Annotated in this window: 46 protein-coding genes, 2 rRNA genes, 1 pseudogene and 1 riboswitch; of the genes and pseudogenes, 28 read left to right on the plus strand and 21 right to left on the minus strand. The window is 51.9% G+C overall.

The annotated features are described in order from the left end of the window. From F4Y64_03110 to F4Y64_03120, 3 genes are all read left to right on the plus strand, one after another. A 23S ribosomal RNA gene (locus tag F4Y64_03110) occupies positions 1 to 969 on the plus strand; the annotation flags it as partial. A 102-nt stretch (positions 970 to 1,071) separates the two neighbouring features. Continuing rightward, a 5S ribosomal RNA gene (rrf, locus tag F4Y64_03115) occupies positions 1,072 to 1,183 on the plus strand. Between the two features lie 66 nt (positions 1,184 to 1,249). Beyond that, positions 1,250 to 1,345: riboswitch (TPP riboswitch) on the plus strand. 37 nt (positions 1,346 to 1,382) lie between these two features. Beyond that, a complete protein-coding gene (locus F4Y64_03120; protein MXX96588.1) occupies positions 1,383 to 3,869 on the plus strand; it encodes a TonB-dependent receptor in 2,487 nt (828 codons plus the stop codon). Positions 3,870 to 4,049: 180 nt separating this feature from the next. Here F4Y64_03120 and F4Y64_03125 read toward each other — a convergent pair whose 3' ends face one another. Beyond that, positions 4,050 to 4,613 (minus strand): VanZ family protein, encoded by a 564-nt coding sequence (locus F4Y64_03125; GenBank protein ID MXX96589.1) that lies wholly within the window; start codon positions 4,611 to 4,613, stop codon positions 4,050 to 4,052. 283 nt (positions 4,614 to 4,896) lie between these two features. Here F4Y64_03125 and purL point away from each other — a divergent pair, with 283 nt between their 5' ends. The 3 genes from purL to trxB all read left to right on the plus strand — a co-directional run bounded on the left by purL (position 4,897) and on the right by trxB (position 8,678). Further along, entirely contained in the window at positions 4,897 to 7,176 is a 2,280-nt protein-coding gene (purL, locus tag F4Y64_03130; GenBank protein ID MXX96590.1) for a phosphoribosylformylglycinamidine synthase subunit PurL, read from the plus strand. Between the two features lie 66 nt (positions 7,177 to 7,242). After that, complete coding sequence (gene trxA / locus F4Y64_03135) at positions 7,243 to 7,575, plus strand: thioredoxin (protein ID MXX96591.1); 333 nt, start codon at positions 7,243 to 7,245, stop codon at positions 7,573 to 7,575. 122 nt (positions 7,576 to 7,697) lie between these two features. Next, positions 7,698 to 8,678 (plus strand): thioredoxin-disulfide reductase, encoded by a 981-nt coding sequence (trxB, locus tag F4Y64_03140; GenBank protein ID MXX96592.1) that lies wholly within the window; start codon positions 7,698 to 7,700, stop codon positions 8,676 to 8,678. Between the two features lie 282 nt (positions 8,679 to 8,960). On the opposite strand, the gene F4Y64_03145 is transcribed toward trxB, so the two are convergent. The 7 genes from F4Y64_03145 to F4Y64_03175 all read right to left on the minus strand — a co-directional run bounded on the left by F4Y64_03145 (position 8,961) and on the right by F4Y64_03175 (position 20,369). Further along, positions 8,961 to 10,394, minus strand: coding sequence for a DUF1501 domain-containing protein (locus F4Y64_03145; GenBank protein ID MXX96593.1), 1,434 nt, complete (start codon positions 10,392 to 10,394; stop codon positions 8,961 to 8,963). Next, positions 10,394 to 13,480 carry a DUF1553 domain-containing protein gene (locus F4Y64_03150; GenBank protein MXX96594.1) on the minus strand — a complete coding sequence of 1,029 codons (3,087 nt, stop codon included), beginning with the start codon at positions 13,478 to 13,480 and terminating at the stop codon, positions 10,394 to 10,396. Before F4Y64_03150 ends, F4Y64_03145 begins: the two co-directional genes overlap by 1 nt. Positions 13,481 to 13,729: 249 nt before the next feature. Further along, entirely contained in the window at positions 13,730 to 14,587 is an 858-nt protein-coding gene (locus F4Y64_03155) for a proline dehydrogenase (protein ID MXX96595.1), read from the minus strand. Positions 14,588 to 14,745: 158 nt separating this feature from the next. Continuing rightward, the gene (locus tag F4Y64_03160; GenBank protein MXX96596.1) at positions 14,746 to 15,489 is read right to left on the minus strand and encodes an HAD hydrolase-like protein; all 744 of its coding nucleotides are present in this window, start codon (positions 15,487 to 15,489) and stop codon (positions 14,746 to 14,748) included. Between the two features lie 39 nt (positions 15,490 to 15,528). Then, positions 15,529 to 17,298 (minus strand): transcription termination factor Rho, encoded by a 1,770-nt coding sequence (locus F4Y64_03165; protein ID MXX96597.1) that lies wholly within the window; start codon positions 17,296 to 17,298, stop codon positions 15,529 to 15,531. A 240-nt stretch (positions 17,299 to 17,538) separates the two neighbouring features. Continuing rightward, positions 17,539 to 18,798, minus strand: a complete 1,260-nt coding sequence (locus F4Y64_03170; protein ID MXX96598.1) for a bifunctional folylpolyglutamate synthase/dihydrofolate synthase — start codon at positions 18,796 to 18,798, stop codon at positions 17,539 to 17,541. Continuing rightward, positions 18,795 to 20,369, minus strand: a complete 1,575-nt coding sequence (locus tag F4Y64_03175; protein ID MXX96599.1) for a response regulator — start codon at positions 20,367 to 20,369, stop codon at positions 18,795 to 18,797. The genes F4Y64_03170 and F4Y64_03175 overlap by 4 nt, the downstream gene beginning before the upstream one ends. A gap of 164 nt (positions 20,370 to 20,533) precedes the next feature. On the opposite strand from F4Y64_03175, the gene F4Y64_03180 reads away from it, so the two are divergent. Further along, positions 20,534 to 21,055, plus strand: a complete 522-nt coding sequence (locus F4Y64_03180) for a ferritin (protein MXX96600.1) — start codon at positions 20,534 to 20,536, stop codon at positions 21,053 to 21,055. Positions 21,056 to 21,101: 46 nt separating this feature from the next. After that, positions 21,102 to 21,986 (plus strand): MBL fold metallo-hydrolase, encoded by an 885-nt coding sequence (locus F4Y64_03185; GenBank protein ID MXX96601.1) that lies wholly within the window; start codon positions 21,102 to 21,104, stop codon positions 21,984 to 21,986. Here F4Y64_03185 and F4Y64_03190 read toward each other — a convergent pair. Beyond that, positions 21,973 to 22,755 carry a J domain-containing protein gene (locus tag F4Y64_03190; protein MXX96602.1) on the minus strand — a complete coding sequence of 261 codons (783 nt, stop codon included), beginning with the start codon at positions 22,753 to 22,755 and terminating at the stop codon, positions 21,973 to 21,975. The genes F4Y64_03185 and F4Y64_03190 overlap by 14 nt on opposite strands. A 62-nt stretch (positions 22,756 to 22,817) precedes the next feature. Here F4Y64_03190 and accC point away from each other — a divergent pair, with 62 nt between their 5' ends. After that, a complete protein-coding gene (accC, locus tag F4Y64_03195; GenBank protein ID MXX96603.1) occupies positions 22,818 to 24,281 on the plus strand; it encodes an acetyl-CoA carboxylase biotin carboxylase subunit in 1,464 nt (487 codons plus the stop codon). 363 nt (positions 24,282 to 24,644) lie between these two features. On the opposite strand, the gene F4Y64_03200 is transcribed toward accC, so the two are convergent. Together F4Y64_03200 and F4Y64_03205 are read right to left on the minus strand one after the other, a co-directional pair. Further along, the gene (locus tag F4Y64_03200) at positions 24,645 to 25,484 is read right to left on the minus strand and encodes a methylated-DNA--[protein]-cysteine S-methyltransferase (GenBank protein ID MXX96604.1); all 840 of its coding nucleotides are present in this window, start codon (positions 25,482 to 25,484) and stop codon (positions 24,645 to 24,647) included. Further along, a complete protein-coding gene (locus F4Y64_03205; protein MXX96605.1) occupies positions 25,477 to 26,895 on the minus strand; it encodes an aminotransferase class V-fold PLP-dependent enzyme in 1,419 nt (472 codons plus the stop codon). Before F4Y64_03205 ends, F4Y64_03200 begins: the two co-directional genes overlap by 8 nt. Before the next feature lie 284 nt (positions 26,896 to 27,179). Between F4Y64_03205 and F4Y64_03210 the strand changes: the two genes are divergently transcribed. The 5 genes and pseudogenes from F4Y64_03210 to F4Y64_03230 all read left to right on the plus strand — a co-directional run bounded on the left by F4Y64_03210 (position 27,180) and on the right by F4Y64_03230 (position 30,563). Further along, on the plus strand, positions 27,180 to 27,464 hold the full coding sequence (locus F4Y64_03210; GenBank protein ID MXX96606.1) for a hypothetical protein: 285 nt from the start codon (positions 27,180 to 27,182) through the stop codon (positions 27,462 to 27,464). Positions 27,465 to 27,780: 316 nt separating this feature from the next. Continuing rightward, a complete protein-coding gene (locus F4Y64_03215; protein MXX96607.1) occupies positions 27,781 to 28,275 on the plus strand; it encodes a hypothetical protein in 495 nt (164 codons plus the stop codon). A gap of 295 nt (positions 28,276 to 28,570) precedes the next feature. Then, positions 28,571 to 29,014 (plus strand): annotated as a pseudogene (locus F4Y64_03220) (hypothetical protein). A gap of 100 nt (positions 29,015 to 29,114) precedes the next feature. Then, positions 29,115 to 30,155 carry a hypothetical protein gene (locus F4Y64_03225; GenBank protein ID MXX96608.1) on the plus strand — a complete coding sequence of 347 codons (1,041 nt, stop codon included), beginning with the start codon at positions 29,115 to 29,117 and terminating at the stop codon, positions 30,153 to 30,155. Between the two features lie 156 nt (positions 30,156 to 30,311). After that, positions 30,312 to 30,563 carry a hypothetical protein gene (locus tag F4Y64_03230; GenBank protein MXX96609.1) on the plus strand — a complete coding sequence of 84 codons (252 nt, stop codon included), beginning with the start codon at positions 30,312 to 30,314 and terminating at the stop codon, positions 30,561 to 30,563. Positions 30,564 to 30,714: 151 nt separating this feature from the next. Here the strand turns inward: F4Y64_03230 and F4Y64_03235 are convergent, their stop codons facing one another. Beyond that, positions 30,715 to 33,378, minus strand: a complete 2,664-nt coding sequence (locus F4Y64_03235) for a TonB-dependent receptor (GenBank protein ID MXX96610.1) — start codon at positions 33,376 to 33,378, stop codon at positions 30,715 to 30,717. Positions 33,379 to 33,528: 150 nt separating this feature from the next. On the opposite strand from F4Y64_03235, the gene F4Y64_03240 reads away from it, so the two are divergent. From F4Y64_03240 to F4Y64_03265, 6 genes are all read left to right on the plus strand, one after another. Then, complete coding sequence (locus F4Y64_03240; GenBank protein ID MXX96611.1) at positions 33,529 to 34,173, plus strand: hypothetical protein; 645 nt, start codon at positions 33,529 to 33,531, stop codon at positions 34,171 to 34,173. A gap of 56 nt (positions 34,174 to 34,229) precedes the next feature. Further along, a complete protein-coding gene (locus F4Y64_03245) occupies positions 34,230 to 35,333 on the plus strand; it encodes a hypothetical protein (GenBank protein ID MXX96612.1) in 1,104 nt (367 codons plus the stop codon). Between the two features lie 248 nt (positions 35,334 to 35,581). Beyond that, positions 35,582 to 36,679 carry an ABC transporter ATP-binding protein gene (locus tag F4Y64_03250; protein ID MXX96613.1) on the plus strand — a complete coding sequence of 366 codons (1,098 nt, stop codon included), beginning with the start codon at positions 35,582 to 35,584 and terminating at the stop codon, positions 36,677 to 36,679. Between the two features lie 23 nt (positions 36,680 to 36,702). Then, positions 36,703 to 37,794, plus strand: a complete 1,092-nt coding sequence (locus F4Y64_03255; GenBank protein ID MXX96614.1) for an ABC transporter substrate-binding protein — start codon at positions 36,703 to 36,705, stop codon at positions 37,792 to 37,794. Then, entirely contained in the window at positions 37,779 to 38,996 is a 1,218-nt protein-coding gene (locus F4Y64_03260; GenBank protein ID MXX96615.1) for an ABC transporter permease, read from the plus strand. The genes F4Y64_03255 and F4Y64_03260 overlap by 16 nt, the downstream gene beginning before the upstream one ends. Before the next feature lie 2 nt (positions 38,997 to 38,998). Next, positions 38,999 to 39,814, plus strand: coding sequence for an ABC transporter permease (locus F4Y64_03265; GenBank protein MXX96616.1), 816 nt, complete (start codon positions 38,999 to 39,001; stop codon positions 39,812 to 39,814). Between the two features lie 79 nt (positions 39,815 to 39,893). Here F4Y64_03265 and F4Y64_03270 read toward each other — a convergent pair whose 3' ends face one another. Genes F4Y64_03270 through ruvA form a run of 4 tightly spaced genes read right to left on the minus strand, consistent with a single transcriptional unit; the run spans position 39,894 to position 43,220 of the window. Next, the gene (locus F4Y64_03270; GenBank protein ID MXX96617.1) at positions 39,894 to 40,556 is read right to left on the minus strand and encodes an SAM-dependent methyltransferase; all 663 of its coding nucleotides are present in this window, start codon (positions 40,554 to 40,556) and stop codon (positions 39,894 to 39,896) included. Between the two features lie 34 nt (positions 40,557 to 40,590). Beyond that, a complete protein-coding gene (gene trmB / locus F4Y64_03275) occupies positions 40,591 to 41,550 on the minus strand; it encodes a tRNA (guanosine(46)-N7)-methyltransferase TrmB (protein ID MXX96618.1) in 960 nt (319 codons plus the stop codon). A gap of 10 nt (positions 41,551 to 41,560) precedes the next feature. Continuing rightward, entirely contained in the window at positions 41,561 to 42,583 is a 1,023-nt protein-coding gene (locus F4Y64_03280) for a N(4)-(beta-N-acetylglucosaminyl)-L-asparaginase (protein MXX96619.1), read from the minus strand. 55 nt (positions 42,584 to 42,638) lie between these two features. Beyond that, complete coding sequence (gene ruvA / locus F4Y64_03285) at positions 42,639 to 43,220, minus strand: Holliday junction branch migration protein RuvA (GenBank protein MXX96620.1); 582 nt, start codon at positions 43,218 to 43,220, stop codon at positions 42,639 to 42,641. Positions 43,221 to 43,234: 14 nt separating this feature from the next. On the opposite strand from ruvA, the gene murJ reads away from it, so the two are divergent. The 4 genes from murJ to F4Y64_03305 all read left to right on the plus strand — a co-directional run bounded on the left by murJ (position 43,235) and on the right by F4Y64_03305 (position 47,083). Continuing rightward, on the plus strand, positions 43,235 to 44,938 hold the full coding sequence (murJ, locus tag F4Y64_03290) for a murein biosynthesis integral membrane protein MurJ (protein ID MXX96621.1): 1,704 nt from the start codon (positions 43,235 to 43,237) through the stop codon (positions 44,936 to 44,938). A gap of 299 nt (positions 44,939 to 45,237) precedes the next feature. Beyond that, positions 45,238 to 45,864, plus strand: a complete 627-nt coding sequence (locus tag F4Y64_03295) for an NYN domain-containing protein (protein ID MXX96622.1) — start codon at positions 45,238 to 45,240, stop codon at positions 45,862 to 45,864. A 236-nt stretch (positions 45,865 to 46,100) separates the two neighbouring features. After that, positions 46,101 to 46,523 carry a hypothetical protein gene (locus F4Y64_03300; GenBank protein MXX96623.1) on the plus strand — a complete coding sequence of 141 codons (423 nt, stop codon included), beginning with the start codon at positions 46,101 to 46,103 and terminating at the stop codon, positions 46,521 to 46,523. Further along, positions 46,520 to 47,083, plus strand: a complete 564-nt coding sequence (locus tag F4Y64_03305) for a YqgE/AlgH family protein (GenBank protein ID MXX96624.1) — start codon at positions 46,520 to 46,522, stop codon at positions 47,081 to 47,083. Before F4Y64_03300 ends, F4Y64_03305 begins: the two co-directional genes overlap by 4 nt. An 8-nt stretch (positions 47,084 to 47,091) precedes the next feature. Here the strand turns inward: F4Y64_03305 and folE are convergent, their stop codons facing one another. Both folE and F4Y64_03315 read right to left on the minus strand, forming a co-directional pair. Beyond that, a complete protein-coding gene (gene folE / locus F4Y64_03310; GenBank protein MXX96625.1) occupies positions 47,092 to 47,733 on the minus strand; it encodes a GTP cyclohydrolase I FolE in 642 nt (213 codons plus the stop codon). Continuing rightward, positions 47,657 to 48,106, minus strand: coding sequence for a 6-carboxytetrahydropterin synthase (locus tag F4Y64_03315; protein ID MXX96626.1), 450 nt, complete (start codon positions 48,104 to 48,106; stop codon positions 47,657 to 47,659). Before F4Y64_03315 ends, folE begins: the two co-directional genes overlap by 77 nt. A gap of 81 nt (positions 48,107 to 48,187) precedes the next feature. Between F4Y64_03315 and F4Y64_03320 the strand changes: the two genes are divergently transcribed. After that, positions 48,188 to 48,520 (plus strand): histidine triad nucleotide-binding protein, encoded by a 333-nt coding sequence (locus F4Y64_03320; GenBank protein MXX96627.1) that lies wholly within the window; start codon positions 48,188 to 48,190, stop codon positions 48,518 to 48,520. Then, the gene (locus F4Y64_03325; protein MXX96628.1) at positions 48,480 to 50,531 is read left to right on the plus strand and encodes a hypothetical protein; all 2,052 of its coding nucleotides are present in this window, start codon (positions 48,480 to 48,482) and stop codon (positions 50,529 to 50,531) included. The genes F4Y64_03320 and F4Y64_03325 overlap by 41 nt, the downstream gene beginning before the upstream one ends. Before the next feature lie 129 nt (positions 50,532 to 50,660). Here the strand turns inward: F4Y64_03325 and F4Y64_03330 are convergent, their stop codons facing one another. Next, the gene (locus F4Y64_03330; GenBank protein MXX96629.1) at positions 50,661 to 51,656 is read right to left on the minus strand and encodes a cation transporter; all 996 of its coding nucleotides are present in this window, start codon (positions 51,654 to 51,656) and stop codon (positions 50,661 to 50,663) included. 182 nt (positions 51,657 to 51,838) lie between these two features. Between F4Y64_03330 and F4Y64_03335 the strand changes: the two genes are divergently transcribed. After that, the gene (locus tag F4Y64_03335; protein MXX96630.1) at positions 51,839 to 52,477 is read left to right on the plus strand and encodes a dephospho-CoA kinase; all 639 of its coding nucleotides are present in this window, start codon (positions 51,839 to 51,841) and stop codon (positions 52,475 to 52,477) included. Here F4Y64_03335 and F4Y64_03340 read toward each other — a convergent pair. Together F4Y64_03340 and F4Y64_03345 are read right to left on the minus strand one after the other, a co-directional pair. Further along, on the minus strand, positions 52,455 to 53,510 hold the full coding sequence (locus F4Y64_03340; GenBank protein ID MXX96631.1) for a histidine kinase: 1,056 nt from the start codon (positions 53,508 to 53,510) through the stop codon (positions 52,455 to 52,457). The two genes, F4Y64_03335 and F4Y64_03340, sit on opposite strands and share 23 nt — an antisense overlap. A gap of 16 nt (positions 53,511 to 53,526) precedes the next feature. Beyond that, on the minus strand, positions 53,527 to 54,264 hold the full coding sequence (locus F4Y64_03345) for a response regulator (protein MXX96632.1): 738 nt from the start codon (positions 54,262 to 54,264) through the stop codon (positions 53,527 to 53,529). Between the two features lie 308 nt (positions 54,265 to 54,572). Here F4Y64_03345 and F4Y64_03350 point away from each other — a divergent pair, with 308 nt between their 5' ends. After that, positions 54,573 to 56,798 carry an amino acid permease gene (locus F4Y64_03350; protein ID MXX96633.1) on the plus strand — a complete coding sequence of 742 codons (2,226 nt, stop codon included), beginning with the start codon at positions 54,573 to 54,575 and terminating at the stop codon, positions 56,796 to 56,798. The last annotated feature ends 873 nt before the right edge of the window (positions 56,799 to 57,671 follow it).

The following is a 57,671-nucleotide window of genomic DNA, read 5'->3' on the forward strand; positions in this document are numbered from 1 at the left end:
ACGGTCCTAAGGTAGCGAAATTCCTTGTCGGGTAAGTTCCGACCTGCACGAATGGTGCAACGACTTGGGTACTGTCTCGGCCACGGGCTCGGTGAAATTGTGGTGCCGGTGAAGACGCCGGCTACCCGCGGTGGGACGGAAAGACCCCGTGCACCTTTACTGCAGCTTGACATTGACATTGATTAAGGTATGTGTAGGATAGGCGGGAGGCTTTGAAGCTAGGGCGCCAGCCTTGGTGGAGCCACCCTTGAAATACCGCCCTTGCTTTAATTGGTGCCTAACCCGCGACCGTGAATCCGGTCGGGGAACAGTGTCAGGTGGGTAGTTTGACTGGGGCGGTCGCCTCCTAAAATGTAACGGAGGCTCTCAAAGGTACCTTCAGCATGGTCGGCAATCATGCGTAGAGTGCAAAGGCACAAGGGTGCTTAACTGCGAGACATACAGGTCGAGCAGGTGCGAAAGCAGGACTTAGTGATCCGGCGGTTCCTTATGGATGGGCCGTCGCTCAAAGGATAAAAGGTACGCCGGGGATAACAGGCTAATCTCCCCCAAGAGTTCACATCGACGGGGAGGTTTGGCACCTCGATGTCGGCTCGTCGCATCCTGGGGCTGAAGAAGGTCCCAAGGGTTGGGCTGTTCGCCCATTAAAGCGGCACGCGAGCTGGGTTCAGAACGTCGTGAGACAGTTCGGTCCCTATCTACCGTGGGCGTTGGAGACTTGAGCGGATCTGCTCCTAGTACGAGAGGACCGGAGTGGACGAACCTCTAGTGTACCTGTTGTGGCGCCAGCTGCATCGCAGGGTAGCTATGTTCGGCAGGGATAAGCGCTGAAAGCATCTAAGCACGAAGCCCCCCGCAAGACTAGGTCTCCCCTATGGGTCGTTCAAGACGAGGACGTTGATAGGCGGCAGGTGTAAGCATGGTAACATGTTCAGCCGAGCCGTACTAATTACCCATTCGGCTTATTCCTTTGAAATTTTACAGAAGTCAGAGCTCGTTTACATACTGTGCGCTGGTCATATGGCGAAATCGTCCTGTCAAATTATTGCTGCTTCGTGCAGCGACAGGCTTCCTGGTGCTTATAGCGCGGGGGATACACCTCTTCCATTCCGAACAGAGTCGTTAAGTCCCGCAGCGCCGATGGTACTGCCCTTCGTGGTGGGAGAGTAGGTCGGTGCCAGGAACCCCATTTGCAACAGGGCCATTTCCGACTGGATCTGGCTCCTGTTGCGTTCTCTTTCAGTATTGCCAGATTGCTTGGGGGTGCCTCCTGCAGAGGCTGAGATTACACCCTTTGTACCTGATCCGGGTAATGCCGGCGTAGGAAAACGCATGGGAAGTACAGTGGCTACCGCCAAGCAGGGTGAAAAACACACTGTAGTATGCTACTTTCCGCACTGGTTTATTCTGCGTTTCTTTTGAGCCCTCCACTGTCGGGGGTAGTCCAATCCTCAACAGGTGAGCCACTTGAGGGCGCAACCGTTCAAATCTTTGTTGACGATTCCGCGATCCCCCGATATTCCAGAATAACCGATCAGAGTGGGAGCTTTGAATTGGAGGTTGCCGCGGGAGAGTATACCGTAGAGATTCGCTTTCTGGGTTATACAACGCTGCGTCAACCCCTTGAGGTGAATGCAGCCGTACAGAGGACGTTTGTTCTAGAGGAGGGACTCCTTTATGGAGGAGAAGTCGTCACGGAGGCTCGACGTGCCCGGGAGCAACTGACCCCGCTCACCCACAGCAACATTACTGCACGGGAGCTTGCTATGTTACCTTCCATGCAGGATCTGCCCGCTGCACTGGCCCGCTCAGTTTCCATGACGCACTACAGCGAGAACGGAAATGATCTGGGCTATACCTACCTGAGACTGCGAGGATTCGGGCAGCGGCGTGTAGCGGTTTCAATCAATGGGATTCCCCAGAATGATCCGGAAGAGCATAACGTGTTCTGGATCAACTTTTTCGATTTGCAGGGTTCGATACAGGACATTCAGGTGCAGCGCGGAGCTGGAGCTGCCGCCTATGGCTCCACCGGAATCGGTGGCGCAATCAACATTGTCACGGATCCGTATCGCCCTGTTACGGATGTCAGACTGGAAACAGGATATGGCACTTATGACACGCAGCGCTATACATTTCAGGCGAATACCGGTCTCTTGGGTGGGCGCTATGCGGCATATGCACGAGTCAGTCGACTGACATCGGACGGGTACCGGGATTGGTCCTGGTCCGAATTTTGGCGATACTTCGTCGGAATCCGCCGCTATGGGCAGCGGCATACATTCACCTTGCAATCCTACGGCGGCCCCCAGAAAGATGGCTTGGCCTATGTGGGAATCCCCAAAGAGGCGAATACCCAGACGGTGGATGATGGGTTTGGCGGAACTGTCAATCGCCGCTATAACTTCAGCGAGGCGACCCGAGACGTTGAGCGGTTCCATCAACCGCATGTCGAGCTTCTTCACACCTTTTCTCCAAGCCCGAACCGAACCTTCGAGCAGGCGATCTTCTGGATCAAGGGGATTGGTGAGTTTGATTTTGGGGGGACGTTTCGGAGTGCAGATTATTTGCGCCTTCCCGCAGAATGGAGGGGATTGGACCAGGCGCAGCGACAGGATCCCCTATTCATCAGTGCGCCGGATGCTACGGTGCTGTTTCGTGCGGCTCTGGATCAGTGGCAAACGGGGTGGATGCCCCGCTATCAAATCGTTCGTCCCGGTTCAGAAACCACATTCGGAGGGGAATTACGCCTGCACCGGTCGTTGCGGTGGGGGCGTGTTGAAGAATCCGCGGGACTTCCTGCAGAAGTCGTTGGAGCAGAGAACGATTACCGGGTCTACAGTGTGCGAGGAGAAAAGACGGTCGGTTCACTCTACGCAAGTCATTTGATGCGACCACACAGGCGTCTGGCAATCCAGGCAGATATGCAGCTCACCTGGCGGCAGTACAGGATTGTTGAGGAGGAGCTTTTTGGAAATTCATTTCGTGTTCCCTATTTGTTCGTAAATCCGCGTGTAGGGATGACTCTGAACCCCGAGCAGCCACTCAGTGCCTATGTGAGTATTTCCTACGCTAACCGCGAGCCGCGAATGAAATCGTTGTATGATGGCGAGGAAGCTGGCGCTGGCTTCATGCCCCAGTTTGAGAGGAATTCAGATGGGAATTTCGACTACGACAGTCCGATCGTGAAGCCCGAGCGTCTGACCGACCTTGAAATCGGGGGGCAGCTCGACAGCCGATCTTTGCGACTACGTATGTCCGCTTACTGGATGGAGTTCAGAGATGAAATTGTGCCCAGTGGTGGGCTGGATCAGTTTGGAGTTCCACGTACAGGGAATGCTGATCGCACCCGGCACATTGGGATTGAATTGGAAGCGGCAGCCAGGATCCTGCCGGGGTTAAATGCATTCGCTAATGCGACCTTCAGCCGGAACCGCATCGTAAAGTTTGTTGAATACGTGACACAGCCGGATTTTTCGGTTGCACCGATTGATCGGGCGGGCAATCCGATTGCGGGCTTCCCCGCACGCAGCGGAAATCTGGGAGTGACCTACGAGTACGCAGGCCTGACGTTTCGGGCAGATGCACGTCTGGCAGGAGTGCAGTACGTGGACAATGGTGGCGGGCGCACTGCTGATGGTGTCGAGCAGGACAACCTGACGGTAGACCCCTATACCCTGGTGTCTACGACCGTGCAGTGGGAATTCAGTGACCAGTCTGTGCTCAGTGGATTGATGCTCTCCCTTGATGTGAACAATGTCCTAGATTCAAAAGTGCTTCTATATGGAAACGCAGGATTTGGAGCCCCACAGTTCTTTCCAGCGGCAACCCGCCATGTCTTTTTGAGAGCGCAGTATAGGTTGTGGTGAGAATCGTCTTGATGCCAGGAGAGAGCTTTGATAGGGAATTCTTGAGAACGATTTGTTCGAGAGGGAATCATCCGATGCTATTGCTCCAGTAGTGGTTGCGTCGTCCTTTCATAGAGAAGAAAAAGACGATCAATCCGCTCTCGGCCTAAGTCAAAGCTCGGGCTGCGGTGCGATGAACGGTTAGCGGCCCGTGAAGTGGCTAGCCTGGCGCCGGGCCCACCGGAGCGCCACGCTTGCTATGATCGCCATTGTTGCCGCCAATACGTTGAACAACATGTCCACCGGGTCCATGACGCGGCTGGGCAAAAACCATTGGATGCCCTCGTCGATGACGCCGATCACGGATGCGATTACGATTGCAAGCAGACCCGGAACGGGAACCCGCCGTCCCTGCATGGCCCGCTCCAAAAGTGCTTCGTGGACGAAGATGGCCACTACTCCGTACTCGACCAAATGAGAGCGCTCGGTTGGCACCGCCATCCGAACGATGATCAGGAGATAGGCAGCGGCGATGCCAAGAGCGACACCGATCTCCATACCTCCCGGCCGAACCTTTAGGCCCTGTGTGATCACAGTTGCAAGCACCAGAATGCAGCCGAGGAGAAAGAGCCAGACCGACAAGAAATCGCTCCCCAACTGGTCGACCAGGATTCGTGCCAGTCCCAGAGTAGAGTAGATGGCCACCACGACGGCCAGTGTATAAGCCCAGAGGCGTTTCTCTCTTTCCGATGTGAAAATGGACATGACGGGAATCTAGTTGTGTGCCACCGCAATACGACGTAGGGTCATATCGGTTGCCAACAAACGGGAGGCATCCATCGTGTTGGAACGCTGAGGCAGCGGATTCGCTGCACCAACATATCGTGATTCCCTAGTGAGCGGGGCATTGGGTAACCGATTCGTGCTCAACGGAACCCGCCGAAAAGAATCAGCACAGAAGGGCCATATTGTAGAATCATGGAAATTCCGCATATTGGACAACTTGCTACATTAAACGGTAAAAGACTCATCAGAAAGGCAAACAGTGATGGCTGACGAAATACTTGTTGATGAAAACCTAGCTGCGGAGCATGGACTCACGAAGCAGGAGTACGGATGGATTCTGGAGCGGCTGGGAAGGGTTCCGACCATCACGGAACTAGGGATCTATTCAGTCATGTGGAGTGAACATTGCTCATACAAAAACTCCATTGCTGTACTGAAGACCCTTCCGCGTGAAGGGGAAGCTCTTCTGGTGGGCGCAGGAGATGAAAATGCAGGGTTGGTAGATATTGGGGATGGGTTAGCCGTTGCGTTCAAGATTGAAAGTCACAACCACCCTTCGGCCGTCGAACCGTATCAGGGGGCTGCGACCGGTGTAGGTGGAATCCACCGGGATATCTTCACCATGGGGGCACGACCGATCTGTGCTCTGAACTCACTGCGGTTTGGTTCACTTGAGCGCAACAGAGTTCGATACCTGTTTGATGGAGTGGTGCGCGGCATTGGAGATTACGGGAATTCGTTTGGTGTCCCCACGGTGGCCGGTGAAGTGTACTTCGATCCTGCTTACGAAGGGAACCCCTTAGTTAATGCCATGAGCGTAGGAATCGTGAAGACAGACGCGACGGCATCCGCCATTGCGAAAGGGGCAGGCAACAAAGTGTTCATTGTCGGTTCGGCAACAGGTCGAGACGGAATTCACGGCGCAACCTTTGCATCGGAAGAAATCTCAGAAGAGAGTGAGAAAAAACGACCAAGTGTTCAGGTTGGAGATCCCTTCACTGAAAAACTACTCCTCGAAGCAACGCTGGAAGCACTTGACGCAGAAGTGGTGGTCGGCATTCAGGATATGGGGGCGGCCGGAATCACCTGCTCTTCCTGTGAAATGAGCGCAAAAGGTGGTGCAGGGATGCGGCTGAATCTGGATCATGTGCCGGTCAGGGAGCCAGACATGACAGCCTATGAAATTATGCTGTCAGAGAGCCAGGAGCGCATGCTGCTGGTATGTGTGCCCGGAAAAGAAGAACAACTCCAAAGCATTTTTGAGAAGTGGGATTTGCATGCGGTCTGTATCGGAGAAGTGACGGACACCGGGCGCGTGCAGGTGCATTATAAAGGGGAGCAGGTTGCCGATGTGGAGGCCGACCACCTCGTCCTGGGGGGAGGAGCCCCCATTTATCATCGTGAAAGTAGCCGCCCAAAATACCTGAATACGACATCCATTCTTCCAGATCTGGCGGATGTGCAGGCGCACGAGGTTGAATCCATATTGATACGTCTCCTCGGGGCCCCCAATATTGCATCCAAGCAGTGGGTCTTTGAACAATATGATACGATGGTGCGGACAGGGACAGTCGGTGGCCCAGGTGCCAGTGATGCAGCGGTGGTACGTATTAAAGGTTCAAAAAAAGGATTGGCGGTCAAAACCGACTGCAATGGACGGTATATCTATCTGAACCCACGAAAAGGAGGCCAGATTGCCGTCGCCGAAGCCGCACGGAATGTCGTGTGTGCAGGAGGACGACCCCTGGCAATCACAAACTGTCTCAACTTTGGCAATCCGTATAAGCCAGAGGTATACTGGACATTCAAGGAAGCCGTCGGGGGCATGAGTGATGCATGCAAAACGTTCAATACTCCGGTAACGGGAGGAAATGTTTCGTTCTACAATGAGAATCCAGAGGGCGCAGTATTTCCAACCCCGACCATCGGGATGTTAGGCTTGGTAGAGGATGTGGAAACCCACGCAACACAGTCGGGATTTCGTCACGCAGGAGATCTCATCTATCTCCTGAGTCCCAAAGCCTGGAATTTTCGAGGACAGCACCAGGAAATCGGAGGTACGGAATACTTGAGCAGTATTCATGGACAAATTTGCGGAGATGCTCCGCACATGGACCTGGCCGAGGAACATGCCGTGCAGGCAGCCACACTTGCACTGATCCAGGGAGGAGTCATTGCAAGTGCTCACGATGTTGCTGATGGGGGATTATTGGTAGCACTGGCAGAATGTATTCTATTCACAGAGGCGATGGGGGCAGACATACTCCTATCGCCACAGGGAGACTTCCGCCTGGATGCGCTGCTGTTTGGTGAAGCGCAATCCCGAATCATTCTCTCGGTAGCTGTGTCAGAGGTTGAGCGGATGCAAAAGATCCTGGGGGAGCATTCAAAGGTGCAATGGACCTGTTTGGGTACCGTACAATCAAAACCTGAGTTCTCGGTCACAGTAGGCGGTCAGCAGGTTGTCCATTGTTCATCGGATGCAATGAAATCGGTCTACCTAGGAAGCATTGCGGAGTACATGGAACGCGTGGCGGCATAGCTCAACTTACAGAGCAGTTTTGCGTACAATAGGAAGTTTCTATCAACCATCAAATAATATAGATCTATGGCTACTATCGAGCTGACTGATGCCAATTTTCAGACGGAGGTTTTGGATTCTGACGTTCCCGTCCTGGTTGACTTTTGGGCTGCATGGTGCGGACCATGTCGCGCAATTGCTCCGATCGTAGCAGAATTGGCTACAGACTATGCCGGCAAAGCGAAAGTGGGGAAAGTAGATGTGGATACAAACCCGCAGACGGCAATGAATTACAATGTACGCTCTATTCCCACGTTGCTCTTTTTTGTCGGAGGGGAAGTGCGAGATCAGATGATCGGCTCGGCGAGCAAGCGGGAGTTCCAGAAGAAGCTGGATGCACTGATTGGACAGCCTGCGTAATCGCGCTGGCTTGGCAACTACGGATCATTGAAGCAGAGCAACTTTCCGTGTTCACGGACAAACCAGGTTCATTACGTTCGTTAGCCAAAGCGATCCCTAAACCTCAGCGTTAAGCCTGGAAAATGTCGTCCACACCCATCACACCGGAGATTTCGTTTAAAAGTGCAGAGCACCAGCGGGTCGTGATTATCGGTTCCGGTCCGGCAGGTTATACGGCGGCACTCTATGCGGCCCGGGCAAACCTTGCCCCAATCGTCTATGAAGGGCTTGAACCCGGCGGACAGCTTACGACAACGACAGACGTTGAAAATTATCCTGGTTATGTGGATGGAGTTCTCGGGCCCGTCATGATGGAGGAGTTCAAGGCGCAAGCGGTGCGTTTTGGGGCGGAAGTGCGATACGGCTCCGTTACGCAGGTAGACCTGTCCGAACGCCCGTTCAAAATCGTGATTGATGATGAAACAGGCCTTTTGTCAGACACGGTAATCATTGCAACCGGCGCTTCGGCCCGCTACCTGGGACTAGACAACGAAAAACGTCTTTTGGGGCGCGGCGTATCTGCGTGTGCAACCTGTGATGGGGCGTTTTTCCGTGGTGTAGATTTGGCCATTGTGGGAGGCGGAGACACGGCGATGGAAGAAGCGCTATTCCTGACACGGTTTGCATCAAAAATTTGGTTGGTTCATCGCCGTGATCAGTTGCGCGCTTCAAAAATCATGCAGCAGCGCGTGAAGGATCATCCCAAAATTAAGATCATCTGGGACACAATCGTCACGGATGTCCTGGGCACAGATGAGGTCACAGGAGTTCGGCTCAAGAATGTGAAGGACCAAGTTGAAAGAGAATTACCGGTCAGCGGATTCTTTGTAGCGATCGGACACACACCGAACACGGCGCTCTTCACATCCTGGTTGGATATGGATGATCAGGGTTATATCAAAACACTGCCAGGATCAACCCGGACCAATATTTCGGGGGTGTTTGCGTGTGGGGACGCGCAGGATCATGTCTATCGGCAAGCGGTCACGGCAGCGGGGACCGGCTGCATGGCAGCCATAGATGCTGAGCGCTATTTGGCGTCAGGATCGGAAAAGAGTGCGTAACAGAAACGTGATGTTTTTGGGGCGCCCCCGAAGTCGATGCGTATAGTAGGGGAGCCACATACGCCCGTAAGGCACATAGATCCGCATGTTGTATCCTACACACACAATGTCCTGTGGGTCAGGCGCTTTCGTTGTTCGCGCACCCAACGTAGATTATTGCCATAGGGATCCGCGGTTTACCCTTGCAGTGAAGGCTTGCTGATTCTGGTCACGCTAACGAAATGACCAAAGTGGTGCCATGATGAAGATGGATTCTGACTCAATCAGGTGCCTCACAGTTGGTCAAAGCAATATATCACGTACCACATGTGCCTCTTCCACACCCGTGAGCTTCTGATCCAGTCCCCGAAACTTCACCGTAAGGCGGTTGTGATCAATACCCAACTGGTGTAACAGAGTAGCGTTGAGATCTCGAATGTGCACAGGATTCTCAAGTACGTTGTAAGAATAGTCGTCGGTGAGCCCGTACTCAAACCCCGGACGAATGCCGCCACCAGCCATCCACATCGAAAAGCAGCGTCCATGGTGGTCGCGCCCGCTACTGGGATGGCCGAGCTCGCCCTGACTGTAAATCGTACGCCCGAACTCTCCGCCCCAGACCACAAGGGTCTCTTCCAGCAGTCCGCGCCGCTTCAAATCCTTGACCAGTGCAGCAGAGGCCTGATCCACATCAAGACACTGCGCCGGCAACTGCTTCTGTAGCGCAATGTGCTGGTCCCACCCACGATGAAACAGTTGTACAAATCGCACCCCACGTTCTATCATCCGCCGTGCCAATAGACAATTGGCTGCATAACTGCCTGCACGCCTCGCTTGCGCCCCGTAGAGATCAAACACCTCTTCAGTCTCGTCCGAAAAATCCGTTAGGTCGGGGACAGCCGTTTGCATGCGGTAGGCCATCTCGTAGGCCGAAATCCGTGCCAATGTTTCCGGATTCCCGACATCTTCAGCTTTCTTTCGGTTCATGGCCGCCAAGTCGTCCAACATTCTTCGGCGTTGCCCTCGTGTAATGCCGGGCGGATCCTTCAGATACAGCACCGGATTAATTCCCGGCCTAAGCATTACACCCTGATGCTCGCTGGGTAAGTATCCACTACCCCAAAGTCGCGCAAAAATCGGCTGCCCTGGATTTTTTCCTGAGCCCTGTGAAAGAAGCACGACGTACGAAGGCAGATTCTCGTTTTCGCTGCCAAGTCCGTAACTGAGCCAAGCTCCGAGACTGGCATGGCCGATTTGCTGGGACCCGGTGTTGATGAAGGTGATTGCCGGATCATGATTTATGGCCTCAGTGACCATCGACTTAACGATGCAAATGTCATCAGCAATCGTTTGCGTATGCGGCAAGAGGTCACTGATCCATGTTCCGTGTTTGCCGCATCGCCGCATGGGCCAGTTCGGCGCAACAACCGGAAAGGAAGCCTGATTGACGGTCATACCGGTGACCCGCTGGTTCCCACGGACGGAGTTAGGTAGCTCCGTAGCATGCAGATCGCGTTGCAGCGGCTTGTAATCAAATAGGTCCACATGAGACGGTCCACCAGACTGGAACAGATAAATAATGCGGCGCGCCTTTGGGGCAAAATGCGGTCCTGGTGGACGCTTGATCAGATCTGGAAAAAGAAGTGCGGCAAGGCCCATACGACCAATACCGCGGGCAGACTGCCCAAGAAACGTGCGACGCGTAATGGTGCGCTCATAGGCGAGTAACGGATTCATCAGTTGCGGGTGATGGTTTCGCTGAGATTTAAAAGCACACTCGCCACTACTGTCCAAGCCGCATGAGTGGCCAAATCCGTCGATAATGCTGTCGGCGACGCGCCAACGCTCAAGATAGCACGAGCGCGGACAGAATCAGCCTCAAATACTCGCATCTCTTCCGCCAGACGAGTTTCCAAGCGATGCCGGTCTTCCCTATCAGGCTCGTGGCTCGTCACCGCCTCGAAGGCATACACAATTCGCTCCGCTTCCGGTACAGTGCTGAGGATTCGAGTTGCAAAAGCTCGACTGGCCTCTACAAATTGCGGATCATTCAGCAATACGAGCGCCTGCAGAGGTGTGTTCGTATTTTCGCGCTGCACCGTACATACCTCTCGCGTTGGCGCATCAAATGCCATCATGCTGGGCGGGGGCGCCGTCCGTTTCCAGTAGGTGTACAGGCTGCGGCGGTAGAGTTTTTCACCATGATTCTGGATAAACGTCTGGGCCGTAGCGGGCGTGCTCCCATAGTGGCTGACTTCCTTCCAAAGTCCGGTGGGCTGGTAGGGATGAACACTGGGGCCACCCAGTCGGTGTACCAGCAACCCGCTTACGGCCAGTGCTTGATCACGAATAAACTCGGCTTGCAGCCGGAAACGCGGGCCTCGGGCCAAAAGGGCGTTCTGTGGGTCTCGCGTCAACAGATCCGGCGTGGCACGGCTCGATTGCCGGTACGTAGCGCTCATGACCATGGTCTTGAGGAGCGCCTTTGTATCGAATCCGGATTCCACAAACGTGATGGCCAACCAATCCAGCAGCGAGGGGTGCGTCGGCAAGGAGCCACGCGCACCAAAGTCTGCTGCTGTAGGTACGAGGCCACGTCCAAATACCATTTGCCAGAATCTATTGACAGTAACACGGGCCGTTAGCGGGTGAGATGGATGCATCAGCCACTCAGCCAAATCCAACCGAGTAGCATCTTCCTGCAGAGGCGGCAGCCAAGATGGCACACCCGGCGAAACAGAATCGGTAGGCTGGTCATATTGGCCACGGTACAGGATACGCGTCGGCCGCGGGACATCAGTCACCGCCATGACCATCGTGGGATGTGGCTCCGTGAGCACGCGCAACCGCTCTTCGAGATTGGCAATGGCGTGGCGTAGTGGCGCAGCCTCTTCTGCTCGCTCGTAGAATGCCTGACGCAATAACCCCGAATTCCCGTCGCCATTTACTAGCGCATGCTGCACTTGTGCAGGCAATGTCGTGCCGTCATCGATACCTTCCATTGCCAGCACACGAAAATGCCTCGCTACCTGCCAATTTCCGGAGCCAAAGTTCAGCATCACCGTAAAGTGCGGCACTTCCTTCGAATCAAGCGGCACATCAAAGGTGAGCGTTAGATGAACTGGTGACCTTCGCACCGGATGGGGTGACCAGCCATTGTGTCTCCGGTCGTCGAGCACGTTTTCGGGGGCATAATCTGGATGGATATGTGATGCTGACACACGAGCCAATCCATGTGTACTGTGAAAATCCACTTGGTCAGTCGGTAGTGCACCAGCACGCACATGAACGCTCGTTACTACGAAGGACTCGGGCAGGTCGCCATTGCCGTGTCCCAGTGTGCCAGAAACATTATCCGGGTAAAACACCACACGCAACCCGGTGATTTCGGCATCCAGGTCTTCGGGTACGGTAAGCGATACATTGTAGGCGGCAAAGTATGCGGGCTCGTCAATACGCACCGAGCCGTCGGGCTGCACTTCACCCGTATACCCCGAGTTGGGCGTCGTGACTTTAGTGGCTTGGAGCGGATGCACCTTCAGGTTCTGGCCACGCATACTAAGCAAGGATCGCTCGCGATCTTCCCAAACGCCCTGGACTGGATCGACACGGTCGGTTTCGGCACGCAGCATTGCCAGGTCGGCCTTTACTTCTTCGATTTCAACTTCTGTAGCGAGAGGACTCAAGGTTTCCAGTTGTGGTACAGCGTTTATGCCGCCGTCTCCGTCTAGTCCACGTTCGGGAACACTGTTGAAGAAGGCAAAAAGGCGATAGTAATCACGTTGGGTGATTGGATCATATTTGTGATCGTGACACTGTGCGCACGCAAACGTGAGCCCGAGAAATACCTCGCCCGTTGTCTTGACGCGATCAGCCACATAGTTGACCAGGTTTTCTTCCGGGATCGTTCCGCCCTCGTGCGTGATCATGTGATTCCGATGAAACCCCGTGGCCATGTGTTGCACATCGGTAGCTTCCGGCAACAAGTCGCCGGCAAGTTGTTCGATCACGAATTCGTCAAACGGCTTATTGGTATTGAAGGCATGAATGACCCAGTCTCGCCAGAGCCACATATGTCGGCCACCGTCGATCGAATAGCCGTTCGTATCTGCGTAACGTGCCAAATCCAACCAGTGCACAGCCATACGTTCGCCAAAGTGTGGTGACGCCAGGATTCGATCTACCAAGTACTCATATGCATCTGGCCGGTTATCCGCCACAAACGCGCGCACATCCTCTACCGACGGCGGCAATCCAGTGAGATCCAGATACAGCCGACGTATCAAAGTGCGTCGATCCGCTTCTTCAGTAGGTTCAAGTCTATCTCGTTCCAACCGCGCCAAGATAAAGTGGTCAATTTCATTTCGCGTCCACTTTCTCTGGCGTACTCTGGGCAAATCCGGCAGCGATTGGGGGATGAGTGACCAGTGGGGCTTCCACTGCGCACCTTGGGCGATCCAACGGGTAAGTGTTTGAATTTCAGAATCAGTGAGAGCGTGCTGGGTCTCGGGCGGCGGCATGCGTTCCTGGGGGCGCTTTTCGGTAATGCGGCGCACGAACTCGCTGGCGTCCGGGTTGCCCGGCACGATGACATTCCGTGTTGTATCGTCACGCAACGATGCATACAATCCGGCCTCCGTGTGGAGACTCAATTCGGCTTCACGGCTTTCTGGATCTGGACCGTGACAGGCATAGCAATTGTCCGCGAGAATGGGCTGAACATCATAATTATAGTCCACCACCGGACTTGTATCCGGCAAACAGCCCGCGGTGACAAGTGTCATAAGCAGCGGGCCCAACGTCCTATGGCTCCAAAGCGCCATTACCAAGCTATGCAGTAACCCTCTCCGTTGCTACTGGTGCCATCCTTCATGGTTTCGTGTTCACGGTCAAAGTGGATTGCGGTAGTCAGGCTGGACATTCGTGTTGACTTCGGCGGTCACCTCTGTCCCAGAGGCACTGGGGTAGGATTATTGGAAAAAGTGAACACCACAAACGAGAAAATAAAAGATTCCTCCTGGAAGCCCTGAAATAACGATTATTAAATTCCAAATGGTGCCAGACCGCCGAAGTCAAGACCGGAAAATAGTGCGTAATAGAAACGTGATGTTTTCGGGGCGCTCCCGGAGTCGGCGCGTATAGTAGGGGAGCCACATACGCCCGTAAGGCACATAGATCCGCATGTTGTATCCTTTACGCACTGTGTCCTCCTGCGTCTTCTGGCGCAGGCCATACAACATTTGAAATTCAAACCGGGACGGATCAATATCTTTCGCCCGCGCATAGGACTTGGTCGCTTCAATCAACACATCATCGTGGGTGGCAATTGCGGGATAATGTCCGTGCTGAAGCAGTTTATGCATGCAAGTGATGTATTGAGTACGGATTTGCGACATGCGCTGGTACGCAATCGTCGCCGGCTCCCGGTAGGCACCCTTACAGAGGCGGACGCGTGCCCCCAAGTCGCACATATGGTCCACATCCTTTACGGTACGCTTCAGATATGCCTGCAGCACAATCCCTACATGCGCGCGATAGTCAGGAAAGACGGATTCAAAAATGCGGAGTGTTGAGTTAAGGACGGAGCTACCTTCCATATCTAACCGAACAAACCCATTCATAAGCTTTGCCTCCTCCAGGAGTGTACGAAGGTTTTCAAGGCAGAAGTCTTCGTCAATGACCTGTCCGATCATAGAGAGTTTGATGGAGATATTGCGATCCAGACTAGGCTCAGAAGCAAGTGCCCGTAGCAGCCGTATGTAGGCATCCCGGCTTTTCAAAGCGAGATCTCTACGGACTATATGCTCTCCAAGTAGATCCACCGTCGTAAACAGCCCTTTATTGCGCAGCTGCCTCACCACAGGAATCGTGTCAACAAGGGTTTCGGCTGCTACAAACCCGCGGGCAAGAGCAAAAGGTAGTCGAATCATGGAAGATCTACCTGACGGAGCATGAAATCTTGTTTAAAGCGAAACCTTTCAGAAAAACTTTCCGTAATGAAGGAAGTGTTTTCCGGTGAGTGGAAGCATAGGCATCGTATCACAATCCCAGGTGTTTTCGATGCCGTTTTTTTATGCATCCACTGCGGTCATGATTCTACAGATGTCCAGTCATTGGGGGAATTTATTTTTCCCGGGAGGCTCTCCAAGTCCGTCGTGACCAGATCTGCTCCATGTTCATGCAACAGGAGCGTATGCGCATCCGAATCCAGGTAAGGGGGGACGAAACCAATCGCCAACATACCCGCTGCACCTGCCGCAGCCATATCATCAACCGAATCCCCGATATAAACGGTCAGGTCGGCCTGGATCGGTAAGCCAGCTCCCTGAAGAATTGCCATTGCATACAGGAGCGGATAGGGATCGGGTTTTCCGCGATTATCCTGATTTTCGCGGGGAACCAAAAGAGAAAAATATTCCTGCCATCCGAACCGGTCCAAGGCCCAGCGCGCCTCATCCCGGGGTCGGCCCGTTACAATTCCGAGCACGTGACCGCCTTGTTTTAACTGTTGCAGTGTGCGGGTTTGGATCAGGGGTCGTTCTTCGGTAATAAATCCATCCCAGTCCTCCCCTCGGTAGCGGCGCTGAAATTCGTCCACGACACGCACATACGGCACTTCCATCCCGTAGTCCCCAATAATCGTGTGCGTGAGCGTCCAGTCGTCATTGAAGCCTCCACGGTCTTTATAGCGCTGGATTGTTTTTGGCCTTATCTCACGCCCCGTGAAATGGTAGACGGTTTCTTCAATGACACGTAGATAGGAGCCAGACACATCGACTAGCACACCATCCATATCAAACAGGACGACAGGAATTAGTGGAGAAGCCGGCATCTAGCGGAGATGCTCCGAGAAACAATAAAAGGATGCATCTTAGGAGTTCATGGTCACCAAAAACTCGTCATTGCTTTTGGTAGACCGCATCCGGTCAAGCAGAAAGTTCATCGCCTGGATTGGATCCATGTCTGCCAGAAGCTTTCGCAGAATCCATATACGGGCTAAGCGTGCTTCCTGAATCAGCAGTTCTTCCCGTCGGGTTCCACTCATGACTACGTTAATTGCAGGGAAGATACGACGATCTGCCATTTCTCGGTTCAGGACCAATTCCATATTCCCCGTTCCTTTGAACTCTTCAAAGATCACTTCATCCATGCGGCTTCCTGTATCGATCAATGCAGTTCCGATAATGGTCAGGGATCCGCCCTCTTCAACATTGCGAGCAGCACCGAAGAAACGCTTTGGCCCTCTCAATGCCGTGGCATCCAGCCCCCCGGAAATTGTCCGTCCCGAATCCGGGCACACGGCGTTGTGAGCACGGGCTAAGCGGGTAATCGAATCAAGAAGAATCACCACATCCTGCTTCGCTTCAACGAGGCGTTTTGCCTTTTCCAACACAATATTTGCCACCTCCACATGTCGTGAGGGTTCCTGATCAAAGGTGGATGCCACCACTTCCCCCTTTACATGACGCTCCATGTCCGTTACTTCCTCCGGTCGTTCGTCCACCAACAGGATGATCAGGTGTGCTTCTGGGTGATTCGCACTGATAGCGTTCGCAATCTTCTGTAGGAGAATGGTTTTGCCCGTTTTCGGCTGGGCAACAATAAGTCCCCGCTGCCCTTTCCCAATTGGGGCAAAAAGATCAAGGACGCGCATGGACATGTCATGTTTACGCGTTTCCAGGCGAAGGACCTCATCGGGATAGAGGGGGGTCAGATAGTCAAAATTCTGCCGTTCATCCAGAGAGCCTGGGTCCTGCCCGTTGATTTTCTTAACGTGGATGAGTGCGAAGTACCGCTCCCCTTCTTTCGGGGGACGGATTTCGCCATCCACCGAATCTCCAAGCCGGAGACTGAATCGCTTGATTTGGCTGGGAGACACATAAATATCCTCCGGGCTGGGTAGATAATTATAATCCGGCGATCGCAGAAATCCATACCCATCGGGTAGAATTTCTAGGACCCCGGTCTTTTCAATCATCGTGTCCGGGTCAAGTTTGCGGGGATCAAACTGTCCCATGAATGGTGGTTTCGGCTCGTGAACGCGACGGCGCCGATCATCTTTTGAAGACATTCGGGGATCTTTTCGCCCGCGCCGTGCGGGGCCATGTCTTTTGGAACGCCCTCCCGGTCGTCCTCCTCTTGGGGGTCTTCCATCAGGGTCGTGGCGTGGAGGTGACGACATTGGATCAGAGTAGGAGTTGTTTGGTGATTTGGTTTTTTTACGTGGCCCGACAGATTTGCCAGGCTTTTTTCTGCCTGTTCTAGGCTTTTCTTCACGAAGAAAATGAGTTCGTTTGGGAGGCAAGGTCCCAGCCGAACTAGGTGAATCAGAAGATGCGTTCGAAGCAACTACCGTTTGATTTTGTCGAGCAAGTTCGGTAGAAGATTCACGATCAGAGGTCGTTTCGGAGTTTTGCTGGGGAGGAGAAGAAAACTTTCCGTCTTCGGTTGCGGGGTTCCCATTTTGCCGAGGATCACGAGGAAGGTCTCCGTTGCTGGAAACGGCTTTGGAATTCTGATGGTCAAGAATGAAGTGAATCAACTCCTGCTTACGCAGAGCATGCCATCCCCCAACGCCCGTCTGTCGGGCAATTTCCTTCAGTTCGGGAAGTCTCTTGGTTTTTAGTTCAACTTGGTTCATTGAAATTGTGGATAAGAATAAGCCAGCAGAGAAGCCGTGTTCTGCGTGGCAGGCTAAGAATGATCTCCGCAGGGAGCGGAAACCTCATTGAAATAGGTGAGCGTGGATAGGCTGAGAGTAAGGGCAGCAACGAAATGCTGCTACGATAATGCTAGAGTCGTGCAAGTAGGATTGGGTGCCTGATACGTAAAACAGACGCAATTGGTTACCAAACCTGCGGAAAGTTAATAAAAATCCGAATTATTCACAAATTAACCGTAGGAACGCCTCCGCGAGCATGTGTGAACCGCAAACGAGAATGGAGTCTTGATTGGAAGCCTGTTCCTGTGCAAGATGCCACATCGCAGAAATGGACCCCGTGCCGGCGAGGGAAATTGCATGTGCACGAAGTGTTGTGGCTAGGCGTGCAGCAGGGAGGGCACGCCGAAGCGCAAGGTCACACGCATATACTTTGAGCGATAGATGCGCATTCAGCACCTGCATGATACCGGAAAGGTCTTTGTCCTTCATCAGCGCAAGCAAAAGATGCACGGTTCCAGTAGAGGGCATATAGTTGAGGGCTGCCGCAATTGCTGCAGGATTGTGAGCTACGTCCAAAACTGTCAATGGGGCTTGCCGGAGGACTTCAAGGCGTGCCCGCAGCCCGGTCAATTCACGGACCCGGGAGAGCCCTTCCTGAATCAAATCCGGTTCCTGTCTCGTTTCCGGGAAAAGCTGTTCGGCACTTCGCGCGGCCAAAAGAGCGTTTTGAGCGTGGTGTGGTCTGGTTCGAAGGTCCTGTGAGGACAGCTCATATACACCTGCGGGCGTCTGAAGGCAATTGCCAACCACCTGTCCTGCTTCAATCCAGGGTGCGTGTTGACTGCGGGCAACGTCCTGTATGATTTTCTGGGTCGCATCGCGCCCCGTTGCTGCGATGACAGGAGTTTTTTTCTTAATGATTCCCGCTTTTTCGCGTGTGATGGATGCAAGTGTGCTTCCCAGTGTTTGGGTGTGATCTAGGTCAATTTGGGTGATCACCGAGAGTTTTGGACACAGGATGTTGGTTGCGTCAAGTCGGCCTCCGAGCCCGGTTTCAACGATGGCAAAATCCACCGAGGATTTTGCGAAGAAAAGAAAACCAAGGGCAGTCATTGCCTCAAAAAAGCTTGGTTGCAGGCGGTCAAACAGAGAGCCGTAACGATCCAGCGCATCCTGCATCCAGTCCGCAGGTACAGGGGATCCATTGAGTCGGATCCGCTCAGACAGGTGCAGCAAGTGAGGGGACGTATAGAGTCCAATGCGGTATCCAGCAACTTGCCCGATCGCTGTAATCATGCTCGCCACGGAGCCCTTTCCGTTTGTGCCGGCAACATGCACACTGGCAAAGTCGCGCTCCGGATTTCCCATCGCATCCAGGAGAATGGAAACTCCCCGCAAGCCGGGTTTCATCGCTGCATTGCCTAGCTCGGAGTAGCGCGGAAGATTCAGCAGCCGCACTGCATAATCCGCCGATATCATGACTTCCTGGGACGCAGCGTAACCACCGGAAGAATCATCTCCTCCATGGAGGCACCCCCGTGCTGCATGGAATCATTGTAGAGATTTCGGTAGTGATGGTAGTTGGTGGGATAGACGAAGTAATAGTCTTCCTTCGCAATGATATAGCAGTCCCCCGCGCTGCCAGAGGGTAAGCCAAAGGCTTTTGGATCCTTAACAATCATTGCATGACGAGGGTCTGCCCAAAGGTTGCGCCCGAATTTGTAACGCAAAGCCGTGGATGTATTGCGGTCTCCACGAACTTTAGCTCCATGCAGGCTCCGGACCGCTCCATGGTCGGTGGTGATAATAATCGTACAGTCCTTTCTAGACAGTGTTTGAAAGGATTGATACAGCCAGGAGTGTTTGAACCAAGTTCGCGTCAGAGCCCGGTAGGCTTGTTCGTCGGGGGCTAATTCCCGGATCACATCTGAGTCGGCTCTGCTGTGAGCCAGAATATCCACGAAGTTGACGACGATGGCATTCAGATCTGCCTGCAGATAATGGTTCACATCCTGCGCGAAGGCACGACCATCTTCCTTGCCAATTAGTTTTCGGTATCGCATGGAAACGTCACGCTGGTTGAATCGCTCAAGGCAGGAGGCGAGTAAGGTTTCCTCATGACGATTTCGGCTGTGCTCATCCCCGTTTTCGCCCTGCCAAAGGGTTGGATGCCGACGGTGGATTTCGTAGGGTAGAAGACCACTGAAAATCGCATTCCGTGCGTAGGGGGTCGCGGTTGGCAGAATCCCCATTGAGAAATCGGTCTGGATAGAGAAGAGGGGTAAAAGCAGGGATTCAAACTCCAGCCACTGATCATACCGCATGCAGTCAATCACGAAGAAGATCACGGGATGGTCTGCATTGAGTTGCGGGATGACCCAGTGCGGGATCACTTCATGCGAGAGCCGTGGGCGCTCATCCAATGAGCGGGAATTATATGCCGCAACCCAATCAGGGTAGACATCTTCGATGTATCGACCGAATACCCGGTTTGCTTCTCGGTACTGATCAGACAGAACTTGACGGGCACCTTCGTCACTCTCCAGTTGGCGATCATAGTGGACCAGTTCTTGGTACAGGCTGATCCATTCCTGAAAGCTCGTGTAGCTGTTGAGGGTTGCAGAAATTGCATTGAAGCGGTGCATGTAGTCTTGAGATACACGCGCATTCCGCAACTGAATCCGCTCAAGGAGCCGCTTGCAGGTAAGCAGGATTTGGCTGGGGTTTACCGGCTTGGTCAGGTAGTCACTGATCTGTCCACCCAAGGCCTCATCCATGAGATGCTCTTCCTCGCTCTTGGTTACCATGATCACCGGGAGGTCCGGACGTTTTTGTTTGATGGCCGCCAGCGTCTCCAGCCCGTCCATACCGGGCATCTGCTCATCCAGAAGGACTACGTCAACTAAATCATCCTGAGCGACCGCCTCAACTGCGTCCGCCCCATTAGTTACACACGTAACCTGGTAGCCACGATTTTCAAGAAAAAGTACGTGGGATCGGAGCAGATCAATTTCATCGTCTGCCCAAAGGATATGCCCGGCTGTTGACATCGACTGATGAGGGTTGAGTGAGTCGTAGCCGTAAATTCAGATGCAGAGAATTGAGATGGGCCGTAGGAGTTGCAGTATACCACAAATGCATCATCATGTTCGATACAGCGCGCAACAGGGTCGGATCTAAGTGGTATACGCGAAGGAATCATCCGAACAGAATCATGGCAAGAAAAGGATTATCCAAACGAATGCAGATTGCGCTGAATGAGCAAATTAAAGCGGAGTTGGACTCGGCTTATCTGTACTTGGCGCTTGCTGCCGAAATGGAATCTCGGAATCTGAAAGGCTTTGCTCATTGGCTGCGAATCCAGTGGGAAGAAGAGCTCGTGCATGGGTTAAAACTGTACGATTTTCTACTTCAGCGTGATGCAAGAGTTGAACTTCACGCTCTGGATAAGCCGAGCATCGACTCAGAGCAGACAACACTGGAAATTTTTTCACAAGTGCTGGAGCATGAACAGTACATCACTGCTCGAATCAATCAGCTGTATGCATTAGCTCAGGAGGACCTGGATTATGGCTCCCAGACGCTACTGCACTGGTTCATAGAGGAGCAGCTGGAAGAAGAGGAGTCTGCCCGTGAGATCGTGGACAATTTACGTTTGGTTGGTGAATCAGGGGCTGCGCTCTTTCTTCTGGATCGTGAACTGGGACAGCGCTCTGATGACCATGAAGAGGAATAATCAAGGAGTACATCTCATATATGATCCGGTCTACATTTTGTAATTCATGTCGGCATTGAAATTTCTGGTCCCTGGAGTAATTTCCCAGGAGGAATTTGACGCGGTTAACATTGAGATTTATGATGTAGCTCCCGGAGTCTTGATGCTCGTTGGTCTTGGAGGCAATATTGGAGTTTCCTTCGGAGAGGACGCGACGTTTATGATTGATGGTCAATTTGGACCTCTCACTGAAAAAATCTTTGCAGCAGTCGCGACGCGTACAGATAAACCGGTCCTAGTAGTTCTCAATACGCACTGGCACTTAGATCATGTGGCAGCAAATGAAAGTTTAGTCGACCGTGGAGTTACGATTCTGGCACACGAGAACGTTCGAAAACGCCTGAGTGCGGACCAGGTACTGCCTGCGTTCGGGCAAACTGTCCCAGCTAGGCCCCAAAAGGCACTTCCCTCCGTTACGTTTACGGAGGATATGTCCCTGCATTGGAATGGGGATACGATAGAGATCTTCCACGCACCGGGTGCCCATACGGATGGGGACACAATTGTGCATTTCAGAAAAGGCAACGTGATCCATATGTCGGATACGTACTTCAACGGAATGTATCCGCTCATCGACATAGACTGTGGAGGTTCAATTGATGGAATGATTGCTGTTGCGGAAGCGGTGCTTGTACGCTCCAATGAGAGTACGAAGATCATTCCAGGGCATGGGCCACTGTCCAATCAATCTGAACTGGAGGCATACCGGGATATGTTGGTGACGGTCCGTGATGCTGTATCGACACTGATCCAGGAGGGAAAGTCTCAGGAGGAGGCTATTGCTGCAAAGCCTACCGCTGCCATAGACGCTGATTGGATCGATGGGGTCTTGGAGCCGGATGTATTTGTCGCGCACGTATACACGTCACTGACCAAAACTACCGGCCAATAAGCCCGGCTGCATGTGCAGCTTTGTAAAGAGTCTCGCGGTCTGACGACTTCAGGGGAAGGATCTGAAGATCAACGAGTAGGTCCCCCGTTCGTTTTGTCTCCGTTTGAACTCCGCATCCCTTGAGCCGCAGTCTGGTCCCTGGGGTCGAATTGGGTGGAACATCAATCGTGATCGGTTCCCCATAGGGGTCAACAATTGTATGTGTACATCCCAACAGCGCCTCCAGTCCGTTTAGGGGCAGCTTCATTTGTAGGGTGATTCCTTTTCGGGTAAATACGGGGTGTGGGAGCACCTTGAAGGTAAAGACACGTGCACCGGGGTCATCAGAGGCGCGGATCCGGAATTTATTCTTCACTCCCCGGGGAAGGACAATCCGGGTAAGAGATCCATCTTTGCCTCGAATCATAACGGGCCCGCCTCGAAGAGCACGCTCCAGAGATATATTCACGACATTGCTGCCTCCCCCAAAAAGCTCCTCAAAAAACTCACCGATACTGGAGAAAAAGTCGTCTACGAATACCGGTGAGGGGGCGGGTTTCGTTGTGATACGAAGTTGATCATAGGCCTTTCTTCGGGCAGGGTCTGAGAGAATACTGTAGGCCTGCTGAAGCCGTTTAAAGCGCTCCTCCGCTTCATCATCACCAGGGTTTCGATCGGGGTGATGCTGTTGGGCGAGTCGGCGATAAGCTGTCTTGATCTCTTCCGCGGAAGCGAACGGGTCGACTTCCATTACGGCATAAAGGTCATCAGCAATAGTCAAACGAGACATAAACAACTCCAGGATGGTTCAAGAACAGGTACGTACGATATTCAGTAGTACGGTTAGAGATAATGAAGAGAATTTCAAAGATACTGATTGCGAATCGAGGAGAGATCGCTCTGCGGATCATGCGCACCTGTAAAGTGCTGGGGATACGTTCGGTTGCAATCTACAGTGAAGTTGATCGCAGAAGTGCCCATGTGGTTTATGCAGACGAGGCCTATTGCGTGGGCCCTGCTCCGTCGGTAGACTCGTATCTGAATCTGAGCCGGATTATGGATGCGGTCAAAGAGAGCGGGGCAGATGCGGTTCATCCAGGTTACGGATTCTTGTCTGAGCGGGCTGAACTTGCTGGGGCATGTGAAGACCAGGGAGTTGTGTTCATTGGCCCCTCCGCACACACAATCAGTGATATGGGGGACAAAATGCTGGCCAGAGAGCTCATGCAGACACATGACGTGCCGGTGGTTCCAGGAACCGAAGGGGCGGTCACCCATGTTGACGAAGCACTAGCCATTGCGGATCAAATTGGATATCCCGTGCTCGCAAAAGCAGCGGCAGGGGGTGGCGGCAAAGGGATGCGCAAGGTGAATAGCGCCCAGGAAATGGAGCAGGCGCTCGACCGGGCACAGGGGGAAGCAGGGTCTGCCTTTGGGGATGCCCGCATCTTTATTGAGAAGTATTTGGAGAATCCACGTCATATAGAATTTCAGATCCTTGCAGATGCATACGGCAAATGTATCCATCTGTTTGAACGCGAGTGTTCCATACAACGACGTCACCAGAAAGTCATTGAGGAAGCCCCCTGCGCAGATATGACCGTAGAATTAAGATCACGCATGGGGGCAGCAGCGATCCGCGCCGCACAGGCATGCAAGTATGTTGGTGCAGGGACCATTGAGTTTTTACTTGATCGGGACAACAACTTCTACTTTATGGAAATGAATACGCGCCTTCAAGTGGAGCACCCGGTCACCGAGTACATCACTGGACTGGATCTTGTTGCCGAGCAAATTAGGATCGCAGAAGGGGCACCCCTGCCGTACGAACAAAATGAAATGGAGATTCATGGGCACGCAATAGAGTGTCGCATTTATGCGGAAGATCCAGAATCCAATTTTTTACCGAATCCGGGCATGATCACATTTCATCAGGTTCCAACGGGGGTTGGGGTCCGGGTGGATAGTGGCCTGGAGGTCAGCGGCGAGGTGCCGATCTATTACGATCCAATGATCTCAAAAGTGATTACATGGGGTCGTACGCGTGATGAAGCAACAGGCAGAATGATCGGTGCTTTAAGTGATTATCAGATTGCAGGGGTAAAAACAACGTGCCAATTCTGCCGCCGTGTTATGCAAAGTGCAGCATGGCAGGAAGCTCGTCTTAGTACTCATTTTGTAGATGAGCACTCAGAGCTTCTGGTTGAGGAAGCTGAGACTCCGACGGAGGCTGCAGCTGTGACAACTGTTTTGCTGCAGAGAAGCAATCCCCCCAACTTACTGGCAACTGCTTGGCTTAATCGCAGAGAGAGTTGATCTATTGAGCAGATCAACCATCTCAGACCAAGGATACGGGAATCTCTTGGAGTACAAATTTGGCTAAGCGACATCTTCAGGAACGGATCAGTCCCGCCAGAAGTCCAGGATCAACGACCTCTTGCTAGTTGTGGGGCGAAACACAGGGACATTTCCGAACTTGAAACCAGTTTTCAGCTGCAGTAATCTGCACCGAAAGATTCTGGATTACCTCAAAACGGCCATTCTTGAGTTGTAGTGTGAGTATTCCGAACGAAGTGGCCCACTTGGTCGGAATATGCATGTAGTGGAAGGGACAATTCCAGCATGGATCCGCACTACCGCGGTTAGAAATCATATCCGTATACGTATTCTGCCTGCGTATCAAAGAATCTTAGAAGCCTCCCAACCAATAATAGCTTTTTTTCTTGTCGGCCCCCAATGATATCCACCGATATTCCCTGACTTCTGAATTACTCTGTGACATGGAATCAGGTAAGCGATCGGGTTATTTCCAATTGCAGTCCCCACAGCTCTAGATGCTTTTGGATGTTCAATGACTTTTGCTATCTCGCCATAAGTTGATAAACTTCCATATGGAATTGATAATAATGTTTCCCAAACTTTCAATTGAAATTTAGTTCCCTTTAGATGTAGTTTTATTTCATTCAGATTGCCCCAATCGTTACGGAAAATAGACAATGCATCTTGTTGAAATTTATCCGCTTTTGGATTGAAGTTTGCGTTTGGAAATATAGCCTGTAATCCCTTAAATGCTAATGTATTGTTTTCACTAAAAGCCATACGACAGATTCCTTTATCGGTGGATGCTACAATGATGTCCCCAAAAGGACTCTCCGAAAAACTGTAATTTATTTTAAGGTTGGCTCCGCCATTTTTATACTCACCGGGAGTCATACCTTCTATAGTTATGAACATGTCGTGAAGCCTGCTTGTACCTGATAAGCCTATTTCAAAAGCTGTATCAAATAGGGTACTTTTCTTGTTTCTGAGCAAGTTCTTTGCATAACCATAACCAATAAACTTCAAGTATTTTTTTGGACTAATTCCTACCCATTCTTTGAACAAACGCTGAAAATGAAAAGAACTTAGGTTTATATGGTCTGCTATTGAGTCCAATGATGGTTGACTCTTAAAGTTATCATCAATAAATGAAATTGCGTCTGCTACCTTGTTATACTGATATGTTTTGTTTCTAAGCATAGGCTGAAAGTTCCTCGTTTAGTTCGTGTACCAACTCGTTTATTTCTTTTTCGGTAGTATTGTAGTTTGTAATACAAGCCCTAAAGGTAGGAACGCCTTTTATAGGGTAAACAGACAACCATGATTTCCCTTTAGCCAAAATTTTACTCATAACCTCTTTTGTAAAATTTGCATCTGTTTCAAAGTCTGCTTTTGTGAAGCACACAACTGGCAAATCTGTATCGTTTTTAATGAGCCAACCATTTTCTATTAGCTGATTCTTCAGGTATTGTCCCATCTTTGCTTGGTGATTAATAGTTTGCTCATAAGTTTTCCAGCCGTAGAATAGTAATGAGAGGTAAACTTTTAGACCTGCGAATCTTCTCGACCATTGTATCGAATGAGCAAAAGGTTCAGTAATTGTTAGTCTATCTGCTTCTTTGGGCATGTATTCAGTGGTGGTTCTGAAAGTTTTTCCAAGAATGTCATTTTTCGACGTCAAAAAAATGCTTGTTCCCATAGGAACAGACATCCATTTATGAGCATCGAAAGTGATAGAGTCAGACTTTTCAATACCCTCTAATCGGTACTTTAAGGCTTTACTTAGAATCGCACCACCTCCGTAAGCTGCATCAACATGGAACCAAATATTGTGGTCTTTGCAAATGGTATTGAGTTGATTTAAGTCATCAATCGTGCCAGTTCCTGTGGTTCCTGCCGTTCCTATAATCATCAGCGGAGAATAAACCGAAGTATCTAGATTGCTTAGTCCTTGTTGTAAAATCTTTGTGTCCAGTTTTAATTCATCCGTTACTGGGATTGATTTTACCAAGTTGTATCCCAGTCCTATAGCTTTAGCTGCTTTTTGAATTGAGTGATGAGCCTCTTCAGAACAAAGTATAACTGGTTTTTCGCCAACTCCAAACAAACCATCTTTTGCAAAGTCTGAATACTTGTTGTTCAGTGCACACAATATAGCAGTGAGATTTGCTTCAGCCCCGCCTGTAGTAAAAACACCATCCGCGCTTTTATCTTCGTAACCAAATTTAGAAGTAAACTCCCGAATTATAAATTCTTCCACTTCAACAGCAAATGGTGCATGGCTCCATGCGGCTAATTGGGGATTGTAGGTGGCTGTAATCAGGTCAGCTATTATACCTGCATAATTAGAGCGTGGATTAAATAGTCCAAAATATTTAGGGTGTGGCGTATGTACTGAATATGTTTCAAGCCCTTTTGTTACATGGTGGATTGCTTCATCTGGTTTAACTCCATTCACTAAATCCGCTGTCTTAACCAATGCTCTGATTTTACTAATATTCAAATCAGGATTGGTTCGGAGGTCTTTCGTTGTACAATAATATTTCTCCAGCTTTTCGAATACTGTTTCGAGTATCTCTCTTCGCTGTTTACTATCAAAATCAAAATGCATACTGATTCATCCGATTTAAATGTTTTGACAAAATTACTAAAATTGCGATGCGCACTAAAACCTGATTCTTGCGGTTTTTAAAGTGCTGTTCTATGGTCTATAGAATAGTAGCGAATTATTAACCCAAGTTTAATGTGCGCCGTGGAAAGGCACCTTCCTGTGGCGGGTGCGAATCCCGTCCAACACCTGTCGCTCCGGTTGGTAGCGGCCTTAGCGTATGATGGAGGTAACGACATGATATGAAGCACTAGGGTTTAACGGGTTACGAGCGTAGCTTAGCGACCATGCGGGCCGGATCGTGCAGTGAACGCCGAGCAGGCCTCGAAACGGGCAATGTAGGTGTCGACCTTCCGTTAATATGGGGAAGACAGGTACGTCTTGGGAAGCGAGCGACACGAGCACCAAGATGGCACACCGGGGTATTGGCACTGGCACGCATGGAAGATCAGGAAAGTAGCAACACGGGAAGCCCTGACGGTGTCAAGGCACACGACAACTGGACCTCCGCGAGGAGTAGGCCGGGCCGTCAGGGTGGCGGATGGGTCCGTCGTACCGCAGAAGCGGAGTAACGTCCACGGAGGGAAGGGGCCCTGAGTTGAACATAGTATGGATACGGAAGAAGAGACATGATTACTGACAAGCGTCTAACAGGATCGGAAAAAGTTCGGAGACTCCAGACTGTACTACATGCGAAAGCGAAGGAACACTCTGATCATCGTTTTCACGCCCTTGTGGATCAAGTGTGGCGAATGGACTTTCTCATGGAAGCGTGGGTACTGGTTCGCCGAAACGGTGGCGGTGTAGGCGTAGACGGAGAGACAATCGAGGATATAAAGCAACGAGGCGTAGAAGGATGGTTGGGAGAACTGTCGCAAGAATTACGGGATGGTACCTACACGCCGAAGGCCCCGATGCTTACGATGCCCCGAAGAAGCGTTCGAGTTTCTCGGATACTGCATCGGCTGGAACCACCACCCCAAAACGGGAACGCGGTACATTGGTACCCGACCAAGCAAGGGGAGTATCCAACGCATTTGCCGCCGCATTAGCGAACAAACGGATTGTCGGTTTGGGTTGATGGACGCGGAAGAGATGGTACGCCGTCTGAACCGGATGATCTCTGGTTGGGCGAACTACTTTACTCTGGGACAGGTGAATCCTGCCTACCATGCCATTGACCAACACACAACGCGGAGGCCGCGACAGTGGTTCTGTCGGAAGCACAAGAGGAGGTCCGGGAACCATGTGCATTTCTCAGACACCAGACTACGGGAAACCTACGGTCTGCACTCCCTTGCGCCGAGGACAAAGAATTTTCCGTGGGCGAAGGCATGCGTTCAACTGAAAGCCGGATGCGGGAAAACCGCACGTACGGTTTGATGAGCAGGGGGCTGGAAACGACTTGCGGGAGCCTGACTGAGGGCCAAAGCGAAAGCGATGGAATTGCCACAGGACCCTAAGCACCGCGCCGGCCCCTTGACTCTACATGTCGCCTCTATTTCGGCATGTTTCGAAGATTTTTCTCCTTTCTTTTCCCGACATCTTCCGTTGATCTCTATGCTTTCCGCCTGATTGCCCCTGATTCCCTCGGTTCGTTCCCTTTTGGATCTGCTTTGTAGTGCCATAATTAATAACATAACTGGAACTTTGTGATACTCCGTGCACTTAGTTCCCCATGTTTATTCGAAAAACCACCACCCGGACCCTGAAGGACGGAACGACCTACCACACCGTTCCGGCTCGTGCACAATGTCCGTTCCCCCGATCGGGTCAAGCAGGAAACGCTCCTGAATCTTGGAAGCAAGTTCAGTGTCCCCCCTTCAGATTGGAGCGCACTGTGCGTTCGGATTGAGGAACTCCTTTCTGGCCAAACCTCTCTCATGCCCGCATTGTCCAAGGAGTTAGAGGCGCACGCGGCCGTGATTGTGGAGCATGTCGGTTGTGGGCGCTCCGACAGCTGGAGATTCCGTCGTTATTGGTTCAGCTTGGCCGTACGCTCAAGATGCAACATGCAATTCTGGGGAGATTGGCCAAGCCGGGTTCGGAACGTGCCACCTATGCGTGGCTCTGCAAGAGAGCGGTTTGGGGGAATTTCTGGGCGGATCGTTTCAGCGAATGAGTTTGCTGCACCTCTATCGCGCTTCAGATCAGTTGGTGAAGCATCGGGATGAGATTGAATCGAAGGTCTTTCGTCAAGCGATGTCGATGTTTGGTCTGGCGTGTACAGTGACGTTGTTTGGTTTGACCAACACATATCTGGAGGGATCGGCAGTTGTAATACCCGGGTCGGGTACGGCGTTTCCATAGAGAAGCGCAGCGACTGTCCTTTGATCACGCTGGCACTGGTCTTGGATGGAAGCGGATTTGTGCGACGGTCCAAGATCTATGCGGGAAATGTGACAGAAGCCACCACACTTTCCGAGGAGCTCACCGAGGTGGATGCCCCCAAAGAGGCCATTGTGGTCATCGGTCGCGGGATTGCAAGCGAGCAGAATGTGACTTGGCTGCACGAATCGGGGTACCGGTATCTGGTGGTCAGTCGGGAACAGGCCCGCGTGTTTGACCCGCAAGATCGAACGGTGACCACGTTGAAGAAAGAACTGGAGTTGTATGAGGTCCGGGACACGGAGCAGGTCCGGGTCTATTGTCGTTCTCGGAAACGCAAACAGAAGGAGGAAGCAATGGTTGCCCGATATCGCACCGAGTTTGAGGCGCAGCTTCAGCAGTTGAACCAAGGACTGTCCAGACCAAACACATGGAAGAAACTTCATTTGGTTCATCAGCGGCTCGGGCGGATCCAGAAGAGCAGTCGGGGGATCTGGCGGCATTACGAGATTGAGGTGGTGGCGGATCCGAAGGGGATCAATGCCGTGGAGGTAAAGTGGAAGCCACGGCCCCGGCCGAATTCCATGTGGACCCATCCAGGCACCTATTGCCTGAGGACCAACGTCATGGACCTCACCACCGCACAGCTGTGGCAGACCTATATCATGCTGACGGATCTCGAAGCCGTCTTCCGATCCCCGAAGAGTGAGTTGGGATTTCGGCCAATTTTTCATCAGACCGATCAACGCGAAATTTACGAGGCACTGGAAATCAATCCGCGCCCACTGGAAACGGGAATTACGATGACCTGCCCCCAGGCCACTCCTTCATGTTGTGGGGCCACAAAAAGAGGAAAATCGCCTCGCAGCCCCCGTTTTTGCCGAAAATCAAGAAAAAATGTTAAACTTGGGTTAACAACTAACTCTCCGGTTTAGTGCTGTTTGACTAGAATGTGACCAGAGGGGCCACCCAGGTTGAGATTGTAGATAATGAGATTTCGAAGGGGACGAGACGTTCGAGGTCACACTTACGGTCCAATGATCTCAAAAGTGATTACATAGGGTTGTACGTGTGATGAAGCAACAGACAGAATGATCGGTGCTTTAAGTGATTATCAGATTGCAGGGGTAAAAACAACGCGCCAATTCTGCCGCCGTATTATGCAAAGTGCAGCATGGCAGGAAGCTCGTCTCAGTACTCATTTCGTGGATGAGCACCTCGAACTTCTGACAGAGGAAGCCAACGTGCCAGTGGAGGCCGCCGCTGTAGCAACCGTCTTACTGCAGAAAGCCCGATTTTTAGATTCACGGGCGACTATGTGGTGCAATCGCAGAAATACTTGATCCCTCCCAATTGATCACGTACTCATTGGCAGGCAACTTCACCCGAACGTTCCTCGCCGTGCAGCCAGTCCAATCCCCGAGGCCAGTATATTTGCGGTGTATCCTGCGATCATCCGCTGCCTGCACGCGGCAGTGAATGCCAAATAGTTGGCTAGAATGTGATCGTAGCCGTCATTGAGATCGTCCGCGCCGCCCCAAGCCAAGCGGCATTCTCAGTAATGGCGGACAGATAGGTTTCGTCGAACAGATTATTCGCAACCAGCGAGAATTGTGTTGACCGAAACAAACGACCCAGGGATTCTCCCGACAAACTGACGTAAGCATCTGCGATCCAATAGGCATCCGAGTACCAGTCAGCCGTCAGGCTTACACGACGTGGAGCCGTATACTTTATGGAGAGCCCGACACTCAGTGGACCGGGTCGATCAATGGAAACAACCCAGAGCTGATCAGGCACGCCTGTAACATCAGTACCTGGTAAAGTCCCTTGTTCCGTGTCCACACCATCATCGCCGCTACCAATATACTCAGAGTTGTTCCGCGTATAGGCAGAGTAGAGGGATACCTCACGTGGTAGCTGCACAGTGGCCGAGAGCTCAAACCCACGAGTATCCAAGCCGCCTGCGTTGAAATATGCCCCCCCGCCCGGAATAAGATAATTCGGTCCAGCGACGGTTTGCGGTCCGAGAAATACAATGCGATTCTGGAAATCCACGGCGTACCAGGTACCGCTCAAAGCAATTCGATCTCCCGAAAATTGCACCCCTATGTCAATATTCGAAGAAGTTTCCGGCTCAAGTGCATCAAGGCTTCGACCGGGTACTTCCAGTAGTCCCGAACTGATTGCCCGGAAGTTCTCGGAGTAGCCAGCAAACAGACGCAACCCTTCGATCGGTGATTCGTACGTGACACCGCCGGAGAAGAGAAGCTTTGAGTTGGAATCTACAGCCAAATCAGGATCCACATTGAACAGGTCTGTGCGCGACACTTCAACGAGAAACTGTCTGACACCGGCACTGGCAGTAAACGGGCCCACGTAAAGGGTCTCTTCAAGGTACCATCTGAATATTTGCTGTGGAAACTCCCAATCGTATTGGAGCCAATAAGGCTGCTCGTCCCACATTTCGTTGAGCGTAGGGTCCAGTATCCGGTGCCAGTCCCGACTAAGGAGGCGACGTGAGCGCTCATACCAAATTCCAGCACGCAGCGAACTGCCAGCCGTACCAATCAATGTAACCCACTCTTCCTCAACCGTGACACCGATACGATCCTTTCCGTAGTGGCTGTGACGATATGACTGAACGGCCGTCGCTCCCGGATGGCATGCAGGGTCAACCTCTGGTCCACTGGCTCCGTAATAATTGAAAATATACGATGATGTACACCCAGGCTCGGGCAATACAGCCGAGCCGTTCTGATCGACAAAGCGTATCAGCCCGAGTTGCTGTCCGCCACGGATTGGGGGTCTGCCCTGCAGTTCCGACTCCGGTCCGCCCTGATCGTCAGAAAGGTCAACAATGTACGGGGGCAGCCAGTCACCACGACCTCTGTTCCGATGGAAGTAGGCTCCTGTGGTGATTGAGATGGCTGTGCCAGTCGCCCAGTTGGCTTTGACGTAACCGAAGGTGTTGCTTCGCACTGTCTTCCAGCCGCGTCTGTAGAATTGGTTCAGATATGGTACGCCGGGCCAATCGCCAATCAGGCGGTCCCACCGCGGGTTTGCCCTAAAATCAGCTTCGCTGTAAATCCGCTGATAGTTTTCTTCATTAATCCGGTCGTATGAAAAATAGCCGGTGAGATCAAGAGCCCCAAGCGTTGAAGCGAGTTTCGCAGCAAAGTGCTCGCGCTCATTTTGTGCGGAGCCCTGAATCCAATCAGTTCCTTCCTGGTGAAGTGCCGTCATCCAGGCATGTGCCTTTTCCCCAAACAGTGGCCCAGTGTCAATACGCATAGCGATCCGCCTCGCATCATGCTCGCCAACTGTGGCCGATACAGTGTAACGTCGCTCAGGTGCAGGATCGTCCGTGATATAGTTAAATGTTCCACCCAGTGCCTCCACCGACTGGGAGGCGATGTCGGCGGTCCCCTGCGACACTTCGATGCCGCCTAGGTTGGCAACGTCAACAAATCGATTTGCTTTTGCACCACCCCAATAATCAGATGTGCCGTTCGAGAATCCATCAATCGTGGTCCCAATTTGTGATTCATTGATTGTGACTTGAAAACCTCGCATAGCGACATTGCTGGACCAGTCATCCATACCGTATGCATCGCCTTCCTGAACGGATACGCCAGGGAGATTGTCTGTAATCGAGGCCACACTGGTGACTGGAGACTGCTGGCGTATCATTGGAGCAGCGACCACATTGCTCGCAAAGATCTTAGGTTCTTCTCCGACAATGCTGATTTCTTCCATCCTGACCACGTCGAGTTGCATGCGAACGTTGATCAGGGTAACACCGGGAGTCACCCTGTGGCGCTGCGTCCGAAATCCCACAAAAGAAAAAACCAGTACATCGTCTTCAGTTCGAAGATCGATCGCGTACTTGCCATCTTGATCGGTAATGGTACCAATAAAGACGCCATCAATCACAACCGAGACCCCTGCCAACGGCTCACCGGTATCATCTGAGACCACCGTCCCCGTAACCGATATCTGTGCGCTGGCCTCCTGGTGAAGCAGCGAAACCAACAGAAGTACGAAGAGTCCGAGCCTGATTTTCGTGACCGTGCGAATGATCGAGTGAATCTGTTTCATCGTTGGTAGAAAGCAATCGGGTTGATTCCTCTGACGTGGCACAAACTTACATTGCATTGTGTATGAGAAGATAACGAATCTTCCAACGAGTGACTTTTGACTTTTACGGTGCGCCTATTTTTTACCGAGGCGCAGTTTTTTCACCGAGGCACAGACGATAATCCCCTCCCCGGCATTATTTGGTATGCCTCCCAATTTATAGAGATCATGAAATCCTCAAGTCGAATTTTTCTGCCCATCGCCGCTACCATATTCTTGACAATGTGTAGCAATCCCTCTGAACCGGAACCCAATATCCCATTAAGCGAAATCGAAACGGGTGAGCTGCTGGATGCGATGCTTGTAGTACTTTCAGATACGATGCCACAGGTTACTGCCACTCGTGGGCCTGGCGATATCACCATCGCATGTCCCGAAGGTGGCGAATCCCGTGTCTCATTTAGCGCTACTGACGAAAAAGTTTCTGGAGACACGGTAAGCACGACCACCATTGTTAATTTCATTCCAGAGGGATGTGGAATTATGGGTGATAGGGGAACAAGATTTACCCTAGACGCCAACCCAGGCATAGACTACACCATTACGTTGAGTATAGTTGGTTTCTTCGAAGATTTTGGTGTCGACGGAGGCCTGGATGGGCAGTTGGACTGGATGGTTGAAAACCGGTCAGGTACATGTCAAATGGACATGGAGCTGGAGTTGGTGGTGGACGACGATCAGTCCGCCGTCGCTACGCTGGTTGGTAACATGTGTGGGCACGATCTGAGCCGTGTCAATACCACTTTGTTCGACCCAACAGAATCAGGGGAGACGATCGCTCCAATAAGAATTCCCCCCGCTTTCCCTCGCTAAATTGCCTTTTTCGGGTATTATGTGTATATTTCGTGTCTCGAAAAACTAAGACAATTATGTTGAAGGTTGGTTCGTTTTTGCCCTCCCCTGTGATCCCGGTCATTTGTCTGCTGGCCATCACCGGATGCGCATCGGATGGGACCGATGTGCCGGAAATTATTGCACTTTCTCCTTTCGCCTCGAGTGGTGCTCCGATGAGTACCGCCAACCACATAGCAATCCTGTCTGAAGAGATTGCGTGTGTGACCGACTCCTACGAGTCCCGTATTCACTGTGTAGACAGGGTTGAGGGTGACGTCACCGTATTCGGGGGCGAAGGCGGGGGGCCGGGGGAGTTTGAGGGACTTTCTGCTATTGGGCGTGGCAGTGACGGCCATGTAGTGGCGATGGACTTCGGGGAGGGGCGACTGAGTTTCTTCACGCCAGACGGCATTCTTGTGTCGGAGACGCGTGTGCCATCGGGTTTCCAGTTGACCCTACTTCGCGGTGACTACTTGTTCGGGTTCGAGTTGATGATGCCGACGCTCGCCGATCTCAGCGAAGGATTTAATCCCAGCTATGTTCCCATGGAAGTCGATGCATCCTCCGGGGATGTTCTATGGGAGCGTACAGACCTGGCCGAGGTTGTGGACCGCGAGTGTTTCAATCCGGCGATAGGTGCCTCGATGCCAGACGGGGGGCTCGTATTTCAGGTCTGCGAATATGAACTGGCATTTTTTGATCACAGGGACGCCCCAACAACTACCGTGGTCGCTTCTCCCAGCTACGTTGAAGCTCTGCCCAATGAACGTGACGTTGCTGCTCACGTGAATAGCAGGGTTCGTCTCCGCTCTCTTGCAGGACCGGTTAGTGAAGCGGAGATAGATGCCATTGCAGCAGAATTTCGAGAAGAACCTAAGGAGTGGCTCCTCAAGCCGGGGGCATTCAGGTTTGATGGCCAGAATCGTCTCTGGGTTTCTACCACCCGCGACCGCAACGCGTTCTCCTACTTTGATGTCTGGGCTGACACTACATATGTTGGTGCCGTGCGCGTCCGGGACCGGCTCATGGGCTTTGACATTTTCGGCTCAACTCTTGTCACTCTCGTAGAGCGAGCACCCGGAGAGGACGGTATTGGTGAGCGGGAGATAGACTGGTACGATCTCAGTGAAATTGACTGAAGATACCAGTCACTGGATCGGTCGATTGCATCGGAGGCGGGTCAGAGTACGAAGTCCAACCCAAGATCAGGAGATGTTGGAATGCATTCCAAAGTGGTCAAGCACCACCTGAAGATTCATCTGCCAGGTTCCAGAATGAGTCCAAGTGGCGGAACTAGTATTCACAGGCTTCCGTTTCAGCGGAGCTATGTTATCAAAGGTGATTGACGTTGACTGCGACAGGTGAACAGAACATCTCTGAGGATCCCGTGGGTAACAACAGCACTCACGTCGAATTCAGAGGGGTCAAAAAGAGTTATGACGGGCGAACCCTGGTCGTAAAGGATCTTGATCTCAGTATACAGAAGGGCGAGTTCGTGACATTGCTGGGGCCGTCGGGATCAGGAAAGACGACCATCCTGATGATGCTGGCTGGTTTTCAGGCGCCCACTGCTGGTGAAATCCTGCTGGATGGAGATCCCATCCAAGACCTGCCGGCACGCAAACGGGGAATTGGGATGGTATTCCAGAATTACGCTCTTTTTCCTCACATGACAGTGGGAGCAAACCTCGCATTTCCGCTGGAAGTGCGTGGCATGGGTGCGGACGAGCGCAGGGAGCGGGTTGAGCGGGTACTGCGCCTGGTTCGCCTTGAGGGATTTGTAGACCGCCGGCCTGGACAGCTATCCGGTGGTCAACAACAACGGGTGGCAATCGCGAGAGCACTCGTCTTTGAGCCCAGCCTGGTACTGATGGACGAGCCCTTGGGGGCACTTGACCGAAGCCTGCGTGACGAGATGCAGTATGAAATACGACGCATCCACCAGAAGTTAGCGGTGACGGTCGTCTATGTTACACATGATCAACAGGAGGCAATGGTGATGTCGGACCGGGTCGCCGTGCTTCGCGATGGAGTTGTTGAGCAGATCGCTGTGCCGGAAGGGCTGTATGAAGAACCCGAATCCGCTTTTGTTGCTCGATTCATTGGTGAGAGTAACCAACTCCAGGGACGTGTCCGTGCAATTTCGCAGCAGGACGATGTCTGTGAAGTGGAAATAGGCGGTGGTGCGGCTGTTTCTGCCCTGAAAGTAGCTCCATGTCAGGTGGGGGACGATGTGACCCTCTCCATTCGCCCGGAACGTATTAAAATTAACCCAGAGGCGGGGCGCTACACGAATGAAGTGGATGCGACCGTAGAAGATTTGACGTTTTTGGGCGATCAACTGCGAATACGCTTGGCTGCGTGTGGCCGGGAAGATTTTATTGCCACCATCCCCAATATCGTGGGACATGGTGGATTGGTGAAGGGCGATAACGTTCGCATCGGATGGACGGTCATTGACTGCCGTGCACTCAACCACGAATAAATTGGACTCAAAAGAAATTCGTCATGAATGATCGCAAGAATCCGGGGTTTTTCGCCATTTTGTTTGTGCTGTTTGCTGCTGCGTGCGGAACAGATTCATCACGCTCCATTACGGCTGTATCCTGGGGAGGGTCTTATGGGCGCGCAGTCAATGAGGGGGTAAACATTCCCTTCACGGAAGAGACCGGTATTAACATAAAGGCTGAAGATTATAACGGAGGCCTTGCTCAAATTCGTGCACAAGTGGAGATCGGTGAAATTCACTGGGATGTAGTGGACTTGGAAATGGCCGAAGCCGTGCGGGGGTGTGACGAGGGGCTTCTGGAGCCGATAGAGGTGACCTCATTGCCTCCCGGTCCTGACGGGACACCGGCTGCAGAGGATTTCGTGGAGGGAGCCGTGACCGAGTGTGGAATAGGTAGCGTCTTTTTTTCGAACGTGTACGCCTATAACGAAGAAAACATTCCGGGTACCAAGCCCAGCACGATGGCTGATTTTTTTGATCTGGAAGCTTTCCCCGGTCGCCGAGGAATGAGGCGTGTTCCGCAAATTAACCTAGAGTTTGCATTGATGGCCGACGGAGTGCCACGGGATCAGGTATATGCGACTTTGGATACCCCTGAGGGGATTGACCGGGCGTTCGCGAAACTCGAGACGATCAAGGACGAAGTGATCTGGTGGGAAGCGGGTGCCCAGCCGCCACAGATGCTGGCCGATGGGGAAGTGGTCATGTCCACCGCGTACAACGGCCGCATCTTTAACGCGCAGGTGTTGGAGGACCAGCCGTTTGTGATTGTATGGGATGGACAACTCCTTTCAATAGGCCAATTCGTGGTCGTCGCAGGGACTCCGCGGCTTGAAGAGGCGATGAGATACCTTGCCTTCGTGACCAGCGCCGAATCAATGGCTGAAATCGGTCGCCGAATTTCCTATTCGCCCAGCCGCAAGTCAGGTATGCCATTGGTGACTACTCATATAGAAAAAGGTGTGGACATGGAGCCACACATGCCGGGCAGCGATGCCAACGTGGTGCATGCCTTACGCTTTGATTGGGCGTGGTGGGCGGATCATCAAGACGAAATGAACGAGCGATTTAGTGCATGGCTGGCTCATTAAGGTTTTCCCTTGATCCAAATCGCCGGGCGCAGTTACGGGCACTTGGCCTTGTAGCTCCACTTGCGATCTATATCGGAATAACCTTCCTTGCTCCTTTGGGGACGATGCTGACACGGAGCGTTTACGATCCCGTGGTGGCCGATGTCCTACCTGAAACGCTGGAGCTACTTGATGACTGGGACGGAAATATACTCCCGTCAGAGGCAGTATTTGCTGCCGCGGCAGAGGAAATCAAGCGTGCGGAAGCGGAGCGAACCCTTGGTCAGGTAGCCGGCAGAGTCAACCGGGTGCAGGGCGGGCTGCGTAGCGTACTTACCCGAACCGCCAGGGAATTACGCAGTACGGAGCAGGGGCCCTGGCGCGAGTCCATGACGGCAATTGATTCGGCCTGGGCCGATCCAGAGACCTGGTATACAATCCAAATTACGGGCGAGCGATTTACCACACGCCACTACGAGAATGCTCTGGATCTGCAGCGTCTGTCCGACGGCTCCCTAGCTTCGCAGCCTGTGGAGCGGCGCATTTATCTGAAACTGTTCTGGCGGACGCTGCTGGTAAGCACCGTGATAACACTGCTATGTCTGATTCTGGGGTATCCGATTGCGCATCTGATCGCCCGTTCGCCGACGGGTCGGGCGAATTGGCTGTTGATTTTGGTACTGGTCCCATTCTGGACATCGCTTTTGGTGCGCACAACTTCGTGGATCGTCTTATTACAGACACAGGGGGTCTTGAATGATCTTATGGTCGCAGTGGGACTGATCAGCGAGGAGGGGAGAGTGGCGATGGTTTACAACATGACCGGAACGATTGTGGCCATGACACATGTGCTGCTACCATTCATGGTTTTGCCGCTGTATTCGGTCATGCGCGGGATTCCACCGACCTATATGCATGCCGCGGCCTCGCTGGGCGCCACTCCCCTGCAGGCCTTTCTGCGGGTTTATTGGCCACAATCGCTCCCTGGAGTGGGGGCCGGTGGACTTCTGGTCTTCATCCTGGCTATCGGCTTTTACATCACCCCTGCACTGGTCGGAGGCAGCGATGGGCAGCTCATCTCCAACATGATCGCCTATCATATGCAGACCTCACTGAACTGGGGGCTTGCTGCTGCACTGGGAGGAGTGTTGTTGGTGGGGGTCATGGCCCTGTATCTCCTGTATGAGCGGTTGGTAGGGGTTGAAAGAATGGGGTTGGGATAATGATGAGTATCATACGACCGAGGCTGGGACGAATCGCCTATTTGGGTTTTTGCACGCTTGTGTTTGTGTTTTTGATTGCTCCAATCATCGTGATCGTCCCACTCAGCTTCAATGCCGAGCCATACTTTACATTCTCCGAAGCGATGTTGAGGTTGGACCCGGATGCGTGGTCATTCCGATGGTATCGCGAGATCGCCCAGAATGAGGTGTGGAGGAACAGTCTGGTAAACAGTGTCGTCATCGGAACCAGTGCGACGCTGCTGGCGACTGTACTCGGCACGCTGGCAGCACTCGGACTTGCAAACCCGAACATGCCTGCGCGACGCGTGATCATGGGAGTGATTATTTCGCCAATGGTAGTCCCCGTGATCATAGCGGCAGCTGGCATGTTTTTCTTCTATTCGGGTCTTGGGCTCGGGCAGACCTATCTGAGTATTATCCTAGCTCACGCCACACTGGGGGTTCCATTTGTCGTCGTTACGGTGACGGCTACTTTGGCCGCCTACGATCCTACCCTCAACAATGCAGCAGCAAGTCTGGGAGCGGGTCCGTGGACTACGTTCCGGCGTGTCCAATTTCCACTAATTTCCCCCGGAGTGATGTCTGGTGCCCTTTTTGCCTTTGCAATATCCTTTGACGAAGTAATCGTCGTGCTGTTTATGGCAGGTACCGAACAGCGTACGATCCCACGTCAGATGTGGGCGGGGATCAGAGAGCAGATCAGTCCAGCGATTTTAGCCGTTGCAACGTTTTTGATCGTATTTGCGGTCCTCTTGCTTATGACGGTAAACTGGTTGAGGCGGCGGGCCGAAGCTTAGAACAGGGTACACTACGGAGGCGGATGATTGCCCTGACTGTATTTAGACTGCGCCAGCTGAATGAGCGGCGAGGATGGAGTCAGACCTTTTGCAGTAAGGTCATTCCGTCCCCAATGGGTACCAGAGTCAGATGCACCCGGGAATCCTGATGGAGTTTTTTGTTTAGAGTCTGGATAGACTGTGTGGATGCGCTTTCTGTTGCAGGATTAGCAGCATCTCCTCCACGCAGGACATTGTCAATCATGATCAATCCACCAGATCGAACCAGAGGCAGGGATTTCTCGAAATACACATCATAACTTTCTTTATCCGCATCAATGAAGGCGGCATCAAACGTATTTGCTTTCCCGCTTGCAAGAAGCTCATCTAGGGTTTGTGATGCAGGAGCTAAATGTAGCGTAATCCGATCAGCAACTCCAGCTTCCGACCAGTACCTACGTGCCACTTTGGTGTAATCCTCACTGACGTCACATGCAACGATATGTCCATCGGAAGGGAGTGCCAGCATCATTGCCAGGGTGGAGTATCCAGTGAAGGTGCCAATTTCCAGGACGGATCGTGCCTGCATTAGACGCAACAGGGTTGCCATAAACTGCCCCTGATCGGGAGAAATCTGCATCTTGGCCTCTGGATGCCGTGCAGTTTCTTCCCGCAGCTCGGCTAAAAGGGGATGCTCGCGCAGTGAGACATCCAGGATATATTCACGTAATTCATCGGTGAGTGCGAGTGTAGATCGGGACATGAGAGTTGATCACAGAATAAATGGACTCTGTTAGTTAATAATAGGTGCCGCTAAGTGTTAGGTCCTGCTGTGTCAGCCAGCGGCTGACAGCTTTTACCGCCTCACTGGTTCCACGTGTTGCAATTGGGTTACCGAAATTCATCACACTCAAAAGCAGATCGGCGTCCGCTTTCCCTGTGGGGCGAAGCTGGATAAAGAGTTCCTGTACCAGTTCCGGTTCATGGGAGCGTGCGACAAAAACCAGCCCTCTTTGGCCAATCATCTGCAATACATCCAAGATTACAACGTGGCCCTTGGGGAAATGGTGAACCACCTTCTCAAATTCAGTGATTTCTGGAATCGATCCGTTCAGGAGTGCGTGATGCATGCCATTTTCTTTGCGAATTTCGGGAGGAATGTCCGGCACATGCCGGACATGTTTCTTTATGTGTGCATGGTAAAAGCTGCGGCCGGCTTCGCGCCATTTGGATGCATACTTTGTTTGAAGAACTGCAGAAGGAGGAGGATGATTGGTGACCTTGTAGTAGCCCGATTCAAGGGCTATGGAGACGGTTTGTTCAAAGTATGAACTATCATCTGTGGTGACGAGCAAAGAGCCATCTGCGGTGAGGCGTGCAGCAAGCAGTTCAAAAAACGAATGCTGAAACAGTCGTTTTTCGGCATGTCGTTCCTTTCGCCAAGGATCGGGAAAATTCACATAGACCCGAGAAACGCTCTCGCTAGATAGAACATTGCGCAAAAGAAACAAACCACTTCCATGATGCATCCGAACGTTGGACACATTCGCACTGCGCAGGCGCTTGAATGCGCGTGTAACGGATCCACGTGCGACATCTGCTCCGAGGCAGTTCCATTCCGGATGTGTTTTGGCGATCCACTCCAGGAAGCTGCCATCACCGAACCCAATTTCCAACACGACCGGTGCATCGCGATGGAATAGTTCCATATTCTTTGCCGGCAAAGGCAACTTCGGCAGATCCAAAAAGAGAGGCATGACTCAAGCCTTAGGCATAGAGGTATGCCATTTCAATATGTCTGGCTCCATCATTGTCTGCAACAGCCATTTGCGCAGCCCCCCGAATGCGAGCACCGGCAACTTCACCGGCTTTGTTGAATGCATAGAACGACACATTAAATGCAGGTTCTCCTGCCTGATTTTGCAGTCGAGCCAGGTGTGTATTTCGTGCAATACGCTCGCATGCATACAGACATGCATCTTCAGGGCTGTCTCCCATGCGCATGCGTTCCACGATCAGAAAGCTGCAGCAATTCTCAAGGTTGGCTTCCCCGCGTCCAGTTGACCCGGCTGCTCCAACCTCGTTGTCACAGTAAAGACCGGCTCCAATGATGGGGGAGTCCCCTACACGACCAGGGATCTTGAATGCTAGGCCACTCGTTGTTGTCACGCTGCTGATGTTTCCCTGCAGATCCATCGCCGAGCAATGGATGGTACCCCAGTGCTCATAACCGCGTTGCATGGCTTCTCCCAGATCTACGTCTTCTGGGCTATGGGGAGGCAAATAGTCATCTCGATTGGAGAGAGTCTCACGCCATCGAACCCAAATTTCACGGGCTTCCTGTGTGAGCAAGTTCTCGATTGAGAAGCCGTGCATTCGAGCGAAGTCCTGTGCTCCTTTTGCAACCAGTAGCACATGATCAGTGCGTTCAAGCACAAGTTTTGCAACCTTGGACGGGTATTTAATCCCCTGGAGGGAAGCCACAGCTCCCGCTCTGCCAGTTGGGCCATGCATGACCGCAGAGTCTAATTCAACGACGCCATTCGCATTTGGGAGACCACCATATCCTACGGTTCTGTCATTCGGGTCTTCCTCCACCAGGTTAACGCCTGCGATCACTGCATCCAGTGCATCGGCCCCCGCATTTATCTCTTCAACCGCACGGGCTACTGCACCAAGGCCATTACGACTTGCAATTGCGACAGGACCGGCGGCGGAGTATATTTTCGGTCGAAGGACGGTTGCCGCGCTGGCAACAGCGCTGCTTCGGATGAAATCTCGTCGGGTCATAGGGGTTTTTTTCATCGGAGGAATAAAGGATGGTTCAAATCACGAATCAAGGTAACTATTGGCCAAGAGCTAGTTGCAAAAACTCTTCAGCCGTATTGACTTCAGGGTGAGACCGCATGACTTTACGTAGCAGGTGTTCGGCCTTTGCACGGGAGAGCCCAAGAGTTTCCAGGGCGGCGAGTGCATCTGCCCGGGCATTGGTTGCCCCGGAGGAGTCTACCTGTGCAAGATCGAGTTCACTGATGCGATCAAACAGATCTACCACTAGACGTTCAGCAGTTTTGCGTCCGACCCCGTTGATGCGTTGCAGCATGACCGGCTCCCTCATGGTGATGTATTTTACCAGTTCCTCGGGGGACAAAGTTGAAAGAGCTGCAATGGCAATCCTCGGACCGATTCCAGAGACACTGAGAAACAATTCAAAGATTGCCCGCTCAACGGAAGAAACGAACCCAAATAACTGCTCTCGGTCTTCCCGGGTATAATGATGTGTAAGCAGTCGTACCTTTTCACCGGAATGAGGCAATTTATCAGAGGTAGACATTGGAATGAAAACGCGGTATCCAATTCCTTGCACATCGATGACTGCGTGGGTAGGCCCTTTGCTGCTCAGGATCCCTTCAATGTATTCGATCATGGATTTCGCGGATTATGGGCAAGATACGACTGGTTCACAAACACAGGGGCAAGATGATGGATGAGGCGAAAACTCCAGAAGGAAACCGCGCCTCCGTTGTGGCACTGGGGATTCTGTCGAGTCGTGTATTGGGTTTGATTCGATGGAGTCTCATGGCCCGCTACTTTGGCAGTGGAGCTCATGCGGATGTATTGAGAGCAGCATTCCAGGCACCGAACGCCCTGCAGAACCTGCTTGGCGAAGGTACGATGTCAGCAGCATTCATCCCTGTGTATAGCAAGATGATCGAGGAAGGGAGACCGGAGGCGGCGGGGCGATTTGCTGGTAGTATTCTCGGGTTACTGACGGCAGTGGTCTGTGCGGGTGTGCTGTTGGGAGTTTGGCTGGCCCACCCCATCTGTTCCGTACTCATGCGAGGGTTTGTTGGGGATGCTGCTGAGGTGGCTGCCGGGTTGCGGGAGGTGGACCGACTTCTTCTGGCGGTTGACATGGTTCGGCTTGCTTTTCCAATGGCCGGCATCCTGGTCCTGTCTTCCTGGGCGCTGGGTGTCCTCAATAGTCACCGGCGATTTCTCATGCCCTACTTCGCACCGATATTATGGAATGTGACCATTATCGGCTCGCTCCTGGGTGTCGGAAGCGTGATTGGGTTTACTCCGGGGGAGAATGGAGCCTCTATATTGCCGGAGACCCTCACCCGACTCCTGACCGCGGTTTTTCTTGGCGGAGTGATTGGCGGTTTGATGCAGTTTTTGATTCAATTGCCATCGGTTGCATTTGTGATAAAAGGATTTCGCCTCAGTCTCTCTACTCGTGTGGACGGCGTGCGTCGAGCACTAGCTGCTGTGGGGCCTGCATTGGCAGGTCGAGGCGTTGCCCAGCTTTCGGCGTATGTGGACATCCTGCTCGCAACGCTTCTGGTTGAGGGGGCCGTAGCAAGTATCGGGTATGCACAGGTCCTCTACATCCTTCCGATTTCACTTTTTGGTCTATCGGTTGCGGCGGCCGAGTTGCCGGAGCTCACGCGAATTGGGGCCAGCAGCTTTTCCCGCATGGCAGATAGGATTCGCGCAGGACTTCGGCAGGGTTTATTTCTGGCAGTTCCCACAGCTCTGGGGTACATCGCATTGGGCTATGTAATCATTGGAGCGATTTATCGTGGGGGCTTGTTCGGGATTGATGATAATTGGCTCACCTATTTCATTCTTGCCACATACAGCCTCGGGCTATTGGCTACAGTCAGCAGCCGCTTGTTGCAGAACGGGTTCTGGGCTCTCGGTGATACCCGTACCCCGGCACGCATGGCGCTGGTCCGGGCCATTATTGCACTGGTGGTGGCGATCCCGGCAATGTTTGCACTTGATCAGTTGTCGATATCGCAGGTCACTGGGGCTGGCTCATCAACGCTGTACTTTGGTGCGGTCGGGCTGGCAGCAGGTAGCGCTGTCGCGGCGTGGGTTGAGTGGATATTCCTTGGGCGGGCATTGAAGCGCCGGTTAGAGGCAGCATTTATTCCTTGGCGTGCTGTAGGGGAAATGATACTAATAGCACTGATTTCACTAATCCCGACCATTGCTTTTTGGTATGTCGTCACTCAAAATTGGAGTCCACTATGGAGTGGGATCACCGTTACAGTTCTATTTGCCGCGACCTATCTTAATCTTTCAAATTTAAGAGGTCGTTCAGAGCTAAAAGCCTGGCTCGGCCGACTCAGATAAAAGGGTTATACCTCTGGAACACATGATGCTTCTCTTGGAGACGTATCCCTGTTTTAATGGGAATGTAAAGTAGCAGCGAAGCAGAGTTTTGCAGTGGAAGTGATCGGGTACCACGGCATCGGAAGAATCAAAGTCTGTGCCACCGAATCAATACTTTGGGAACAAGGACAAAATTGTTGGGTTGGTGAAACTGGCGAGTTTATTATCTAACGGTAAAACTTCTCGCCGTACCCCCCCCACGCCTTCGTGCGTGGGCCGCAGGGCCTCTTCGGAGGCCCTAGCTTTTTATGAGATCATTGATGCGGACAATCGTATATGTGGACGGGTTCAACTTGTACTATGGAGCCCTCAAAGGCACACCCTATAAGTGGCTGGATCTCCCCCTACTGTTCAAGAACATGCTTCAGCCGCATCATGATATTCAACTGGTTCGATATTTTACTGCAAAACTGTCAGTTTCACGGGGCGATCGAGCAGAGTCAGAGAGGCAAAACGCATATTTAAGAGCCTTACGAAAACATAGAAGCAATGTCCTAAAGATTCACCTTGGGCATTTCTTAACCCACGAAATCCGCCTTCCGCTTGTGCGCCCTAAAGGAAAGCAAAAAATGGCTCGCGTATGGAAAACCGAAGAAAAGGGTTCAGATGTTAATCTGGCTGTTCACTTGCTGAATGACGCTTGGACGGGCAAATGTGACTGTGCTGTGGTTGTTACGAATGACAGTGATATAGCCGAGGCGATGCGTCTGATAAAGGAGCAGCATAAAATTCGTATCGGTTTGGTTACGCCGGGGAAACGGAAGCAGTCAAAGCAACTGAAATATCATGCGGATTTTATTCAACGTGTCCGCGCCGGTGCACTTAGAGAATCACAGTTACCCAATCCAATCCCACAAACGAATATTTTCAAGCCCCAAAGTTGGTAGACAGGAGGCCAAAAATTTCAGCGCATGCTGATGATGTACCGGAGAAGGGGTTGAATGAGGTTAATCGGGGAGTACGTAATTTATGAGTCGATTAATATCTGTGTACCAAAAAACGTTCACCCATAAACACCACGTTGTATGGATGGTCGGTGTCAAGCCAGATTCACTCGTGGTGGTGCCGAGTACACTGGTTCATTTCCCGTGAAGTGGGTAGACCCAATCGGATCCTGAGCTATATGGCACGGATTATTCGCACCGGTAATACACCAGCCAAAGAGCGCAATGCTCATATGCGCACCTGCGCAGAGCTGCTTCGCCTTTTGGCAGAAAAAGATTACTTTGATGAGGAAGCGAAGGATATGGTAGCACTCTTTATCTTTTCGCTGCGCGGGATCTATGCGACGATTGAAGGGAGTGCCGACGTATGGGATGAGCGAAATTACTGGAAGCGTGCGGAAGCTCTTCGCAATGACTGGCGCTGGAGCGAAAAGGCAGCAGATACTCTTGAAACACTGATCCGCCAAGATGAGTGGAGGAAAATTCCCGATATTATGATGGAATTGTTTCCGCGTTTTCAAAAGGTCACTATTGTAACTATCACTCGGAACGCCGATCACTGGTGTGGAGCGTTGAAAGCACTTTTAGCTTCTAAAGAATGACCCGATACAGCCCAAGAGAGATTGTGCCCGGCGATTTGCTTATCGCGCCGCCTAACCAGCTTTCAGATCCGTTTAATCGGACAGTTGTTCTGATGTGTGTGCATGATGCGGAGGGCAGTTTGGGCCTGGTCGTGAATCGTCCAACACAATTGTCGCTCAATCGCATTCTGGATCATGAAGTCGATGGGCATGTGATTTATGAGGGCGGTCCGGTAGAGCAGGACTGTCTCACCTATCTCCACCGGTGTGAAGATCGCATACAGGAATCACAACCGGTTATGGAGGATGTACGTTTTTGCGGGGATATTCAAGATGTGATCCAAGCAGTAAAAGATCACTCCGTTACATCCAGACAAATCCGCTTTTTTGTAGGATATTCCGGTTGGGCACCGGGGCAGCTGGAACAGGAGTTGAGAGAGGGATGCTGGTTTATGACACACGGAAATTCGGACCTGATCTTTGAATACGAGCCCAGCACACTCTGGCGCCAAGTTCTCCGGAAAATGGGAGGAGAGTATGCAATTCTGGCAAACTTCCCCGCTGACCCGACCCTGAATTAAGGCAAGCGCTACTTCGCGTTTATCAGTTGCAAAAACTCTGCACGTGTGGTTGCCTCAGATAGAAAGGTCCCGCTCATGGCACTGGTAGCTGTAAGCGCGTTCTGCTTCTCTACGCCACGCATAGACATACACAGATGCGTAGCTTCAATCACGACAGCGGTTCCGAGAGGTTGGAGGACCTCATCAATCGCATCTCTGATCTGAACGGTTAAGCGTTCCTGCACTTGCAGACGGCGGGCAAACGCATCAACAACCCGGGGGATTTTACTCAGGCCGACAATATGATTCTGTGCGATATAAGCAACATGGGCCTTGCCGATGAAAGGGAGCAGATGGTGCTCGCATAGGCTGAACACGTCGATATCACGGACCAGAATCATTTCGCTATAGTCCTCCTCAAAGACGGCAGATTCCAGGATCGCTTTTGCATCGACGTTGTATCCCTGCGTCAGATATGAAAGAGATTTGGCGACACGCTCAGGGGTCTTCAGTAAGCCCTCGCGCGCGGGATCTTCTCCAAGAAGCCGTAGAATCTTGTGAACATGATCACCAAGATCAGCAGCTGGGATCTCGTTATTTAGAGTCTGATCTAACAGATCTGCGTGATTCATCCGGTCCAAAGTAGTCTGCTGAGTTTTTTGGTGTTTCATGAAGTCGGACGCGATAGAGAGTGCCGGCAGGTAGGGCGCTTACCAGACGATCCCAGATCGCAATAACAAGGTTTTCTGTTGATGGCATGATCCCCTTGAGGAAGGGAACATCCAGGTTTAGGTTTTTATGATCTAGGTGACGGATAACACGATCTTGAATCACCTGGTTCAGGTCTCCCAGATCAATCACGTAACCCGTATCCGAGTCGGGAGTGCCTACAACCGTTACCTGGAGCCTATAGTTGTGGCCATGCCAGTTTGGATTGTTGCAGGGCCCGAAAACCGAACGATTCCACTCGTCCGATTTTGCAGGGTTGTGTAAGCGATGAGCCGCGTTAAAATGTGTCTCTCGTGTGAGGTAAACCGTAGGCATTTAAACGTAATCGTCACGGGCCGCAAAGGAACGAAGCGGATGGCGTATTGTTCAGCGCAGAGAACATGACAGGTGTTTTTTATGTCAACTTTGTTTGAGCGCATCATTGACGGAGAAATTCCGGCCGATCTCATTTACGAGGATGAAGTATGTGTGGTTTTCCGGGATATTGCCCCGCAGGCACCAACCCATGTTTTAGTCGTTCCGCGCAAGCCGATACAGGCACTTGATGATGACCTGGACGCTGCTCTTGCCGGACATCTTCTGGTTGTGGCAAACAAAATCGCTCAACAGGAAGGACTTACAGGCGGTTATCGCGTAGTCATCAATTGTGGGTCCGATGGAGGACAATCGGTGGATCATCTTCATTTTCATGTACTCGGTGGTCGCTCACTTGAGTGGCCGCCCGGTTAGGCCGATCACCAAGATGCATGGAGCTTCTCACAGTCGGTGGCTTCTGATCGTCTGTGTATTGGTGTTGGGGTTCTCCAGTAATCGCTCTTGGGCACAGTCTTCACTGCAACAAGAGACGGAATTTGCCCGTGAAGTGAATCGGTATCGGTGGAGTTCAGTCACTGCCTGGAACGCAAATCTTGGCCCCTGGCAGATTGATATGACTAACCGATTTATATCGGATGCGTATCTCCAATATGACAACCGACTTCGTTTCCGGGATGAAGATCGCCTGAATTTTACCGCGGTGCGTCCAATCAGACCTCGCTTCAGGGCAAGCATTCACGGGGATCTTGATTGGTTTGGATCCGGTCGTGCATCGTCCCAGTCACTATTGTTCGGGATACAGATGAATCCTTTTACAGCACTGAAGCTTGAGACGGCAGTAGGGGTCGGATCGGATCGCCGACCAGGAATTGTACAAGGCGATCAGAGGGCTCCTTCGCGGGTGGATACCGGACCTGCAGTGGCCGTGTCGGTGGATTTGGAGCCTCGTGAGATTCAAGGGTACCAGGTCTCATTTTATTCCGATGCCGCGTGGCAGCGTATCGCACCACGACGGGTTGGAGATTTGATGTTAGCAGCAGCAGCAGCCCGGTCATTCGGTTCAGGGCGACTGGAGTCGCGTGCACGCTATTCCAGTCGTCGGAGGGATACCTACCAGGCTGCGTCGTTCCTGAATCGGGGACAGATCCGTGATCCAGAATCAATTGAGGCGACAACCAGTGACACGCTGGACGCAAATGTCCTGATCCAGATTCCTGTCATCAGTGGACTTCGCGTGATTGCGCAAGCCGATGTCCGGCTGAATCAACGGCGCATCCGTACCCCGAGAGCCCCCGAAGAGTCAATTACTTTCGAGACCAATTTTGCACGTCAGGCATTCACCGGGCAGTTCGGTCTCCACTACGAACGCGAGCGTGTTGATGCGCAGTTGCGTGCTGAGTATGGGGCAATCAACGAGCGGCGAGTCCTCAGCAACAGGGATGAGTTACCTCCTTCTGAAGTGGCACAAAAAAGAACGCTCCTGCAACAGGCAGATTATGATGAAGGAGTCTTTGCGGTAAGCGGGAATGTGCGGGGAGATATTTTGCCTGCACTTTCTTTTCTTTTTTCAGGGAGTTCACGGATTGTGCGGCACGATACGCCCCTGGTGAATCTGGATGATCGGGACGAAGTGTACCATACCGCAATGTTCACGCTCAGCCATCGCCGCAACCGCCATTTACGAGTGGAGGCAAGGATGTTTGGCTCCTATCATCATACGGTGTTTTTGAATGCCGAGCGCTCGGCAGAAAACAATATCCAGCGCACATTACGGCTGCGTCCATCTATGGATTGGACCCCGTCTTCACAGACGCGTATTCGGCTGGCCAGTGAGGTGCGGGCCACATATACGACCGATGATTTTGTGCTACCCGGACGCAGGTCATCCGATCAGTCTGCGCGTGAGATGCGCCTCGAGTCAGAAATAGAACATCGCCTCTTCTCTGACACGGACCTAAGGCTTTCCGCCAGTTTTTCGGACTTACGCCTGGGACGTCTGAGGTGGGAGGAGTTTACCGAAATTCCGTTTGACACACTCAGGACCTACAGCGCCTGGCTACGAATACAGTCGGGGCGTCGACTCCGTGGAGAACTGGGGTGGCGTACATTTTTGCGAAGTGATTATGACAGAGCAATTACGGTACAATACCAGCTACCCAATGATGAGGTAACCAGTACGCGTGGGAGTATCACCAGAAGAGGGAAACGATGGGTCATACAGACCGGTCCGTCAGGTGCACTCTATTGGATACGGGGCCAGACGACTTTGCGTCTGGATGCATGGGCGAATTGGCAACAGCTGAGATATCGGCTTTATGGTCAATTGCCGGCAGCTAATGCCGAGATCATTCGGCGAGCCGCTCGGAGGGGTACACGGCGCCTGATCCCACTCATTTCATTAAGTGTGTTTTGGCAGATGGATTAATGCAAGAATTTGCCGCGACACAAAGCGTTCGACACTCAATGGTCAAGCATGTCTCGGGACGAACCTAGTGCCGTCGGGCGTCAAAAAAATAATCACTAAAGAACCCTTCATCAGTCTGACAAGGCAGGGTTAGGACTGATCTGCCAGCGCAAGGAGGTTTTCTACATGATGATCTTCCGTACACCGTGTGACACTTGACTCCAATTGAACGGTCATGTGACCGATGTTGTACTGGTTTGTTACCATTTCTTTGATTCGATCAAGTATTCCTTCCCGATCCGTCACATGTTCGCCGATCACCACATGCGCCGTTAGTGCATCACTGCCCTGCGAAAGTGTCCAGACATGGATGTCATGAATCAATATCACACCGGGCAAGGCCTCAATAGATCGACAGAGCTCGTGAACATCAACATGTTTGGGGACACCCTCAAGAAGGATCCTTGTTACACGCCGTACGATTGCCAGCGTACCACTAAGAATCAGGAGGGCCAAAACGAAACCAAGTATTGGGTCAAGCCAAATTTCCAGCCATTCCCCACCCGTTGGATTCCACCAGATAAGCCCACCTGATACCGCGATTGCAGCCGCGCCCAACAAATCTGCTCGTACATGTTGGTGGACGCCAGCAACGTTAACGCTATGCCCAATGGATCTGTACAGGATGGTTGCAGCGGCTAGATGAACCACAAAACCTAGCCCGCCGATCATAACCATGATGGCGCCGTCGGGCGCATGCTCGTGACTATGTGCAACCGTGCGATTGAAGGCCTCAAGCAGGATTGCTACGACGAGCAGCCACAATGCAAGCACATTTACCAGCGCAGCCATGATTTCGTAGCGCTCGTACCCATAGGTATGTCGCTTCGTAGCCTTTTTTTCGGCAACATTCATTGCGACCAGTGCCACTCCAATACAGAATGCATCTGTCAGCATGTGCCCCGCATGCGCCAAGAGGGACAAACTACCCGAAATAAGGCCAGCTACAATCTCAATGATCATGTAACCACCTATCAGAAGGGCACACCAGAGCAAATGTCGCTTGCTTGCGCCACGCAGATCATGCGTGTGGCCACTTGAGAACAACTCACCGTGGCCCGGGGAATGAGCATGTTGATTTGGCATGTCTCTCCTCGAAATGAGTAAGAAAAAGAGAATATTGCTTAATGATACAGTTCGAAAGTCAGAAAAGAGGAACGGGGCTTATTGACTAGGAGCGGGGTAATATGAATTGATGATGCGTTCAAATCGTTTTCGTCTGGAACGTACCTTTTATGGGCAACTGTGGTGCACAAACGTTAGGCTTAATGTGTGATGTTCGAACGCTGGGAGTGACGGGAGGAATCGGAAGTGGAAAGTCCACGGTATGTGCGTATCTGGAAGATCTAGGGGCCACAATCTTCGAAGCAGACCAGGTGGCACGGGACCTCATGGAATCCAGCGATCATATACGCGAAGCGGTCATCGAGTCATTTGGTCGAAAAAGCTATAGACTAGATGGACACTTAAACCGGCCCTGGCTGGCGGCTCAGTTGTTCAACGACGAAGTCCGCCTAGCGGAAATGAATGCAATCGTACATCCAAGAGTTGGCGAGGCTTTTGATCGTTTGAGGCATCAGTTACGGTCCGGTTTACTGGTTCATGAAGCGGCCCTCATCTATGAGGCAGGATTCGGAGGCCGTCTGGACGCGATCTGCGTAGTCAGTGCTCCAGAGAATGTTCGCATCAAGCGTGTGGTGGCTCGTGATGGAATACGTGCAGGTGAAGTACGTGCGAGAATGCAACGGCAACTGCCTCAAGAAGAAACAGAAGGCCGGGCGGATGTGGTTTTGGTCAATGCAGGTTATCCGGGTGAGTTACGCCGTAAAACCAAAAAGCTCTACGAATTGGCCATGGATCAGGAAACACTCAGCCCTGAGAATTTCAAGGCATTTCGTCGATTGTAGGAAGCACAAACCCGAACGTGGAACCACTTCCCGGAAGGCTTTCGACCATTAGCTGACTGCCATGTGCGCTGAGAATATGTTTCACAATTGCTAGTCCCAGGCCGGTACCGCCAAGTTCTGATGATCGGCTGGGCTCTACCCGGAAAAATCTTTCGGTAAGACGTGGAATATATTCGGGGGAAACGCCAACTCCGTCATCAACAACAGAGACTTTGACGGATCCATCGTGCAATCGCCGGGCAATCACTTCAACCTGTCCACCGGTTTGACCATACTTAATGCCATTATCAATCAGGTTACTGAGAACTTGGCTGATATGATTGCGGTCTGCAATAACGTCTGGCAGATCATCAGGCATGGAGAGTCGTACGGCGATTTCTCTGTCTGAGGCCATGGATTCCAGTGATTCAAGAACTTCCCCGCTCAGTTCGAGCAGGTTGAAGGGTTGCTGATCCATGGAGAGCTCCCCCTTCTCGATTCGTGCAACAGAGGATAAATCCTCGGCAAGGTTTCCAAGCCGGGTTGCATTCCTGAGGACTTTATGAACAAAGGAGCGACGGACACGCTCATCGTCCAGAGCGCCGTCCAAGAGTGTTTCTGCGAATCCGCGGATCGCAAAAATGGGTGTCTTGAGTTCATGAGATACGTTGCCCAGAAACTCACTCCGATAGTTCTCCATGCGCTCGAGTTCCTGCATTTGATTGGCAACGCGTTGATCCGCATCGTGAGCAAGATTGATCAGATAGCTGAGTTCATCGCGCGGGAGTGCCGTCTCCTTTTTGGGGAGAGTCGCGTCGTTTTCACCAATGCCTGCAAGTGTGGATTGCAATGCAGACATGCGTTGGGTGACCATCCAATGGATTCCCACAAAGGTGACGAGGCCGACGATCACACTTATGGATACAACAACCCACCAAGGCATCCGAAAACCAACCAGGGCAGCCAGAAATAGCGTGATCAAGACGAGCAGGCATACACGCCAGGATACTCGGTAGGCCAATAGGCCTTTAGGGACTTGTTGAGCAGGGGTCATGCCAGGCCTCCGAAGCTCACTTACGTTCTAGGAAGCGATAGCCAACACCTTTAACGGATTGGATGTAATCGGTCCCCTGATATTTCCCCAGTTTTTTATTGAGTTTACTTACGTGAACATCAACCGTGCGCTTGCCAACTTCCACTTTCATCCCCCAAACCCTCTTTATCAGATTCCTTCGCGTAAATACGACGCCTGGAGAATTGGCCAGAAAGTATAACAGATCAAATTCTCTGCGAGTAAAGTTGATCTGCGTCCGCTCTTCGCCGTTTTTCTGAAATACCCAATACCGATCCCGATCAATGTCAAGATCATGAATACTCAGGATTGAAGCACCGGGAATGATTCGTTGGGTTCCACGCAAGAGGGCTTTGATCTGGGAGACAATGACATCAATGCCAAACGTTTTGGAGAGATAGCTGTCAGCTCCGACATCCAAGCCCTGGATGTGATCTTCTTCTTCGGAACGTGCAGAGAGGAATAGAATGGGGACTGCTTTCAGTCTGGAATATTTTCGAATATGCCGACAGACATCCAGTCCGTTCATGCGAGGCATCATGATGTCAAGCACGATGAGATCAAGAGCTCTGGTTTCAACGATGTCAAGTGCTTCGACGCCATTCCTGGCCGTAATGGTTTTCATTCCCAACCGCTCCAGGTTGTAGCGCAACAGGTCAAGAATGTCATCTTCGTCATCTACGATCAGGATGGTATAGGAATCCTGAGCAGCAGCAATGGGGGAGATTTCTGACATTGGAGTATTATCGGGCACATGAAGTACAAGCGCAGCACGCAGCCAACAGTAAAACTACGAACTTGCTGGTCAAAGAAGTAAATCTGTTTGTTGGAACTGATATACGTGCATTCGGAGACGGCTGAGCAGAGAGAGGAACACAATGTCCAATGTAGCACACGGAAACGATTCCTTTCTGACTCCTTGCCTTGTACGGTTGAGTCGGGAATTATGACAATTATACGACATCAATTCGTAGCTTATTGGGAGGTATAGATTGGTGGGGTATGGTTTATTTCAGTAGGTGAGACAAAGGTCCAGGATTAAATATGCGGGCAACAGATCGTGGTTACGGATTTGGAACACTACCGGTATTTCTTGCTGGGATCAGCACGATCCTGGGGGCGATCATGTTCCTGCGCTTCGGCTATGCCGTGGCTCATACGGGACTTTTGGGGGTTGTGGGGATCATACTTCTTGGTCACCTTGTGACGATCCCAACCGCCCTAGCGCTTGCAGAAATCGCAACCAACCGAAAAGTAGAAGGTGGGGGCGAGTACTTCATTATCTCGCGATCGTTCGGAACAACGATTGGCGGGGTGATCGGGATCAGCCTGTATTTGTCTCAGGCAATCTCGGTGGCCTTTTATATGATTGCGTTTGCCGAGGCATTCACGTGGTTGGAGCCGATTCTGGCGGATCAGTTCGGGATTGGTTTTGATACACGCCTCATCTCCATCCCTGCATTGGTGCTGCTGCTGGCCCTTGTGCTGACGAAGGGGGCGGCCCTGGGAGTCAGGGTGCTGTACGTGGTTGCAGCGATTCTCTTTGGGACCCTGCTCCTGTTCTTTCTGGGGACTCCTTTGGAAGGGTTTGATCGGGATGCAGTCAGTCTAACGGAAAAGATTGCGCGTCCCGACTCGTTCATCGTCGTATTTGCAATTGTTTTCCCTGCATTCACGGGTATGACGGCCGGTGTAGGCTTGTCGGGAGATTTACGGAATCCTCGCAAATCTCTGCCAAGGGGGACGTTATGGGCGACAATTGTCGGGATGATCGTCTATATCGGAATCGTCTTCAAACTCCACGTCAGCGCCCCTCCTGAGGTGATGGCGGAAGACCAGTTGATCATGGCGCAGGTTGCTGTTTGGGGGCCTGCCATTCTGATCGGGTTGTGTTGTGCGACCTTGAGCAGTGCGATTGGATCAGTCCTGGTGGCGCCCCGGACCTTGCAGGCTTTAGGCGCAGACAGTACGCTGCCAGGCAAAGGATTGAATACGTGGTTATCGCGTGGAGTAGGCAAGGCAAATGATCCTCGACATGCGACGATGATTACAGGGGTTTTGGCGATGGTGATCGTCACTGTAGGGAGCGTGGATCTTGTTGCAACTCTGATTTCGATGTTCTTCATGGTGACGTACGGGTCTTTGTGTGCGATCAGTTTCCTAGAGCATTTTGCTGCGCGACCGAGTTACCGCCCGAGCTTCCGGTCCCGGTGGTATATCAGCCTTCTCGGAGCTATCATTTGTTTCCTTTTGATGTTCCAGATCAGTCTGTTCTTTGCAACGCTTGCGATTCTAGTTCTGGTAGCACTGTACCAGGCATTGCGCATAGGGAAGCGGGGAGAGGGAGATTTGGCTTCACTATTTCAGAACGCGATCACGCAAGCAACCCGCTACATGCAAATTCGCCTGCAGCAGCGACGCGCGGACCAGGTCGCTGACGAGTGGCGTCCGAGCGTGATCATGGTGAATGATCGCACCTTTGATCGACGCAGCCCGTTGATGATGCTACGGTGGTTGTGCCACCGATATGGGTTCGGTACCTATGTCCATTTTATAAAAGGTCGGTTAACTGCCGCCACATTCTCCGAAAGTAAGGAGATCAAAGAGCGATTGCTGGAACGTGCAAAAAGGGAGCAAAGTGCAGTATATATGGATACGGTCGTGAGCCCGTCCATTACCTCAGCGCTGGCGCAAACACTTCAGGTCCCTGGGGTATCCGGCATGTCGAACAACTCAATCCTCTTTGAATTTGCACAACGGGATTCCGTGGATGTGGTCAAAGACGTGGTAGATCAGTGCAAATTTGCGGCGAACACGGATATGACACTGATGGTACTTCGTCACAGCGAGACGCATTTTGGCAGCAGAAATTCGATCCATGTGTGGCTGACATGGAATGACAGGGACAACGCAAACACAATGATTCTGCTGAGTTATATCCTTTTAGGGCACCCGGACTGGGCAAAGGCGCAGGTACAGGTTTTTGCGGCCTTGCCGGGAGTGGAAGTAGAGCGGACCAGACAGGAGTTTGCCGAGTTGATCAATGAAGGAAGGCTACCCATCTCGGAGAAGAATATTGAGTACATGGCGATTGACAATATCGAAGCATTCCGCAGGATGGTTTTTGAAAAATCCTCCGACGCGGACTTAACGGTGGTTGGGTTTAACATGAAAGGCCTTGAAGAGCGGGGGCCGGGGGTATTCATGAATCACGCAAAATTGCACGATGTATTATTTGTGCGAGCTCCGAGGCAGATAAAAATAGATTAGGCACTTCCTGACAAACCGTTGACCCCCAATACATGCTTTCGGCTCAGAACAACCATATCTGACGGCTCGTTGCAAATCGAATAGGTCCGGTGATTCCCTGCAGCCAGAGAATCAGAAATCATTGAAATCCGAACAACGCGTATTATTAAACTATAGACGAACGTGCCGACCTCGAATCATCCTCCCGACCCCGAATTCCCATGCGTCAGGACATTAACCGGAATCCAACCCTTGACCTCATTCCTATAGGGGACATTCAGATCAACCCGAAATCCCGGGACGACATTGACCGTGTGTTGCGAGTCTTGCAAAAGATTGGCTCCACCAATTCATTACGGGAGCAGGTATTATCGGTTATGAAGAAGCATATGGCTGCTGCGGGGGTGCGACAGGATATTGGTCGACCTGGAATGAGCTATTGGCGCATGTTTGTTCTGATGGCGATAAAAAACACGCTCAAGTGTGACTACGACCGATTGGCAGCACTGGCGAATTCATACATCCAATTACGCCAGATGCTGCAGCATGGAACTTGGGAAAGGGATTATCTCTACTCACATGTGGTCATACAGGACAACCTGGCTAAAATGACGGACGCTCTCATGCGGGAGCTCAATCCCATTGTGACAAAGCAGGGTTTGAAGAGGTTGACCCCGCCTCCAGAGAGATCACAAACACTCCCGCGTACAGGGAGGAAGGCAAAAGGACCTCCTTCGGATGTCAGATGGCTCTATGATGCGGTAACACGATCTGTGGATACGGCGATCAAAGCCGCAAAGGCAAATGACTTCACAAGTTGGCGCCAACACGCATACCTGAAAAGAGTCTTTGAGAATGCCTACCAAATGCTTGACACGTCAAGCAGCTATTCGG

Source organism: Rhodothermaceae bacterium, assembly GCA_009838195.1.
Taxonomy (GTDB): Bacteria; Bacteroidota; Rhodothermia; order Rhodothermales; family Bin80; genus Bin80.

Coding starts and splice junctions, on each gene's coding strand:
- F4Y64_03120 (MXX96588.1), top strand. CDS start 1,383: ATGCTACTTTCCGCACTGGTTTATTCTGCGTTTCTTTTGAGCCCTCCA.
- F4Y64_03125 (MXX96589.1), bottom strand. CDS start 4,613: ATGTCCATTTTCACATCGGAAAGAGAGAAACGCCTCTGGGCTTATACA.
- purL (MXX96590.1), top strand. CDS start 4,897: ATGGCTGACGAAATACTTGTTGATGAAAACCTAGCTGCGGAGCATGGA.
- trxA (MXX96591.1), top strand. CDS start 7,243: ATGGCTACTATCGAGCTGACTGATGCCAATTTTCAGACGGAGGTTTTG.
- trxB (MXX96592.1), top strand. CDS start 7,698: ATGTCGTCCACACCCATCACACCGGAGATTTCGTTTAAAAGTGCAGAG.
- F4Y64_03145 (MXX96593.1), bottom strand. CDS start 10,394: ATGAATCCGTTACTCGCCTATGAGCGCACCATTACGCGTCGCACGTTT.
- F4Y64_03150 (MXX96594.1), bottom strand. CDS start 13,480: ATGGCGCTTTGGAGCCATAGGACGTTGGGCCCGCTGCTTATGACACTT.
- F4Y64_03155 (MXX96595.1), bottom strand. CDS start 14,587: ATGATTCGACTACCTTTTGCTCTTGCCCGCGGGTTTGTAGCAGCCGAA.
- F4Y64_03160 (MXX96596.1), bottom strand. CDS start 15,489: ATGCCGGCTTCTCCACTAATTCCTGTCGTCCTGTTTGATATGGATGGT.
- F4Y64_03165 (MXX96597.1), bottom strand. CDS start 17,298: ATGAACCAAGTTGAACTAAAAACCAAGAGACTTCCCGAACTGAAGGAA.
- F4Y64_03170 (MXX96598.1), bottom strand. CDS start 18,798: ATGATATCGGCGGATTATGCAGTGCGGCTGCTGAATCTTCCGCGCTAC.
- F4Y64_03175 (MXX96599.1), bottom strand. CDS start 20,369: ATGTCAACAGCCGGGCATATCCTTTGGGCAGACGATGAAATTGATCTG.
- F4Y64_03180 (MXX96600.1), top strand. CDS start 20,534: ATGGCAAGAAAAGGATTATCCAAACGAATGCAGATTGCGCTGAATGAG.
- F4Y64_03185 (MXX96601.1), top strand. CDS start 21,102: ATGTCGGCATTGAAATTTCTGGTCCCTGGAGTAATTTCCCAGGAGGAA.
- F4Y64_03190 (MXX96602.1), bottom strand. CDS start 22,755: ATGTCTCGTTTGACTATTGCTGATGACCTTTATGCCGTAATGGAAGTC.
- accC (MXX96603.1), top strand. CDS start 22,818: ATGAAGAGAATTTCAAAGATACTGATTGCGAATCGAGGAGAGATCGCT.
- F4Y64_03200 (MXX96604.1), bottom strand. CDS start 25,484: ATGCTTAGAAACAAAACATATCAGTATAACAAGGTAGCAGACGCAATT.
- F4Y64_03205 (MXX96605.1), bottom strand. CDS start 26,895: ATGCATTTTGATTTTGATAGTAAACAGCGAAGAGAGATACTCGAAACA.
- F4Y64_03210 (MXX96606.1), top strand. CDS start 27,180: ATGCGGGCCGGATCGTGCAGTGAACGCCGAGCAGGCCTCGAAACGGGC.
- F4Y64_03215 (MXX96607.1), top strand. CDS start 27,781: ATGGTACCTACACGCCGAAGGCCCCGATGCTTACGATGCCCCGAAGAA.
- F4Y64_03230 (MXX96609.1), top strand. CDS start 30,312: ATGATCGGTGCTTTAAGTGATTATCAGATTGCAGGGGTAAAAACAACG.
- F4Y64_03235 (MXX96610.1), bottom strand. CDS start 33,378: ATGCAATGTAAGTTTGTGCCACGTCAGAGGAATCAACCCGATTGCTTT.
- F4Y64_03240 (MXX96611.1), top strand. CDS start 33,529: ATGAAATCCTCAAGTCGAATTTTTCTGCCCATCGCCGCTACCATATTC.
- F4Y64_03245 (MXX96612.1), top strand. CDS start 34,230: ATGTTGAAGGTTGGTTCGTTTTTGCCCTCCCCTGTGATCCCGGTCATT.
- F4Y64_03255 (MXX96614.1), top strand. CDS start 36,703: ATGAATGATCGCAAGAATCCGGGGTTTTTCGCCATTTTGTTTGTGCTG.
- F4Y64_03260 (MXX96615.1), top strand. CDS start 37,779: ATGGCTGGCTCATTAAGGTTTTCCCTTGATCCAAATCGCCGGGCGCAG.
- F4Y64_03265 (MXX96616.1), top strand. CDS start 38,999: ATGAGTATCATACGACCGAGGCTGGGACGAATCGCCTATTTGGGTTTT.
- F4Y64_03270 (MXX96617.1), bottom strand. CDS start 40,556: ATGTCCCGATCTACACTCGCACTCACCGATGAATTACGTGAATATATC.
- trmB (MXX96618.1), bottom strand. CDS start 41,550: ATGCCTCTCTTTTTGGATCTGCCGAAGTTGCCTTTGCCGGCAAAGAAT.
- F4Y64_03280 (MXX96619.1), bottom strand. CDS start 42,583: ATGACCCGACGAGATTTCATCCGAAGCAGCGCTGTTGCCAGCGCGGCA.
- ruvA (MXX96620.1), bottom strand. CDS start 43,220: ATGATCGAATACATTGAAGGGATCCTGAGCAGCAAAGGGCCTACCCAC.
- murJ (MXX96621.1), top strand. CDS start 43,235: ATGGGCAAGATACGACTGGTTCACAAACACAGGGGCAAGATGATGGAT.
- F4Y64_03295 (MXX96622.1), top strand. CDS start 45,238: ATGCGGACAATCGTATATGTGGACGGGTTCAACTTGTACTATGGAGCC.
- F4Y64_03300 (MXX96623.1), top strand. CDS start 46,101: ATGGCACGGATTATTCGCACCGGTAATACACCAGCCAAAGAGCGCAAT.
- F4Y64_03305 (MXX96624.1), top strand. CDS start 46,520: ATGACCCGATACAGCCCAAGAGAGATTGTGCCCGGCGATTTGCTTATC.
- folE (MXX96625.1), bottom strand. CDS start 47,733: ATGAAACACCAAAAAACTCAGCAGACTACTTTGGACCGGATGAATCAC.
- F4Y64_03315 (MXX96626.1), bottom strand. CDS start 48,106: ATGCCTACGGTTTACCTCACACGAGAGACACATTTTAACGCGGCTCAT.
- F4Y64_03320 (MXX96627.1), top strand. CDS start 48,188: ATGTCAACTTTGTTTGAGCGCATCATTGACGGAGAAATTCCGGCCGAT.
- F4Y64_03325 (MXX96628.1), top strand. CDS start 48,480: ATGTACTCGGTGGTCGCTCACTTGAGTGGCCGCCCGGTTAGGCCGATC.
- F4Y64_03330 (MXX96629.1), bottom strand. CDS start 51,656: ATGCCAAATCAACATGCTCATTCCCCGGGCCACGGTGAGTTGTTCTCA.
- F4Y64_03335 (MXX96630.1), top strand. CDS start 51,839: ATGTGTGATGTTCGAACGCTGGGAGTGACGGGAGGAATCGGAAGTGGA.
- F4Y64_03340 (MXX96631.1), bottom strand. CDS start 53,510: ATGACCCCTGCTCAACAAGTCCCTAAAGGCCTATTGGCCTACCGAGTA.
- F4Y64_03345 (MXX96632.1), bottom strand. CDS start 54,264: ATGTCAGAAATCTCCCCCATTGCTGCTGCTCAGGATTCCTATACCATC.
- F4Y64_03350 (MXX96633.1), top strand. CDS start 54,573: ATGCGGGCAACAGATCGTGGTTACGGATTTGGAACACTACCGGTATTT.